We start from the raw sequence: 43,837 nt of genomic DNA on the forward strand, positions 1-43,837 counted from the left end.
AACGATGGGATCGAGGTCATCGCCAAGTCGACCGACCGTCAGCCCATAACCGCTGCCGCCTGACCGGCACCGCCGTCACCAAAATTTGGCGATAGCTCGCACCGAATCTGGGGTCGATGCTTGGCGCATTGGCTGCCGGGACGGCAGCGAATATTCGATAACAATTAATCCGGACGCGCATGGCTCTGAGGCGGAGTTTCCGGTTTCGGTTTGCAGTGGAATCGCTTTCGCCCGAGGTGCTGAATAGCCCCGTCATTGAGCGTTCAGCACCCGCGAGATCGCCTCTTTATGCCAGCTGTTATCCGCTGTCCCGGCGCGTCCTCGCCAACATGCGAGGATGATCATGACGATTACCCGATCACGACGTGAAACGGTGGAGTTCGAGCACCCATTTCGGATCACAAGCTTCGAGCGGATACTACCGGCTGGCTCCTATGAAGTGATTACCGACGAAGAATTAATGGAAGGAATGGAAGGATTATCATTTCCGTCCTTTCGGTCCGTCGCCACCATGATGATGGTGCCTGCGCCGCCGCCGCGCAGCTCTTTCGTCGAGATGGTGGCGATCAGTTCGATCGATCTGTCCGATGCGCGGGAGCCGATGCGATCGTATCCCGTTAGTGACGCGCCGGCCCACCTCGACAAGCATCGGACTGCGCTGAACATTGACAGTCGCCGGATGCTGGCGGAGATCGAGCGAAACGCGTTGCGCGGACTGCATCCGCAGCCCGAACCCGAGTTGCTCGCGGCGCCTGCGATGCCATTGGCGGGCCCGCGGCCGGAGCCGAAAGGGCTAGGCCGCGACCTACGCATCGATGCTTGCCGCGGCCTCGCGCTCTGGTGCATCTTTTTGAATCATTTCCCCAACAACATCGGAAGCTGGCTGACGCTGCGGAACTACGGCTTCAGTGATAGCGCGGAAGTATTCATGTTCGTCTCGGGTGTGACCTGCGCACTGGCTTACGGCAGCGCACATTCGCGCGATGGCTGGCCCGGCGTCATCGCCCGAACGCTGTGGCGAAGCTGGGACATTTATGCTGCATTTCTATTGCTCACTATAGCTTGCGCCATCATGGTCTACCTAACCGGCGGTGGCCGGATCGCCGACGAGAGCAACACGCGCCTTTTGCTGGAACATCCGGGTGCGGCGCTCGCGCATGCGGCGATCCTGCAATACCGTCCGGTCAATACCGACGTCTTGCCGATTTTCGTGGTTTATCATCTTTTGTTTGCACCACTATTGTGGTTGCTGTTGCGAGTGCCGAACGTGACACTCGGCGCGTCGCTCTTGCTTTATGCGCTGGTACACGTCTTCGGCTGGACCGTCCCGGCCTGGCCCAACAACGTGTGGTTCTTCAACCCGCTGGCTTGGCAGCTGCTGGTTGTGCTCGGCGCCTGGTGTGTCATTGCGGGCAAGGGAGTCTGGCCCTGGATGACCTGTCGCATCGCGCTTGTACTTGCAGTTCTCTATCTGACTTTTAGCCTGATCGTCGGATTGAGTTGGTGGCTCACGACCCTGGAAGATCTGGTCCCACAAGCGCTCGCCAATGTGGTTTACCAAGTCGACAAATCGGATCTCGCTCCCTTGCGGTTGCTGCATTTTTTAGCGCTTGCGATTTTGGCGGTATGGCTCGTACCCCGCGATTGGCAAGGACTGCCGATGCCGCTGATGCGCGCAGCGATCCGCTGTGGGGAGAATTCGCTGGCAATCTATTGTCTCGGTGTTCTGCTGGCGCTCGCCAGCCAAATAGCGCTGGCCGACATCTCGAATGGTCTTGCGATGCAGATCGCGCTCAGCCTCGCCGGCATCCTGCTGATGATCGCCGCCGCAACGCTGCTGAACTCAATCAGGATCAAACCCAGGCAGCCACGATTGATTTGAAGACTTGAGGAAACTTGTTGGCCAGAGAGGCGAGCAGGCAAAATTCGGAGAAGGCTGCCAACGGCCAGCCTCCACGTCTTCTCTTCCGGGAGGCGATCAAGCTGCGAACTTCACGCGGTGACACGATTTGCAGCGTGATGCGAACGTTGAGATGCTTCCTCCCAAAATCGCAACATGACCGCTTCGGGTCAAAACGCGAAGAACTGAACGTGAGTTGATCTGGTCTGCCATCCCTCAATCAGCGGACCTTGTGGAGGGGCTCGACTTTGTCGCCCAAAACGGCCGCCCGATCGCCTCTCAGCGCACGCGAGGAATTATGTCGACACATGAGCTTAAGGATGCTCAGAGTCGGCAGCACATCATTGGTGGTCAAGCCGCACCACGTCATTCGCCAATTTCGGCGAGCTGCGGCGCAGGAGGAAGCACACCCCGCAAAGTGTCTCCTTCCTCCACATGAGGCGGCAGGTGAAGGTTTCGGAATGTTCGTCGAACGATAACGCAAATTCGCTGGCGAATATGTAGTACGGCGTGGAGATGCAGGTTCCCAGGGCGCTGATGTCGCGCACCACGCACGGATGGGTCCCACTCATCCACCAAACGACAGCCGCGCCGCCCGGTTGATCGGTATCCGCTCCATTGCTCGACGTTCGACCATGGCGAGATTCTCCAATGAAGAGGTAACTTCCAATCGAGCCATCGCAGCGATCGCGATTGCACCTCTACAGAGTCAGTTTTCCGATCCCGCGCCGAGCCCGGAAAACGGCAATATCTGCACGTTGATCTGCACCGCCTAGGCTAACAAGCAGTGTTTTGTCTCATTAAAATTAAACCGGATCGCGTGGTTCATCCGCCGACGTTGGTACCCACCTCACAAGCAAATGAAACCGCTCAGGACACGTCTTTTCCACGATAATGAGGTATTTCACAGCACTTTCAGCGAACCTGAGCTACTATTAATTGAACTGAGTGATTTTACGTCCTCCGGCCTGACAATGGCGGTTTTTAAATAGTCATAGTAAGGCGCGCTGATGAGTAGGCCTGGTCAGGGGCACAACCGCATGACAGTTCTGCACGAACGCGTTTGGTTTCTAAGATCTCAACTGACAGAGCTTCAGAACCCTCGCAGCCGGGTTGAGCAAGCCGAGGAACGAAGTCGGCAAACGTTCAAAAGTCACAGGTGTCTCGGCGATGCGTCGCCGATTGCGGCGACAGCGGCGTTTTGTTTTCTAGCCACACACCGTGGCGACGAAAGTGCCCTAGGCTCGCAGCCACGAAGCATCAGAGATCTCTGGCCGAAAAAAGCGCCCGCGTTGACTTGTTCGGCTTTGGGTCAAAGGCAGCCCTCGGCAGCTTGCATGATCGGGTCGGCTCATCTCCCGGAAGCGGCCCTCGCAGCGCTCTAACTGAGGTCGGTGACGGGCCATGTGTGGAAGTCGTTCGTACACTGGCTACTCGCAAGCCGAGCGAGACGGATCGCTCGGCTACAATTTAGTTATGGCAGCCCAGCAACGAGGCAAATGTCTATGAGGTCTTCCCATTCGACGAGATTTGCGATGTCCGTGATGTGCGTGTCGAGATTTATGTCTCTGCTGAGGAGATGCGAGCGTTCTGCCAATCCCGTAAGCGTAAGCGCATAGACTTTGTGGCCCTGCTTTTCGAGCCTCTCGGTGACGCCAACACCAAGCTTGGTAAAAGGCTCCGCCAATAAGAACAAACGTCTTTTGCGCGGATTGAGCACGTGCGCTGCTGATGCTTGATGAAGTTACCGAGACCGCGCTTACTCCGGCCGCGAGACTGCCGATCAATCTGCGGCGGGTGACGTCTGACAAGGTCCTGAAATCAAAACAATTGGGTACCATACGAATGCAACAGTGTAATCGCCAAAACCGAACAAATGGAAGATGACTTCAGCGGCCTTCGAAGGAATATTTTTTTACCGGTCACTGACTTCCGCCATGGGTCACAAGCGGCGGTCGGCGACAGCTCCAGCCGTGTCCGGTCCACCTCAAACGGCCGACCTTGCGCCGCCTCGGGTGTAGTCTTCAGCTCCGGGCCGACGTTGTAGGCAATCAGGTTGAGGAGGAAGTCGGGGGTGACGCGAGTTGGGCCTCGATGTTGGGTCTTTGCTCGCCTCGTGTTAGACATCGCCTGACCGACCAGGGAGAACAGCCATGACCGCCGAGTTCGATGAAGACCGCTTCAATATGGCTATCCGTAAATTTCTGAAGCATGTTGGAGTTACATCGCAGCGCGAAATCGAAAACCTAGTGCGCAGCGGGGCGGTGAAAGGTGGCCAGCTCAAACTGCGAATGACCCTGTCGGCTGAGGGAACGGCGCTGAAACATGTAGTCGAGGAAACAATCGCACTCTGACGATGTCCCGGCTGCCCCGGCATTGCCGCCAGTTGGTGGAGCATTCAATCCTGTTGATTTCCAGCAACGGCTGCTTTGGGTCATTTTCGACAGTTTTGGCACAGAGTGCGGTATGGTTGATGCCCGTTCCTGTCCAAAAGCGCCGTACCAGTGTCTGCCCATGAGCGTTGCGTTTGGCCGGATGGCCGTGATTCAAACTCCCGAACTGGAGCTCGAATTATGCGCTACGAACTCGCTGACTATGAATGGACCGCCATCAAGCCGATGCTGCCGAACAAGTCGCGTGGCGTCCCTCGGGTGAACGACAGACGGGTCCTGTATGGCATCTTCTGGCTCCTTCGATCAGGAGCACCCTGGCGTGATCTGCCGGCGGCGTTTGGGCCATACACCACTTGCTACAACCGCTTCGTCAGGTGGCGGCGGGCTGGCGTCTGGGGCCGCATCGTAGAAGCGCTTGCCGCTGCCCATGATGCCGCTACCCAGATGATCGACACCTCCATGTCTGCGTACATCAGCATGGAGCCTGCATTGCAAGGAACCAGCGCCAATCGATGGGAAGGTCCCGGGGCGGTTTGACGAGCAAAATCCATGCGGTGGTCGACAGCAATGGTCTGCCGGTACGGTTGGCGCTGAGCCCCGGTGAGGCCAATCCGTTCGACTTGCCGGAAAACTGCTGTCTCGTCTGAAATCCGGGTCAATGTTGCTTGCGGACCGTGGCTATGACGCGGACTGGATCAGGGAGCTTGCCATGAAGAAGGGCGCGTGGGCCAACATCCCGCCGAAGAGCAATCGCAGCGATCCGATCTGCTTCAGCCCATATCTCTACCGCGCCCGCAACCGGGTTGAGCGGTTCTTCAACCGGATCAAACAATGTCGTCGGGTGGCGACGCGGTACGACAGGCTGGCCGCCAACTACCTTGCCTTCGTTCAGCTCGCGTCAATCAGGCTATGGCTGCGTCTTTATGAGTCCGCGTCTTAGTTCTTGCCAAGGCGGTCCGATGCAACATCGCGATGTGCGGTTTCGTTCTTCCCCTTGTCGTCGATGCCGCGCGAAGGGTTGGTGTCCGGCTGGGCGCTGGTACCTTGCCGAGACCGAGCTGCTGGGCGGCTGCGATGCCGATCGTCACCTTGCACGATCTGAGCGAGGTGCCAGCTCCGGATACTGCGACTTGCGCTCAAATGCTTGAGCAAGGACGCCGCCTGGGACGTGGCCGGCCCCGCGGGTCGAGCTGATCGAGCTGATGAACCGCGCGACGTCTGGATCCATGCGCAATGGGATGAGGCGAAGGTGCCTTAGCGGCCGTTGGTGGAAGCTATGCTTAAAATCGTTCAGGGCGCGGGACGGATAAGACAAGCCGACCGCCCAGCCTCTTTCCGCATCAGCCGCGCTTCTTGTGAGCGGATGGCTTAAATTCCACGACCTCGTGCTGCTCGCTGGAATCCGAGTGCCCTTGTTGTTTTACGATGATCTCAAGCTCAAGAGCTTCGAAGGCGAGTTCATCCGCCAAGCGTTGAAAGAGCGCGCGCTTTTCGGCATCGGTCGCCGACTGACTCATAAGAGCAAAGTCTCTGGCGTCCGCGCGGAGCCTCTCCAATCGTCGCCTGAGGTCCTTCATCGTCTTGGCTCAGGTTCTAAACTCATCCTCGACGCAAACAGTAACCTTGCTTTCCGGGATGACGGATGATTCAACCACGGAAACAATATATTGGTTCTCCTAACTGTTAGTTAGCGGCGTATTCACCGTGCGGTGCATAGCCACGGTCGCCCATGGGACCAACTTTGGATGGACGGGCTGGTGGTCGCGGCGCGAGGCCTCGTCTCCGACCTTGCCGCAGGTCCACCCAGGGTGCCATCAAAGGTACATCAAGGTCTGAAACCGCACAGACCCGAGTTTTGCACGCATCAGGTCTACGGCACCAAGCTGCTGTGCGTCGAACATTGGCCGGGCGCGCGCCGCGGCAGGACCGGTTCAAGGCTTGAGTTAAATGGCGCGATATTAAATGATTCAATCATCCGGCTTCTGGCAGGCGAGTTGCGGCGCCAGCCATCGGGACCGGCCCTGCGAAGCCCACCGGATCTCGGTCGCAAGTCTGCTCGCCGCTTCGCTCGCAGCTACAAACCCCGCTTTGTGATGCCGGGAACGCGTTTGGGCGAAACGGTTGTTCGTCGCTCGACCTGCGCTTTGGCGTCCAGCACTTTATCGCCAGCTCGCGCGGCGCGCGGCCGGCTCACCTGGTCCGAAAGACTGGGGCCCTTTCCAAACGTTCCGACCGGGGGACCATTTGTCGCGTGACCACCACTGATGTTTCCTTTGGCCTGTGCTGCCGGGGCTGATGCGTTTCGGGAGGGTAATGAGCCGATGATGATCTGGTCCTCGTTGCTTGTACCCGTCCCAATGGCCCCGATCGGCAGGCCATTTTGCGCGTGACCAACCCCGACATTTCTTGCGGCCTGTGCGGCCGTCCGCGACTTTGCCGGCGTGGCGGGTTCAACGTTCGGATTGTTCGATTGATTGTTGGTGCTCGGATTTGCGCCGGTGGCGGTGTCTTTCGTCCCCATTCCGGCAGGCGCTGAGGGACCAGCGCCGGCGCTACCCGCATTCGTCCCCATTCCGGCAGGCGCCGACGGACCAGCGCTGGCGCTGCTCGCGCTTGTCCCCGTGCCCGCACCCGCCGACCCAGCATTTGCGGCGCCTCCTGGCGCGAGGACCAGCAGAGCTGAGCTGGCGACGATGGCGGCGAGCACCAAAGGGGTGGCATGGGGCATTGGACGATCTCCTTGCCAGACCGTTAACCATGATCCCCCGGCGCGGTTCCTCTGCGCCATGGCGGGTTCTGCCGCATAGTGCTGGACCGCACGCGCGCCTCGATTGGTCGCACGCAAAGCGCAAAACCGCGCGAGCTACTATTGCCGATTCAAGGTGCCATTGCAGATTAGTCAGCAGCTCTGACGGAGGTGGCCGCTTTAATGTAACACTCGGGTTGCTTCTGCTAGCCGGACCTTCTCTCTCAGCTCCTCAAGATCCTCGAGCGCGTCGAGTAGTTGCATCAGATTGCGGGTAACATGTGCCAGATTGGGCTTTGGGCGTTTGAAGATTCGAATTTTTGGTCCCATTGCTAGACGTCTCCTCGCAACGAAAATCACTGGTCCGACTGATTGGCAAGGAGCGTGCCATCTGAGCGTCCGCGGAGAGCTCCGGTGATGGGAACGCCAGTCGCGCTCCCGCCCCAATCTAACAGGGAAGGAGAGCGCCAAAGGCTTCACCATCCCCCACATTGGGACGATTATCTCCCTCCCGGTTGCGAGTGAACTATGGGCTGCAAGCCGCGCGATGGCGGCAGCTGCGGAGCAAGCAACAGCCCTCGGCGCTCCGCACCGAGGTCTCGCAGCGATCGGACGCGTTGAAAACAGCTAATCCCTAGTCCTGCACGGCCTGGTCGGCCTGCAGCGGCGCGTGTGGCCGCCCCCTGTCTTGCGGCCGCGGAACGGTTGGCACAGGTTTGCGGATCGTGGCGGCAATTGGCCTGGGCAACGGCACTGGCGTCTTGGGGCGTAGGATCTGCTCGGAAGCGTTGGTGGTGATGCCGGCCAATTGTTCTTGGACCATCCTAAGCTGCTCGGCGGCATCCGCTCTGTCTCGCACCATTTGTGCCTGGACCGCCGTAAGCCGGTCGGAGAGCTGGCCAAGGTCGCGAACGATTTGATCTTGGCTGGCCTTGAGCTGCTCGATCGCTTGCGGCGGGTTCGTAAGGTCGCCCGCCAATCCCTGGAGCGCCAGCTCCGGCGAACTGGGGCCGGCTGCCTGGATCGCATCGTGCGGTGTAGTCAGCGGCCCCGGTTGCTGAAGTGCCACATAGGTTGCACTCGTCTGAGTGGTAGGCAGAGCCGAGGAGATCTCGGCTCTTTCTTGCGGCAACGAAGGTGAAACGGCACGCGCGGACCACCGATACATCATTGCTCTGACCGCATCGCCGTCGGATGACTGCGCTGCAAGAGCAGCTAAACAGATGCCGCTTGCCAACAGCAGACCGATCAGGCCGCGCAGTGCCGGCGTTCCGCGCAATGAGCTCGCCCCGCGGTCGGGTGGTCTAAACCATTTCGCGGAATTCTTCGGCTGAGAAGGGTGGCGCGTGCCATCCTGATCTAACTTGGAAAGCTGTTCGTTGACACGCGCCAGCTGTTCATCTGCACGTGCGATCTGATCATAGGCGTGGACGAGCCGTTCATCCGCGCGCGCAACAAGCTCGACGTCTTCTGGTGAGAGCGCGGGACCATGAATTTGTGAGCCGGGATATATCGGTTTAATCGGCGAATGCATCGGCGTTCCCCATCGCACCCAATGTCACCCGGACCGAGGCCGAGCATTAAATCGGGCAGGTCCACACTCCCCAACGCCGGTTTGACCAAAGCAAGGCCACAAGATGAAAACCGGAGGGCGGATTTTCGGCGACAGCGCACAGGGCTCTAATCCGTCGAGGGTCTTCGGGATCGACGGACGGCGGCGCATCGCCCGGCAACCCGACGGAGCTGGCCCTCGCGGTTCGCGGGCCCATTCAAAGCGGTCGTAGTGCCAGCGACTGCACGCTTCTCCCCCAAGCCCGCCACCAGGGCATCTCGACCACTCTCGAAGACCTGACTTTGGTGGTTACAACCCTGGCGCTGCACGCCATGAACTCCGCCGCGCGCATCGAGCAGATGCCTGCCAGCGGATGCATCTTCGTTGCGGCGAATTCGTTTCCTTGTCGCGATCGTAAACCGTTTTGACGCCGCGGCCTCGGCCTTTCTGACCCGCTTTCGTAGCTCGATGAGCTGACGGTACTCGGCTTCCAGCGGGTCGCGATAGGAGAACTGCGCGGCTGGTGCACGATAGTTCGAATTTCCATACGACGAATATCGAATCATGGAAATCGAACCCGTTTTCAGGCAACCCCCGCTAACTGGTGGTTCGGAAAAAAAGCCGATCGACGCGATCGATATTCCGTCTGGGCAAGTTGGCAACGAATGTCACTCGTTAGGCTTGATGCTACCGAGGAGGCTGGATTGCGCTCGCGCTCGTGAACCGCCTACACGGAAGCTGTGCGATCGAGATGATCCTGATGCGGTGGAGCATCAGTAGCTTGACTTCGATGCACCGACCGCAGATCAACTCGCCGTCCCCGGCCGGTGGCGCAAGAACTATCAGCTCTTCTGGCGCGAACTCTTCTTCGCAGTGATCGCAGCGGGGGATTTCGAGCATCCGCGCATTTGCTCACGCAGTTGTGGCGGATTCGATAGCCTCTTTACCCGACCGCTCGCAAGAGCTTGATCAATACCCACGGCCGAGCTGCACCAAGTTCGTTCCCAATCGGGAACGTTGTTGAAGAAATCCCGGACGTTGCAGATTTACAACCCGCGCAGCCATTCGCGATACTAAGCTCGTCCATGGAGACGACCAGACATGCTTACTTCAACATGATCGCGGGGGGCGAAATGTATGATGTCTATCGCAATGACAGGCGCTTCTTGCTCGTTCTAAGTTCAGGCTCTCCCGTGCCCGTGCTTTACTCTGCACATAAGTGGCGGAAGAGCAGGAAACGAGTTCTCAAGGTCAGCGACGAAATCAAGTCAGCCGTTCAGGCACAAGGCTATTACGTCCGCAGCCTGCGGATCACCAAGGAGCGAATGATCGACGTCGAGTAGGTGGCGAGCGGGTGTTCTCGTTGGCGCGTTTGATCACCAGCAACCAAGCCGCCATAAGCGCGCTGTTCCGCGTCGTCAACCGCCATGTCGGCAACTTCGCACCGATGCCGGGGTGTTTCCGAACCATTCGGATCGGGGCTTTTCGGAGGGTGCAGAGTGCGAGATCCTCACGATTGCGGGTGGGCATGCCGCCTAGCACGGGCGGGCCGCCCTTACGTCTCAAACGGAACTCCATGAGCAGGCCGAGATTTTGGCTTTTTCCATTGAACCTTTAATCGAACTGTCGGACGAACCTTCAATCGGAAACCGGAGGTTTCCCATGAAGCGTCTGATCTCATCTGCAATCGCCGCCGTTGCCTTCCTCATTGTTGCAACCACTATGCTGTGGTCTTACACACCTTCGGCTGAGCGCCATGTCACCCGTACAGCCATAGGTCATTGCAAGAATTTCCACAGCCTGGCCGGGACAAAAGCGTCCGAACTATTGCCTTACTAAGCGCCAATAAAATGCGTCGAGACGATGTGACCTGTAGCAGGTGGCTGGATGCCACGCCGACATGAGAGTAGGCGAAGGCGCTGCAATGGCCCGTTGCCGGATGATGTGCTCAAGATCATTATGCGCGGGACCGAGAAAGAAGCTAATCGGGCGGCTTGAACCGCGAACTGCTTTGGCAGCTTAGCTCGCCGCCGCGCCATCCAACCGCGCCAGCCCAGCCTCGATCACGGCGATATCCTCCTCGATCTGCTGGACGGTCGTCCCGAAATCAAAACCTGTACGTGCCTTTAGGTCCACGGCCAGTTTCCGACGCTGCATGCGGAGATCATCCAGAGCCCTTCGATTGTTCAAGCGAACGTAACCGTCCACAATCAGCTCGATTGCGTTTGGCATCCCACCCCCTGTCGTGATCGACCGGCGCCGAACCGCTTACACACTTCAAAACGGCATCTCTTCGCAAATTGTGTGCAGCAGCCCAAGCCGACCTGACGCCAGGAGAGCAAGGGGCTGCACAGTTTAATGGAAAGACCGGCTCCCAATGTCGCGATTGCGCGTTGTTCATCCCTTTCGAGATCGCCCCATGAGATGCCGTCCATGACGGGTCTCCGTCGCAAAAGAACTATTTAAAATCCAAACGCGCGACCGATCTGCCGCAGCATAGCCATGGCCGCGTCGGTGTACCGACCGTGGGTCAGGTATTGATCCACTTGCGCTGTACTGATCAGCGCAACAACGAAGACCGTGAAGCCCTTAAGCATTGGGGCGTCTCCTGAAAGAGACCGCCAACCGGGCGTGTCGAATAGACTGTTCTCAGAATGCGCTGCCGCATAATGCGACTGTATGTAAATGGTGACAGTGACCGGTAACCAATCCCTTAACCGGCGTTAGGTGCGCGCGCCAAGGGCCGAGGCGAAGGCGCTGCAAGAGCCGTTGCTCATGTGCTCTAGGTCTTGATGCGAGAGTTAGGAAAGGAAGATTAGCCGCTGCACAGAGGCGCGCGGTTCCTCGATAGCGCAAACAAGAAGCGGCGAGTGTTAGTCCCCACAAAATGGAAGTCACTTCTTCATGGCGTCTGCTGCATCGGGGGACCACGAACGGATTTCCGGTCTATTGTTTGACATCGCCCATCCATGCCAGCAAAAGAACCGCGAGTTCCATTGTAGGGCAGAGCTAACTGACTCTTCTCCGCCTAAAGATCCTCGAACGAGACCCCGATAAGATTTCCACTCAACCAGACTAGGCGGCAACTTCGGATGATGCGATCTTTCTCGAGCATTAGTTTGAATGTGGAGGCCACGTGCCGCTTCGACGGAAGCTCAACTGCTGCCCCTTCTTCCGACATGTTGACCACGCGGCAGCGTAAGCTGGCGCCGTCGCCTGAAATGTAGGCGACCTCGTCCACATCGATGCGCTCCAGCTTTCGACGTTCTATCATTTCATTATAGCCGCAACGTGATCATCTTCGCCCGATGTGCACCTTGTCTCTAGCAGCTTAAATTGTCGCGCGATCTGTGTTGCTAGGTCTGATCGTTCCTTAGCAAGAGCTTTTCTTTGCTCAAGCATGTCGTGTCCGTCACGCTCGAGCACCTGGATCAAGGTGGTTTGACTTTCGATATAAAGCTGCTTGGTTGCGATTGCTCGAGCGATAGCCGCTAGTTCATCATCGCAATCCGAAGTCATTAGCAATCTCATGGCTGGCCTGTCGGCGAGTAAAGCTACATCCTACCTGGCCTTACCTGCGAAAACGTTACACTTGTCCCAGCAGCCCGGCGCCTTCTTTTCCAACGGATTAGTCTGAAGGCGCACACGCGACACATTCTCCCGTTTGTGCGGTGTCCGTACTCTTACGGACGTTGCGCATCCGCAAGCTTTGACGTCTACTTCTGATTGTTTTTATGACGATCTTTGTTTCCCGACGAGAGGGCCCATGAGCGTTAAAGCCATGATGGCGATGATCCTCCAGAACCAACTGGCCTTGCGAGGCGTGCATTCGCTGAAGGCGTCTGACTACGACCAGATCGTAGAACTTCTGATTGAGCAGCTCAGAGAGCTGGAGCTGAGCTTGGCTGTGCGAGAGATTACCGACAAGCCCCGGGAATAGCAGCAGCACCCGATTTTTTAAGGGAGGACGAAGACGAATGCGGAGATTATTGTTCAGCACCAGTGCCCAAAGCCGACAACCGCTACTGGCTGATCCGATAGAACAGTGGCGGATACCCGGCCAATCGGGTCCAGAGCCACGCGTTGGTGCGGCCTTCAGTCAGATTTCGTCCGTGCAGCAATCTCTTTGACCTTTATCAACGTTCGTTCGAATTCTGATTTGAGATATTGCTCGTGCGCCCGGTCCGTTGGCTTCAGGAGAAATGCGACTTTCACGAAAAAGCGGTTCAACAGCGAAGTAATTAAAAGATTGTCCGAGTGTTTCGACCGGAGCGCCGTAAGTCGGCGACGCATCTCGATGAGATCAAGCGTTTCGTGGTCCGGCTGCTCTCTCAAGTGAAGCTCGCGCGACTGTCCAGCGTCGAAGTCGCTGCACCGAATATAATGGTGCGGCGACTTCGCTGGGGTGGAGCGGACAAGGACAATGTCCGTGTGCGCAAACTAGTCCTCTAGCGCGCGGCCGCAATCGCGGTCTGGAATTAAGCTTGATGTTCGTGTTGCAAGTTAATTCTGGAACTGAGCAGGGCGAACGATAGGAGGTGTTGAATTTCGGATGCACTGCCCGGGCTGTTCAATGTTGAGCGCAACGTGGACACTCCCCATCTGCTGCTTTGCCGAGCCATCATGCGAATTCTTGTCTGAGGTCTTGCGTCTCCCAACGTGCACCATCGCTCCTGACGATCTTCTTGGCGCGCTCGAAGGCGTGGCTTTCGGCTGCATCGTCGCCGACGCGGACATCCTAAAGACGTTGGCCGTCTTCCGGCTCGGCCCCAGGGCGATCATCGGCGGCTCGTGCGTGACGCCCTTCGTCTCTCGTCAGAGAGGCAAGTCGGTCCAATTGATTAGCTAATCCGGTGAGTGTCCTTGCGACGCTCTTCAACAAAATTGCTCGTTCGGTGGAAATTGCGGATGATTTAGCAACGGCCTTGTATTCAATCGCGAGTTCTTGACGTCGGGCGGCAACATACAACCAACGGCCGGTCTGTCCGGTAGCGGACACACCCACCTGACCTGAGGCCGGCTCGCGGCCTTTAAATAATAAAAGGAACTTAATTTATTTAATTGCTTTAAATTTCGTGCGGCTTAATATCCGCACGCCACCGACCGGAGCTCAAGCATGCCAAGCCCCACAGAAGACGAGGACCGCCGCGAGTTCTTAAAGACCTGCGGTAGGTTTGCCGTCGTGACGCCTCCAGCGATGACGCTCCTGCTATCAACATCGCTGACGTCTAACGCCATTGCGCGGTCTGGCGGGGGCAGCTCGCATGAGCATCACCACCACCACCATCATGACGATTAAGGCAGTGGCATTTCGATAGGCGTTGCCTTGGGCAACGCCGTAGGCGATCATGCCGGCCTTACGCCGTCGCCGGCATGGAGTGGGCGGCCCTGGGGCGCTCCTGAAGCCCCCCTGCGCTCCAGGGCGCTTTCCACAGGCGCACGACCCCGATCCGGGCGAACATCACCGGCGCGCCTCGCTCCGCGACCAGTAGCAGCACTTTCATTCTGGCCGATCGCCGACCGGCAGCCCACCTCGCTTGTTGGGCGCGAATCGGCGAACTGTATAGGCAGGCGTAGGCGTGCAACAGGCTGGGGGGCCGCTGGTGAGAAGGTGGACGCCGGAAGATCATCAGCGGCTGATCGCTATGGCCGCCGCAGGAAATCGACCCGACGACATTGCTCGCGCGCTGGGGCATGGACAGAACCGGCTGTGCGAGGTCGCGCGCATCTCCACAACATCCCCTTGCGATTGGTGACGCAAAAGCGGAAGTGAACCGGAGTTGAGGCGGCCTCATTCGCGCGTAGGGGGACCTGATTGAGGAGCTGCGAGATCGCCGTGACAAGTTGGGCCGGCGCAAACGGCTTCTGCAACAGGATGCTGTTCGGGACGCTCTGGGACGCCCAATGGTCGGCCGCAGCGCCGGTCATGTAGATCACGGGAAACGTCGGCTCTTGTTCTCGAACCTGTCTGGCCAAGTCCCAGCCGCTGAGCGAGCCCATAACGTTCACGTCCACAACAAGCGCCCGATACTCTTTCATTCCGCTCTTAAAGAGAGTCAGAGCTATCGGTTTAATCGGCGAATGCATCGGCCCATCGCACCCGATGTCACCCGGGCCGAGGCCGAGCATTAAATCGGGCAAGTCCACACTCCCCAACGCCGGTTTGACCAAAGCAAGGCCACACGATGAAAACCGGAGGGCGGACTTTCGGCGACAGCGCACAGGGCTCCAATCCGTCGAGGCTCTTCGGGAAAGACGGACGGCGGCGCATCGCCCGGAAATCCGACGGAGCTGGCCCTCGCGGTTCGCGGGCCCATTCAAAGCGGTCGTAGTCCCACCGACTGCACGCTTCTCCCCCAAGCCCGCCACCAAGGCATCTCGACCCCTCTCGACGACCTGACTTTGGTGGTTACAACCCTGGCGCTGCACGCCACGAACTCCGTCGCGCGCATCGAGCAGATGCCTGCCAGCGGATGCATCTTCGTTGCGGCGAATTCCCTTCCTTGTCGCGATCGTAAACCGCTTTGAGGCCGCGGCTTCGGCCTGTCTGACCCGCTCTCGTCCCTCGATGAGCTGACGGTACTCGGCTTCCAGCGGGTCGCGATAGGAGAACTGCGCGGCTGGTGCACGATAGTTCGAATTTCCATACGACGAATATCGAATCCTGGAAATCGAACCCGTTTTCAGGCAACCCCGCTAACTGGTGGTTCGGAAAGAAAATGCCAGATCGACGCGACGATATTCCGTCCCGGCAAGTTGGCAACGAATGTCACTCGTTAAGCTTGATGCTACCGAGATACGTTAAACCTGGAACTGCTACCAGAAATGGATCTGCACGTGAGCCGGCTAGCTATACGAACACGCGAGACCGAACCGCTCCGAATACTGACGACGCCAAACCACGAACATAATACCGCAAATATTCGTTGCGAGTTGCGGCCACTTCTGTTTAAGCTGTGGAGAATAGTGAAAACCAGAAGAAATAAGAGCGCAGCTCGCATTTAATCCGACGCAGTGAGTCGGAGTGCCTGAAGTGCCGGACATTTGGTTTCCACTTCTCGCGACCGCCATCGTCGGCACACTCCTTTTCTTGGCGTTCCGACGATAGCGCGCCGTGTGGCAATAAATCCTCAGCGGCCGCTGAAATCGCGGTTCCCTACGTGATGCCTTTGACTGTGCATAAACAGGAAGGTTCACTTCCAAGACAGGAGGTGGACGTGAGTACCTGGTTGCTCATTTTTCTAGTTATTTTGAGCGTGGGCATTTTAATCGCACACGCTATCGACGCGATGCGCTCCTGAATCGCCGGACGTCACGTGCCATTTAATTGGATTTTCCTGAAGAAGACCAAAATCGCGCACTTGTCTAATCGTAAGCGCTGCTCCGGCTCGAAATAGAGCGGCTGAGGGCTGAGTCTTCCCGCATCGCTCGTCAAGGCGAGGCAGACTGGTGAGTCGGGAAGCAAGACAAAGGAATGCATGTTGGTTTTGGCACTAACAAGGCGAAGGCTGTCTTCGCGCAGCTATGCAAGTCGCAAAGCGTTCATTGTTCAGACGCCTAGCGGCTAAGTTTGCTCTCTCAAGAGAGAAGAAGCCCCGCGGATCACCACCCGGAGAGCGAGACCGACATCGGCTCGCGCCTTACGCAATCGAAGTAATGCTAGCAGAAGGAGGGAGAACCACCGCATGAAAGCCGCGCAAATCGGGCGTTATTCGCAATGCTCAGCAGACGCCCTGAAACTAACCTCCTGCGAAACGATCCACCGCCCGATGGCAAAGAGCCGCGCGAGCCGATATTCGGCCCGAGACAGCCCCGTGTTGAGATCCACGCTCCTGCGCTTACCGGCGCCAGCGTTTCGCGGCGCTCGCTTGCAGCTGTCGAACTGCGGGACCTTTCGAGATTAGGTCGCCAAGGCCAAGCAGAGATCTCGTCGTCATCGGCCGAAACGCGCGATCGCGAGATCCAAGGCCCGGCCTTGCGAATTCGAAAACCGTGAGGCCCGAGCGGCAGGCCAGCAGCAATATCTTGCTTGCCGCTCGCAGCAATCGATGCGCGGCGATTCCCGGAGGGAAAGCATACAGCGAATGTGCGAAAGCGAACAGACCTGATGGGTCAATTTGACTAGTCTCGCGGTGGTCCCAATTGCGGACCACGTCTTCTGGGGCAGTACCATAGAGGGGCGTGCAATGGACGCTCGTGCGCGACTGGATGGTTGTCATTTCGCTCTGCACCAACATTGTGAGGCACTCGCGTCTCAAGTATCCGAACTTGAGACCCTTCGAGACCGAGTAGCCAAGGCCGAGCGCAGAATCGTCGGTGCGGCACGCGAAACTGGAGCTGGGAAGGCGGTTTATGAGGGCAGCGCGGTCGGCCCGGCCAGCAGCGCGATCATCTGATCAGCGTAAGGGTCCGGGCTTTCAAGACTGACTTCGCTGCTACCCGCCCCAGCCGGGGGGCCGGACTGTGGACATTCGTGATTACGAACCGCAATTTGAGCAGATGTCCCTCGATGAGTTGTGGGCTCTCTACACGGACGTCGACCAGATTCTCGCCGCGAGGATCGTTGCCAAAAAACAAGAACTCGACAGGCGACTCCAACAACTCCACCAAACGAATGGACCGGGCGGTTCATCAGAGCTCAATGTCCGCGCATCATCGCCGGGTCGCGACCGCCTCTGACAAGGGCGCCGCGCTTGCCGCAAACCCTGCGCGCGAGCGAGGCTCCCCACCTAAGGTGATCGGGCCATCGATCAATGTCTGCCGGCGGTTGCTTCAGCTTGTGGCTGCATCTGTCGTCCTGGCAACAGACCAAGAGACCGCGGCCGCCGAACCAGCTGATGTCCATAACCGGGAGCAATGAAAATGCAACACCACAGCATCGCCGACGTCAGCTGCGTCATTCTTCAATGCCTGGATGCATATCAAGCCGCTGACATTGAACCACTCGTGTTGAAGTGTTTCCCGGATCTCGACCGGCATACGCTTTGGCAGGCGTACAACTTAGCCTTGGTGGCATACACGTCAGGCACAGGCCTTCACCACCAACAAAAGGAAGCAGCAGCCGCTGCGATAGTGAATTTGGAAAATGCACGGGTTGATCGATCGCCTTAATAAATTCCGTTCGGAGACCAAGCTCGACACGTCGATCGACGCTAACACCGGCGCGATTGTTGGCACACCCGAGGCGACCGGCGGCCGCTCAAAGCGTTGGGGTCTGAGCGCGTCAACTTGCGGAGCTAAGTTGAATCGCTTCAACAAAATTGGGTTCGTTCTGCACATTCCGAGTCTCCCTTCATCTCGCGGGCGGAGCCGCGCGCGAACATTCCAGTCCCAGTGCGCCATCTCCGCTCGGGCTCGCCTTGGGCTCAAAGCGGTGCTTGAGCAGCTGACGGGTGTGGTCGGCTGCTTGTGCAAGCCGGCTATCCCCACAGCTTTCCGCCTTGGCGCGCCGCAGCAGCCTTGAACCGACCGCGGCTATGTGCCTGCGCCAGAGAGGCAAAGTCGGACCAACTTATCCCGCCTTGCCTGCGAGCGACGAAGATACCGCTCGACCATCTTGAGGTCGTGGAACGTATGGAGGCCCGCGCCCGGTCGCAATGGTCGCCACGGCACTAGGGCCAGATCGCAGTCAGGCACAGTTCCGTACAATTCCGTCAGAAGCGCGCCAGCCACCGCGCGCGCCGCGGTGACATCGAGTTCGGCCTGCGCGATCGATCGCGCTTGCATCAGGTCGATCTGGCCGGGCATTGAGGCGATGATCGCGCGGGCGAGTTGATCGACGCGCTCGAGCCGATCAGAGCCGAACTGCGCTTGCGCGGCCAAACCATGGCGACGGGCATTTCGGCTCGCCCGCGACTTTCCAGCCGCGGATGTTGGGCCGGTGCTTCGTTTCGCGTTGGCGCGATTGGCGGCGCGTTGCCGGTCAGTGGTCATTGCTGGGCGGCTCCCGCAAACGCAACACGTCGGATGCAACAGCGTCCCGGTCCGGCTGCGCCGGCCGTTGCCCTTGCGTCTGCATGCGGCGGTAGAACGCAAGCCCCGCGAGTGCCCTGTCGCGCCGCGCGACCTTTGACGATTGTAACTGCTCGAGCACGAGCAATGTCGACAATGAATCGAGTACCGCCTCTGCCTCCAGGCAGAATTCGTTTAAGCCGGCCTCCTTGAGGACGGCTGCCACTTCGGCCCTTGCTTTCAGATCGCCACGTGACCAGCGCTCCACCAGAGCCACACGGTCGGCGTCGTTCGCAGGGTGATGTTCTGCAAGGAAATTGTAGAGTGCCTGACCCTGGCGCGCCGCGATGACGTGAGAGGTGGCGCGCCGGAAGATTGTAGTCTGCCGATCGCTGTGCGCCAAATCCTCGGCGTACATTTCCTCGATCCGGTCGCGCGGCTTGAGGGCGGCCTTGACCTGACGATCATTCCCCTCGGCTTCATCGCCCCAGGCGCCCGGAAGCGCTCCTCCGTTGATCGAATCTGCACCGCGCGCGGGTCTAGACATCTTTGACCTCCAACAGGGCAGCCCACAATTGATTGCATAGTCGCGAAGGCTCCTTTTCATGGAAGCTCTTGCGCTCCTGCAAGGAGAGGCCCCGCTTGGCGGCCTTCAGTCGTGTCAATCGATCAAGCGCCCGATCGAGTATCGCATCGCATTCGCGTTCGTATTCCAGCTCGCGCGCCAGCACGTCCTCGGTGAGAAACTCAGCGGCCATCATCATCCGGACCTCCTCGCAAGGTGGCGCCAGTGCCGGCAGAAACTTCTTCTCGACTTCCCGGCGTAGAGCCTTGATCCATGCTTTGGTCGTCCTGAACTTATATCTCGGGCAATGTTCGCTGAGGTGACCCGTCACATGGCTGCGCAGGGACGCGAGCGCTATCTCCACCTCATGCGCTTCATGCGCGCGGTTCAGCATCTCCAGGAATACCTGCAGCCCCTGAGATTCGTCATACGCCGCATGCCTGGGGTCGAGCCGCGCGGAGTTCATGCGGGTTTTGAGCAGTCGCTGGTAGCTGTGCTTGCGCCAGACCCACTTGGTCATCGTTAGCACGCAGTCTTCTTCGTCCGCCCCGCAGGGCATGTGCTCGTTGGTCAACCGCATCAGCAGAAGCGCAAACTCAAGCGGATCTTCGCCGTCCAGAAACAAGAAATCCATTTACCTTTCTCCCCACTGATCAACATCGCTGAACTGACACAACTGGCGTCTCACCAGGCGCGGAGACGGGCTGCGACAGATGCGCAACGCCGCGCCGGTCCACGGCTGGATCAAACAGTTCGCCAACGCTGGCCGCGAATGATGTCCGACGACGGTTCGATCAACGTCGTCGACCCACCTCGCCTGGATTCCATCATCGGTGTAAGGGTGCACAATCACGGCCGCCGCGCGGCGGCCGTCGAAGGGCCGTTGCGAAACCCGCCGTGCGCGGCCGTGCCGAACAATATGGGAGCAATTGAGCTTTGATCGCGCGGTCATTTCCTTGCCTCTCGTAGAGAGAGAACTCGTCCGACCGAACGTCGGACGAGTTGTTTCCCGGAAACTCCCGTGGGAAAAATGAGCCAACCCAAATCAAGCGGTCTTGGCTTCACCGAAAAGGTGACACGCCAGAAGTTAAAGCAGACCTAACGAGCGCCGACAGGGTCCGCGGCTGCGCTCTACTTTTCAACACCTATATGCGGCAGGGAGCATCCACACGGCAGCCCCTGCAAGTCCGAGACGGCGCCAACGCAAAGTTTGAACGGCGATACGATTGAAATGCTTGATTTCGCGCACCAAAATTGGGTTCGTTTTCGCATTTGAATTCCGGATGCGATTTCTGATGCTCCGAGCCTGCCGCTGCTCAAGCTGCGAGCTTCATGCGCGAACTACGACACCATGACGCTTCGCCTCGATCCTTAGTTTTCGACTTCGCTGATTTCGTAGCCGCACGCCCGGTCCGCCGCCGTTTTCGTTAGTGAACTCGACCCGGGCGAACTTGAGCGCTTGCCGAACCGGCTGCTCGTTCACTGGAGTGACGCCCCCATCAATTGGCTATACTTCCGGATGGTCTTGCGGCGGCCCTCAGATTGAGGGCCGCGGCAATATCTGTATGGATGAAGTCATCGCTCTTGAAGAGCAGAGGCTCACCGGTGGTCTTGCCAACGCGTAGCAAAGCAGTCGAAGAGATTCGGCTTGGCCGGGATATCCGCTGCGCTTGCCAAAATCACGGTAGGCCTCGCGTACAACCCGCGCCCGCGCTTCGGTGACGGGCTTGATGAGAATTTGTGCTTGATCAGATCACCGAAGCGCCGGCTGGCGATGCGGCTTCTGTCGATCACGAGCGCGGCTTCCAAGTGACTGGCGGCCGAGAGGCGGCGCGGCGACTGGCTCGCGTTCGCGAGTGCGCAGGCCTCCGCTTTCCGATTCGTCACCCAGGATGGCGACCAGCGAGGAGGTATTGATGATCATCGGGGCAGTCCACGATTTCGTAGATGAGTTCGCCGTGTCGGCCGATCGATAAGGTTCTTTCAAGCGCTTGGCGCAGTCCTGACTAATCTGCGGAATTCGGTTCGATAGCGCGGCGCCGTGTTCACGGCATCCGTTCAAGGCGATCGCGAACGGCGGTCGTAACCGCCGCGGCCAAGGATTCACCGGCGCGCTGCGCGCCAGTTCTGCGGCCAACCGATGTGTCTGGGGGACTTTGTGTTCAGCCTTCTACCCTGAACATCTTATCGGAGACCGCAAAACCAAACCCAAGCGCCATCTGGACCACTAGCGGCTCGGCTTTTCTCTGACCGTTTTCCGGAGACGGACGCCAGGACCTCCACCATTCTCGTCGATGAACTCGATGCCAGCGACTCCTAGCGTTCGTTGGATAACCTCCAGAGTCTTTGGGTCGCCGGCATAACGGCCTACCTCAATATTGTTGATCGTATTCCGGTGCAGACCGGTTGCCTCCGCGAGATCTCGAACGGTCCAATTTAAGGCTGCACGGGCCATTCGAACTTGTGCACTTGTCACAGGCATAGTATTGTGCTTTTGTCACATGTGTCAGAATCACAAGGAAGGCTACCACAACCATTAGGATGGCATTCATGCACCCCATAATCAGTTCACAGGGAAAGCTCGCACGATTTGACCGCCGCGCCTTCATCGGCGGCTCCGATGCCCGCCTCATCATGGGCAGCGACGCTGGGGCGCTACTCCGGCGCTCTGGCAGGAAAAGCGCGGCGAGGTCGAGCCCATCGATCTGTCGGACGATCTCATCGTCCAGCTCGGTACCGCGACCGAGCATCTCAACCGCGCCTGGTACGAGCGGCAAACCGGTCACGCGATCGAGCACGTTCAGCGACGGGTTTTCCACCCGGTCCACCGCTGGATGGGAGCGACCCTAGATGGACGGGTGCAGCAAACCGGTGATGTCTTCGAAAGCAAATTCGCGCTGCCCTGGAATTTCTCGGAGGAAGCGGCAGCGGACAAGCACATGACGCAGCTGCAGCACAACATGTGGGTGGTCGCCGCCCGCGCCGCGGTGTTGTCGATCATCACCGGTGGTGGCAAATGGGTCGAGATCAAGGTCCATGCCGACCCGCTGTACCAGCATCTGCTGCTGACCGCGGAAAAGAAGTTTTGGCGCTGCGTGCAGACCGGCGAGGCGCCGCAGCTATTTGGCATCGAGCCGCCGCGGCCGCGGCTGGCGGCAGTGCGAGTGGTCGACATGGCCAGCTCAAACGCCTGGGCGGAACTGGCCGCGCTCTATCGCCAAACCCGCGCCGCTGCGCTGGACCACGAACGGGCGAAAACCGAGCTCAAGGCACTGGTGCCGGAAGACGCCAAGGAGGCGAGCGGCCATGGCTTGCGGGCCAAGCGCTCCAAGTCCGGCGCGATCAGCTTCGAAGCGGTCGACCTCACATAATGCAGCCTGCCGAGATCAGCCGCGGGTCGCAACCTGGCCCGTCCGCCAGCTCCCACGGTTTACGAGGGTCAGTTGATGCAGCCGCCCTTTGATTTCGTCCATCTCGACCCCTCCTCGGATCCTCCAGAGCCGTATCAGGAGGCGTTCGAGCTGTTCGGCGAGCTCTGGGCCAAATTGCACGGCTTTAAAGCGCGCTGCGGGCATGACCACCTTCTTCTCAGCCTAATCCATCATCTGGAGCACCAGTTCGTTGTCACCGGACTCGTGTTGGCGATCCAGCTCGACCTTCTGAACGACCGATAATTTCCAGCAGCCGAGATGGCGATGCAGCGCTCGAGCGAGACCATTAGCCAGATTGCCGGTGCGCTGGCCAAGGCGCAGGCCGAGCTGGAAAACCCGGAGAAGCTCATGACGGCGACGATCACATCGCCGTTCCCACGCGAGGAGAGCCGCACCTTCCGCTATGCCTCGCTCGCCAGCGGCCTTGAGATCGTGCGTAAATGCCTCACCAGATACGAGATTGCCACCGTGCAGGCCACGGCCATCGATGCCGATACCGGAATGATCAGGCTCACAACCACCCTGCTCCACAGCTCGGGCGAATGGATTGCCTCCGACTGGCCGGTGTGTCTGGTCACCGATACCGCCGCCCCACACCGGATGGGCGCCGCCCTGACCTATGCCCGACGCTACGCGCTATTCACCCTGGTCGGCATTGCCGGCGAGGACGATCTGGATGCGCCGGACCTGATGGCTGGCCCATCGCTCACGTCGCAGACCGCACCAGTGGCAAAGGCGAAGCCGGTCAAGGGCGTTGTGAACCAGCCGCTGCGCGATGCGCAAGCATCGGCCAAGCTCCGGGAACGATTGCTTGGCGAGCTGGGGGCACTGCCGAGCGGGGATGACCTCCTGAACTGGGCCAAGACCAGCCTGCCGCTCAAGAACACCCTCTTGGAGCGAGACGCTCGCGCAATTGAAGCCGCCTATCAGACGCGGCTCGAGGCGGCCGTCCCTTACGAGATCAGCATCGCGCCGGACGAGCTTGCGCTCGGAGACCCGGTGCGGGCGGAACGATCTGTTGAGGTTGGCGCCGAGCGAGTTGGCGCGGCCGACGGCCAATCCAACCCCGAGCCAAGCATCGGGCTGGCCTTCCCCAAGGAAGCCTCTCGCAAGCGCAACAAGGCGCACCTCGCATTCGTGCGCGACCAGCCCTGTCTCATCTGCAAGCAGACGCCCTGCGATGCCCACCATCTCAAGTTCGCGCAACCACGAGCGCTCGGCCGCAAGGTCAGCGACGAGTTCACGGTGCCCTTGTGCCGCGCGCATCATCAACAGCTGCACCGCCATGGAAACGAAAGGGCATGGTGGTCGGAGGTACAGATCTCACCGCTGCCCCTTGCAAAGGAGCTTTGGGCAGCGAGCCCAGTCCATGAGCGTGCGACAGCGTCCGCCATACCACCTCCGCCGGCCTCAGGTCCGGGGACCACTGCACGATGACTCGGCCGCAATGTGGGGTCAGCGAAGCGAATGGCGCGAAGGATGGGGACTTAACCGCCGAGCGATCTTTTTGTGTCCTGCCATGGGTCGCGCGGCTGAACCTTACAGCCCAAAACCCCGGCCAATCTCCCGCATCAGTCTGAACGCGGCGTCAGTATGGCGGCCATAGAAGAGCGCGCGATCAAGCTGAGAAAAGATGCCCATTCCGAATAGCGCGATAGCAATGCCTCTAAGCATGGTTGTCGACCGGGTTGAACGATGCTGTTAAAATTCAAAACGGCCCCAGCCGCAGGATGGGGCCAACAGCGGGGCCGGCATTCCCATTTCAATGTGCCGCAATGGGCGGTAATCGGCACGGTCCCAGCTGGCCACATGAAAGCTAACGAATAGTTTCGCAACTCCCAAGCCGATCATGGTGCCTCCATTGGCTCCCTCGTTTCGCGGGTGCCAAGCCGACCAAGCAAGCAAAATCACCGTTCGGGAGCACGCCATGTGTTTGAGCGTTGTCGTCGCCGGCCAACGGCTCGACGACGGCACGCGGACCGCAAATGCCATTGCGGCCGCTAGGGTAGCTAACTCTCGCGATCATGGCGCGCCGATACCGCACGGAAGCGACGCTGTATGTCGCGCATTCGCTGTTCAGGACCTTAGGCCGAAACGAGCAGGATCGAGTTCGGGGCTATCCTGCCGCCATGAAAAACGAACGCGAGAAGGGCTGAGCGAAGCAGCGCCGTTTTATCAAGCCTCAGACCGAAAGGCTTGAGCTCACCGTACACGCGAGTGCTCAGCATTGAGGTCCAAACCGCTCGCTTCAGGTTTCGCGGAACGCGCGGGAGAGGCTGTCGAGGACAGGCTTCATGATGTACTCGAAAAACGTACGTTCTCCGGTCTTGATGTAAATGTCCGCGGGCATCCCGGGCGTCGGGATGAATTCAGGCATTTGCCTGAGAATATCGTCCTGGTCCAGGCGCACCCGAACAACATAGAATTCCCCACGCGTGTCGCCGTCGCGACGGGTTTCGGCCTTCCCCTGCACTTGCTCCGCCAAGGCGTCCGCTGACACGTAGATGACGCTCGCCCCGACCATGGGCGTGATGCGCTGGTTGAGCGCCGACAGCCGCACCAGCGCCTCCTGGCCTACGCTCACATGCGAAATGTCCTTGGGGTTCACATGTGCCTCGATGATGCGCTCGTCGCCGATCGGCAGGAGCTCAAGGATCACGGCACCAGGAGAGACCACGCCGCCCGGTGTATGGAAGTTGTTCTTCACCACAATACCTCGAACGGGCGACCGGACATCGACCCGATCGACCACATCCTGAGCGGCGCGAATCTGCTCCTCTCCGTCGTCCAGCTCGGCCTCGGTCTCGCGCAACTCCTTGATCGCCTCCCGAAGCGCCGTCGTGTGGAGCTGCGCTATTCGTTCGTTCGCCTGGGCGATCCGCTCCTTCGAATCGGCGATGCGGCCGAGATATTCGCCTAGCTCACCCCCGAGACCCGCCTCTGAGCGTCGCAACGCAAGCACATCCGACTTGCGGACCAACTGCTGGCCAAGAAGGGAATTCTTGTCCTTCAGCTCTTCGACGAACAAGGAAATTCGCTCTTTGGTGGACTGAACTTGCGCCTGATATCCGCGGATGCTTTCCTCCAGCCCAGCGATTTGCTTTAGGAGTACGCTTTCGTCGGTCACCAGACTTGCCCGGCGGGCCTGAAGCTCGGCACGTTGCCGCTCAAGAATCGCTTTGATTTCTGGATCACGTGCGTTCTCGCTGAATGCGGCCGGGGTTTCGATTGCGTCAGAAGAGCTCATTTCAGCTTCCAGACGCGCCTTCATGGCGAGCAGTCGATACTTCTTCAAAACCAGCCGTTTCAGCTTGGCGTTGGCAGCGGTATCGTCCATGCGAACCAGGACCTGGTTGGCCTCGACGGCATCCCCGTCCTTGACCGCAATCTCGCGGATGATGCCGCCCTCGAAGTGCTGGACAAGCTTGTTCTGCCCGGTAGCCACGAACGTACCCGAGGCGACGACCGCACTGTTGAGGGGAGCGACTGCGGCCCAAACGCCGAAACAGCCGAGCCAAACAACCAAGATGGCGAGGCCGGTGAAGATGGGCCATTTGGCGCTCAGCGGAACACCGCGGTACCACTCGCCGATGTCGTCCTTTACCGCTCTCATGCTGTCCTCCCGCGCTCGTCACCCGCCCGAGGATTCGATGCGTTGCGGCTGCTCCGGCTCATCACCGCCGGCCCTGGCGGGCGACCGAACCAGGCGATGCAACACCTCGCTCGGAGAGCCGAATGCTTCCGCGCGTCCGGCCCGCAGTATCAGCACTTTGTCAACACTGTTCAGTAGCGCCGGGCGCAGGGTTACGACCACGGCGGTGACCCCCCGCCTCTTGGCGCGCTGCAGGGTCTCGGTCAGAGCCTGCTCGCCCGCCGCGTCGAGATTCGAGTTGGGCTCGTCGAGCACGACAAGGGACGGATTACCGAAGAAAGCCCGGGCGAGCGCGATGCGCTGCTTCTGTCCTCCCGAGAGCGGCCCGCCACTGCGGTCGAGCACGGTCTCGTATCCTTGCTTCAACTGGCAGACCATGTCGTGAATTCCCGACAATATCGCCGCCTCATAGATGCTCTCGTCGGGCAAGTCGTCGCGCATGCGGCAGATGTTCTGCTTGATGGTCCCGGGAAATAGCTCGACCTCCTGGGGCAGATAACCGCTATATTCCCCGAACTGGCGGCGATCCCAATTGCGCAGCTCCGTTCCGTCCAGCCTGACCTTGCCGGCTGTCGGCACCAGACAACCCACCAGAATGCGCGCGAGCGTCGACTTGCCCGATCCGGACGGTCCGACAATGGCCAAAGACTCTCCGGGCGCGAGCTCGAGCGACACGCCATTGAGCACCGGCTCCTTCGAGCCCGGCGGCAGATACAAGACCCGATCAACGCTCAGGCGCCCTTGCGGTCTGGGCAAGCGCAGCTTAGGCGCCTCGCGCTGAAATGACTCGACGGCCTGCTTGACGCGGGCATAGGCCGATCGCGCCTGAACGCAGCTGCGCCATCCCTCAATCAAGCCCTCGAGCGGCTGCAGGGCGCGGCCGGCAATGATCGAAGCCGCGATCATCATACCCCCGGTGATCTCGGCGTGCAGGGCCAGATAGGCACCGGTACCAAGGATCGTGATCTGGGCCACGAGGCGGACGAATTTCGACGCACCGCTGATCCAGAAATTCCGGTCAAGGGCTTGGCTCTGCACCGTCAGCGCCGGCGCCTGCCGGCGCCCCCAGTGGAGAATGCTTTCGCTGAGCATTCCCATCGCATTGATCACCTGCGAATTTCGCGCCAGCGACTCCGCCGCCGCATCGGCCTCGGCGGCATGCAGGCCAGCCTCGCTCAGACGCTCCGAGGTCGCTTTCTGGTTGATCAGCGCAATAAGTGCCAGGACCAAACCCGATACGACTGCGATCCAGCCCAGATCTCGGTGAACGAGGAATATGACTGCGAAGTAGAGGGGCGAGAGGGGCGCGTCCATCAGTAAAAGCATGATAGGGCTCGAGATGAAGCCCCGCACCTGGTGAAGGCTGCGGATCGCCTGGATGGTTCCTCCCTCGCCGGCCCTGGCGTTGTTGATGCTGCTCGCCAGCACTGCGCCGCCCAGCACCGCTTCCATCTTGGTCGCAAGACGCCCCAGCACCTGCCGACGCAGAATGTCCACGATCGAGAGGACACCGATGAACGTCAGCGCGAGAGCCGAGAGCATCAGCAGTGTCTCGAGACTACGGCTCGTCAGCACGCGATCGGATATTTGAAACAGGTAGATCGGCAACGTGAGCATCAGCAGATTCACAACGACCGAAAATGCTGCGACCGCTACGAGGTTGGTGCGCGCGACCGAACGCCAGGCGGCCAGCGCGTTGACAGGTCCGACATAGTCGCGGGCCTCGCCGCCGGGTGCGACGCGATGTTGAGCTCCGGAATGATGGTTGCGCGGCGGATCGTCCAGTGTCTCGACAGCTGCCATGTTTGCCTCCCACTAGAGGATGGCATCATGAGTTCCAACATGATCGATCGGAGTATTATCCACGATGTCGGGAGGCGGCGGCGCGGGTTTTTGGACGTCGGCAGCCAGCGGCGCCGAAACGTCTTGCGCCGATGCGGTGTCCGCCTGCGACACGGCAGTCTGGGAGGGCGCGATCTCGCTGCTGAGCGTGACGCCATAGTCTGTATACTGGGTTCCGTTGAACAGCGAATCTGCCGGCGGCGGTGGCGCATCGTTCAACGCGATCACATCGCCCGCGACGGCGGTCGTCGCCGCGGCATTTGAGGTGTCCGTCACGACGTTCTCCGGGGCAGTGGTGGCGGATGCCGAACTCTCGATCGGTGCGTCAGCGGTGGTGGCGAGCGCAAGAAGCGTGTCGGCCGATCCAGGAGTTTGAGCGCTGCTGGTGTCCGGCACGGCCGGCGCCACCGGTTCGGTCGCGGGGGTGCTGAGCGAGTCTCCGGTGCTGGTGAGCACCGGCTCGGTCGTGTCAGCGACGGGTGCCGCACTCGCCAAAGCATCGCCAGCCACGCTGCCCGTGTCCGCCGGTTGCGACACGTCGCTCGGCGCATCGGTCGGAGCCGCAGCTGTGGTGAGCGCCGGCTCGCTGATGTCCGCGACGGGCGCCGCACTGGCCAAGGCATCGCCAGCCACGCTGCCCGTGTCGGCCGGTTGCGACGCGTCGCTCGGCGCATCGATCGGAGCCGCAGCTGTGGTGAGCACCGGCTCGGTCGTGTCCGCGACCGGCGCCGCACTCGCGAAGGCATCGCCAGCCACGCTGCCCGTGTCGGCCGGTTGCGACGCGTCGCTTGGCGCATCGGTCAGCGCGGTTGTGGTGAGCACCGGCTCGCTCGTGTCCGCGACCGGCGCCGCACTGGCCAAGGCATCGCCAACCGCACCGCCCGTGTCGGCCGCTTGCGACACGTCGCTCGGCGCATCGGTCAGAGCCGCAGCTGTGGTGAGCACCGGCTCGCTCGTGTCCGCGACCGGCGCCGCACTGGCCAAAGCATCGCCAGCCACGCTGCCCGTGTCCGCCGGTTGCGACATGTCGCTCGGCGCATCGGTCAGCGCGGCAGCCGTTGTGGTGAGCACCGGCTCGCTGATGTCCGCGACCGGTGCCGCACTCGCCAAAGCATCGCCAGCCACGCTGCCCGTGTCGGCCGATTGCGACGCGTCGCTGGTCGCATCGGTCGCAGCCGCAGCCGTTGTGGTGAGCGCGGGCTCGCTCGTGTCTAGGACCGGCGCGGCACCCGCAAGACCATCGCCAGCCACGGTCCCAGTGTCGGCCGGATGCGACACGTCGCTGCTCGGATTGGTCAGAGCGGCAGCCGTTGTGGCGAGCACCGGCTCGCTCGTGTCAGGGACCGGCACCGTACTCGCCAGAGCATCGGCAGCCACACTACCCGTGTCGGCAGGTTGCGACAGGTCGCTCGGCGCATCTGCCAGAGCGGCAGCCGTTGTGGCGAGCGCAGGCTCGCTGGTGTTAGCAGCGGGCGCCGCACTCGCCAAAGCATCGCCAGCCACGCTGTCCGTGTCGACGGGATGCGACACCTCGCCGGCCGGATTGGTCAGAGCGGCAACTGTTGTGGTTAGCACAGGTGCGCTCGTGTCAAGGACCGGCGCGCCACTCGCAAGTGCATTGCCAGCCACATCGGTGGGCTGTGATACATGACCAGGGGCACCGTTACCGGTGATCAGTTCCGCCTCCGCGATCTCAAGGGGTGATGCTGAACTATCAAGCGTGTCAGTTCCCGTGCTTTCCGATGCAACCGTTTGCGACAACGCGGTCGACTGAGTGTCTGGACCCGTCGTCTGGTCAACCACCTCGTTGCTCACCGTGCTCACGGTGTCGATCGCCGTCGCAAGCGCCGGCGGCACCGTAGCCTCGACCGGCGCAATTGTTCCAACCACGTCATCGGGCAGCGTGCTCGCAGTGTCGGCCAGAGTCGATAGCGTCGGCTGCGCCGCCGACTCGACCGGCGCAATCGCGCCGACCACGTCGTCGGGCAGCGTGCCCGCGGTGTCGGCGAAGGTCGTGAGCGTCGGCTGCGCCGCCTCGACCGGCGCAATTGCGCCAACCACGTCGTTGGATAGCGTGCTGACGATGTCGGTCGCCATCGCCAGCGCCGGCGGCACCGCCGCCTCGATCGGCGCAATCGCGCCAACCACGTCGTTGGGCAGCGCGCTGACGGCGTCGGTCGCCGTCGCGAGCACCGGCGGCACCGTCGCCTCGACCGGCGCAATTGCGTCAACCACGTCGTGGAATAGCGTGCTGACGCTGTCGGTCGCCGTCGCGAGCACCCGCGGCACCGTCGCCTCGACCGGCGCGATCGCGCCAACCACGTCGTTGGGCAGCGCGCTGACGGTGTCGGTCGCAGTCGCCAGTGCCGGCGGCACCGCCGCCTCGATCGGCGCAATTGCGCCAACCACGTCGTTGGGTCTCGTGCTCACGGTATCGGTCACCGTGGCGAGTGCCGGCGCTACCGCCGCCTCGACCGTCTCAATCGCGCCAACCATGTCGTTGGGTAGCGTGCTGACGCTGTCAGTTGCCGTCGCCAGTGCCGGCGGCGCCGCCAACTCGACCGGCACAATTGCGCCAACCACGTCGCTGGATAGCCTGCTGACGCTGTCGGTCGCCGTCGCCAGGGTCGGCGGCACCGCCGTCTCGACCGGCGCAATCGTTCCAACTACGTCGTTAGGCAGCGCGCCGACGCTGTCGCTCGCTGCCGCCAGTGCCGGCGGCACCGCCGCCTCGACCGGCGCGATTGCGCCAACCACGTCGTTGGGCAGCGCGCTGACGGTGTCGGTCGCCGTCGCCAGTGCCGGCGGCACCGCCGCCTCGACCGGCGCAATCGTTCCAACTACGTCGTTGGGCAGCGCGGTGACGCTGTCGCTCGCCGTCGCAAGTGCCGGCGGCACCGCCGCCTCGACCGGCGCAATTGCGCCAACCACGTCGTTGGGCAGCGCGCTGACGGTGTCGGTCGCCGTCGCGAGTGCCGGCACCACAGCCGCCTCGAGCGGCGCGATCGCGCCGGCCTCGTCATCGGATCGCGTGCTGACGGAGTCGCTCGTGGTCGCGAGCGCCGGCGGCACCATCGCCGCGACCGACGCAATCGTGCCGGCCACGTCGTTGGGCACCGTGATGACGATGTCGCTCGCCGTCGCGAGCGTCGGCGGCACCGCCGCCTCGACCGGCGCAATCCCTACCACCACGTCATTACTAAGGCCGCCGAGCATTCCAAGCGGGGGAAAGGAGTTGACGATCGACGGGCTAAACGAGTCGCAAAGCACATTAGACCCAACGGATTCGAGCGTTGACTCACCGGGCAATTGAGTGCTTCCGAGGTCGGAATCCGCTGAAAGCGAGTTGACGCGACTGACGCAACTAACGTCGGCTGAGGCGTGAGCATGGTGCTTGCAAAAATCGACCTCGTCGCCACTCCCACCCCCACCCCCAGAGTTCGCAGTAGCGACTGCTTCGCCACGAGCGGTGCTCGGTCTGGGCGCGTCTTCATGCGGCTCCGCCAGGAGCCCGGTCGGATCGAGCTGAGCCAAATGCGTGTCCCACGAGGCGGCCGGCCCTTTTGGCCTCTCATCCTCCGCGCCCGGTTTCGCGGGATCGCTCGCAGGCAGCTCGTCATTTGTCCCTTGCGGCCCCGCACCTGCTTGAGCGGCTGTCGCGTCTTCTTGCTTGGCCAGCGCAGATTTGAACGGGGCGGCAAGAAACTCCTCGCAGGCAACTAGCTGGGCAATAAAGAACGACCGGGTCAAGAAACTGAAAGAGCCGGATCGCTTGTCGGCGCGCTGCACTCCGGCTTCGAAAATCTTCCGCTCTTGTTCGAACAATTCGCGCTTTTCTACCTGGTGCATGACCGCCGCCTTTCTTGATCAAAAATCACCCTCGCCCGGCAGCATTCACCGCCAGGCGAGTCTCTTCGGCATGTCAGGCGTCCGTGTCGTGCGACGTATCCGTCGCCGTGTCGAAATGCCCTACGTCGAAGTAATCCATTGGGCCCATCAAGCCGATGGCGTATTCGAGCGCATCGTCGCAAGACATCGAAGCTAGCGCGCCGTGTATGTCACCCGAATGATCTGGACCGTGCGAGCTGAAATCACCCGCGAACTCACTATGGGAGAAGTCGAACTTGGCCAGCGCGTCACCCGGACTGCGATCGGTGTCGCCCCTGCTGCCATCGTCAGCCGGCTCGAGATCGCAATGGTCCTTGGGCTGGTATTCGCCGTCGTTGGCGTCCTTCCAGCCCCCATCGTGCTCTGGGTAGTCGCCCTTGGGGTAGGCGCCGCTAAGCTTGGCATAATTGTCCTTGCCGTCGCCGTTCTTCGAGCAGTCGTCGTCAGCGCTGTGATCGTCGTTCCATTTTGACAGCCTGCCGTCGTCATAATCGTCGGGCTTGGTTGACGTGCATTGCTCGGGTGGGGCGCCCTTTATCAGCCCGAGAATGCTCGTAACACTGCTCAGGATAGACATGGCTTCGCTCCTCGCTTCAGCTTTGCGACAGTCGCGGGCACGTGCGTCACGCGCGCGTGCCCTGCCCGGATCACCGCGCCATCACCCCTACTGTCGCCGAAGCACGCCGATGGATGCAGCGGCGAAAAAACAATTCACGCGTCATTCGAGCTGCCGGCGCATGGCCACAAGCTCTCTCCGGATCCACGCCTTGACGGTTCCGACAGGAACCCGGAGGTATTCGGAAATCTCCTCGTGCGTGCGCCCGTCGACGATCGCCAGAAGCAGGCTCGCGCGGCGCTGTGGCTCGAGTTGATCGAGCATGGTTCGCAGCGTCATGCTGTCTGGGATACAAGAGGCAGGGTTCGGAGCGGCCTGCTCGCGCGCGCAAATGGCATTCAATGCATCGTCCTCGAGCGCGAGTTCGCGCCTGGCGTTCTGCCGCATCTTGAGCGCCGTGTTGCGGACGATCGCGTAAATCCAGCCCCGGGCGGATCCTCGTGCAGGATCGAAGTTTTTCGCATATCGGAGAATCTGCGCGAATGCGTCGTGGATGACGTCCTCGGAACGCGATCTGTCGTGCACGATACGGTGCGCCATCGCGCGCAACTGTTCCTTCTCCCGCGCGTAGATCTGGCCGACGGCAGACTGCGATCCGGAGGCGCACTCAAGCAGAGCTGTTTCGTAATTAAGAGCCGTCTCGCCAGTGAGATAGCTGTCATGGCGCGCTACGCCGCAGCGAGACCTTGCCTTTGTTAAATCGAGGCACTGATGGGGCATGGTCGAAGTCACCCCTCATAAGGCAGAGCAGATGCGCGACATTTTCACGCACAGGGCCTGCGGCATTTAATATCGCGCATTTAATTCATTTAAATGATCGGTTTTAACAAAATACGAAATCGCTGTCGGCGAACTCAAGTCAGCAAGCATCGACTTCGTTCCCGGAAGTTTTCAAAAATTTTTTTCCCAATCGCCAAAGGGTGACGTGGTCGTCAGAGTGCAGGCGGACCATAGCACGTCGTTCTCGGCTGCTAGGTGAGCCGCTGAGAGGAGCAACGTAAGTCCTCGAGCCAACTTCCAAAATGGAGAGCGTCAACATCGTCGCTAGTCGCGTTTATAACTTCAGAGCACGCATCGGATCCGACCACCATGTAATGCCATCGAGGGACATTCGAAGCACCTTCAACACGCTATGTGACAGGACGTGACAGGGCGCGGCGACTTGCGCAGCTTCCGCGATGAGTGCAGCGATCGAAACAAGCTAAGGCGCTTCTTGGGCCGAGCTCGCCACATGGCGCGTCATCGCGCTTTCCTTCGAAGGCGCGATGTCGCATCTCAGCCGCGCAGAACATCCAGCAGACCAGACCGTCCAACTCACTGTGACGAAGCCGCCACCGAGTCCCACTTTAAAGCGCCTTGCACACGACGCTGCAGAACGCGATACAACAAGCGTCAAACACGTGCCGCTCACAAAATTTACGCGACCGTGCATCCAGATTGGCGTCTCGCACCTAGTGATGACGTGGCAACAGTTACATCAATGTTCCGCCACTTACATCGAAAGGAGACCAACATGCTGGAGATGACCAAACTTGCTCACCCTATCGAACTGTCTGATGAGGAGCTCGACCTCGTGGCCGCCGGCACCGGCGGCTGTGGCTGCCAGGATGGCGGATCACTGATCCGAACTGGCGACATCAATGTGCTCAGCGGAAACCAAGTTCAGGTTGGCCTGCTGTCCAAGCAGTCCCAAGTCTTTATTGGGTAAAGGCGGGATGCATCGGCGAACCGCTTCTCCAACAGGGGAAGCGGTTCTCCGGTAGCCATCCGCAGTCTTGTTTTGGCGGAAAGATACTCCGCGCAGCGCTTCAGTAAGGTGCGTCCATGGCGAACCGACCAACTCTGTTTCGTAAGGAAGCCGTCGACTTTTTGCATCAGCGCCACACCTGGGGTGAGGTCGTATTGCTGCAGCCGCTGTCGAGCACACTTCTTAGCTGGAGCCTTGCGGCGCTCGTTGTATTCATTTTGTGTTTTCTCTCCATCGCGCAATACGCCCGCAAGGAGACCGTCTCCGGGTATCTGACGCCGACCTCCGGCACAGCTAAGATTTTCATATCACAACAGGGCTTCATCAAGGCGATACACGTGAAGGAGGGGCAAGAGGTTGCGGGGGGCGACCCGCTCCTGACCATAGTTACTTCCCAAATCACGGCCAATGGCGATGACGTCAATGCGACCGTACTTGCGGTGCTGACGCAGCAACGCAATGTGGTCGAGCGACAGATCGATGCCGAAGATCGCCGAACCGCCTCAGAACGGGATCGCCTCGGTTCCACGATCAAGGGGATTGAAGGAGAGATTATCCAACTCGAGGACCAGCGGAACATCCAAAACGAGCGACTGAAACTTTCCGAGAGCTTCGTATCAACGGGCGCTAAGCTAACCGCGAGCGGCGCATTACCAACGATTGAGCTCAAGCGCCGCGAGCAGGCCGCACTTGAGCAAAAGCAGAGTGTGGTGTCGCTCGATCAGCAGATCACCGCGCGACACACCCAGTTGACAGACGCTCGGCATACACTCGAGCAACTCCCAACCATCGCCGCAGAGAGGATCCGAGGACTGCGTAATGAACTGTCCTCGATCGAACAGCGCGTGGCCGAAGTGAATGGGCGGCAGGCTTACGTTATCAAGGCGCCAACGAGTGGGCGCGTATCGACGCTGCAGGCGACAATAGGCCAAATCGCGGATCCCCGGCATATGCAGCTCGAAATCATTCCCGTTGATGCGCCCTTGCAGGCCGAGCTGTTCTTTCCGACACGCGCGTTTGGTTTTGTGCGTCCCGGCCAGCAGGTTCGGATACTTTACGATGCATTTCCTTATCAGAAATTCGGCACCTACCGCGGCAGCGTGACCAACGTCTCTCACACCATTCTGACCGGCAACGAAACGACCGGGCCGATCGCCCTCAAGGAACCGGCTTACCGTGTGACTGCGGCTCTCGAGCGGCCCGACATCGACGCCTATGGCCGTAAGATGCCGCTTCAGCCGGACATGCTGCTCAGGGCCGACGTGATCCTCGAGCAGCGGTCCCTGATGAGCTGGCTGCTTGATCCGGTGTTAAGCGCAAGGATGTAGCCCATGCAGGGACTATTGAATTTCAGCGGACGCAGATCCCTCCCGGTCATCCGGCAGACGGAGGCGACGGAATGCGGGCTCGCATGCCTCGCCATGGTGGCGTCTTATCATGGTCATCGAACTGACTTGAACAGCCTGCGGCGGCGGCATCCAGTGTCCCTAAAGGGCGTCACTCTCCGCGACCTCATGCAGATAGCAGCTCACCTGGGGCTGTCATGTCGGCCGCTGCGAATCGAGATCGGCCATCTCTGCCAATTGCGTCTGCCGGCTATTCTGCACTGGGACATGGCTCATTTCGTTGTACTGAAAGCGTACAGGAGGAAAGGGATCGTGGTGCACGATCCGGCAGCCGGCGAGAAATGGTTTCCCCTCACTGAAGCATCAAGACATCTTACCGGGGTCGCGCTCGAACTCTCGCCTACTGAAACGTTCTGCCGCACAGATGAGAGAATGCGATTGCCGTTCTCGGTTTTCTGGAGCGGAATGAACGGAAGCAATTATGCTCTGGCCCAAATACTAGTTCTGTCAGTGGTCATCGAATTGCTTCTCCTCGCCGCCCCTTTCTATATGCAGCTCACGGTTGACGAGGTCATCGCCAGGGGAGATGTCGATCTCCTGGTCGTACTCGGGCTAGGATTCGCGCTCCTTCTCCTGATACGGATCGCCTCGACCGCAACCCGCTCCTTCATTATTCTCGTTCTGCAAAACACGTTGAGCTTTCAAATCGGCGCGCGGCTGTTTCATCATTTGGTGCGCTTGCCGCTCTCATTCTTCGAAAAGCGGCACATCGGCGACATCCTGTCACGCTTCAATTCGATCGAGCCCATCCGCAACGTGCTCGCGGAGGGATTGATCACGGGGTTGATCGACGGTCTCATGTCGGTGTTGATGCTGGTGTTGATGTTCACCTACAGCATCCAGCTCGGACTTGTCGTCCTGCTGGCGTTCGCGTTGTATGCCGCCCTGCGGCTCGCTCTCTTCGGGATGTTCCGACAACGGAGCGAAGTGGCCATTCACAGCAAGGCAGACGAGAACTCCACCTTCATCGAAACCGTGCGAGCGGTGCAAAGCCTAAAGTTGCTCAACCGAGAGAACGAACGGGAGGGCCAGTGGCTGAATCGCTATGCTGCGTATATTAACGCCAACGTGCGGCTAGGCCGGGCCAGGATCAGCTTCAAAGCGATGAACGACACGATATTCGGCTTGGAGAACGTAATCACGATCTACCTCGCCGCTCGTCTCGCACTGGACAACCTCATCACGGTTGGAATGATATTCGCGTTCGTCAGCTACAAGCTGCAGTTCGCTGAGCGGACAGCGCTGTTGATCGAGAAGCTGGTAGATGTCCGCATTCTCGGACTGCACCTGGAGCGTCTCGCCGACATTGCGCTCACCCCGCTCGAGCGCGGGCACCACCTGGACCTGTCGTATATCCGGCAGATTCGCGGCGCGATCGAACTGCGGAACGTGTGCTTCCGGTATGCAGAAGGAGAGTCTCTGATTCTTAACAACGTCAATCTGTGCGTTGCTCCCGGACAATTCGTGACGATCATGGGACCATCGGGCTGCGGCAAGTCGACTCTTGTCAAGATTATGCTTGGGCTGCTCGAGCCAACGAGCGGAGAGGTTCTGATCGACGGTCTTCCGCTAGGCCAGATTGGACCGCGCGCTTATCGCGAGCAGATTGGCGCGGTGATGCAGGAGGATCAATTGCTGTCGGGATCGATTGCCGACAATATCTGCTTTTTTGATACAACCTTCGATCTGCAAGCGATGATCGATTGCGCGCGGATTGCCGGCATCCACGACGACATCATGGCAATGCCGATGAGCTACAACAGCCTCATCGGTGACATGGGAAGCTCGTTGTCTAGCGGGCAGAAACAGCGAGTATTGCTTGCGCGCGCGCTCTATCGCCGACCAAAGATCCTGTTTCTCGACGAGGGCACGGCACATCTCGACACCGAGAAGGAAAAGGAAATCAATGCGAATCTCCGGCACCTTAGTATGACTCGCGTGAGCGTAGCGCACCGACCGGAAATTACCCATGGAACAGATATGATCATCCATCTTGCCGCGGCGGCCAGACCGTTTCGGGCCGGAATGACGAGCCTCAGACGAGAAGCGGGGCCTGCGCAAGATGTCGGCGTCACCGGGTTTGCCGCCGAAGGTGCGAAATCGGCCGAGACCGGCCACGATGACTGCCCCGGTGCCCCCACGGGCGATTGCTCGAAGCGCGATAGTGACTGGAAAGACGCCAAGGACGACGACTGCCATTCACAGAAGGACTGCTGCCAGCCGCGGAAAGACTGCAACCCCAAGCCGTCCGACGACTGTGGCAAAGCCGACAACCCCGGTGAAGCGCTGGCCAGGATCGACTTCTCACGATGCTGATTCGGCTCGCGCAGTCCGGATCCTTCGCGTGACATGCAAGGCGCACTCGCTTCGATGACCCGCTCGGATACGCCATCGGCTGGCCAAACGCCTGCTGAAGTCGCGCGAGGACGTCCTGGCCGGATAGGACTCAACAAGCCGATTCATTGTTGCCTGGATTCCGATGTAAGGCCGGGCTCAACTTTCCCCCAGCCTTGAGCCTGGGTCGCTCCGAACCTCATGGAATTAGTCTCGATGCTCACGCTCCGGTTGGCTGCTGCCGCCATCAAGGCATTCGAAGAACGCCTCGAACAAACCAGTCGCGGTCTCGCCTGTTCACGCGTGTCATTCCCCCTAAGCCGGGGGATCGGCGTCCAAAATTTGAACGCCGATTGACACACGCGGGCGGGGCGCCATCAATATGCGAAACACCGACGTTTTCGCAGATTGAGACGAACGCCCTCTTCGCGTCAGCGTCCTCAAAGCAAAATCGTGTGCCTTGGACTCCGCGCTCGATCCACCAGTCGATTTTGTTTGCCCGCGAAAATGCGGGATGCCTCTCCGCGCAACTGATCCAATTGCCTTCCATAGGCCCGAACGATCACACAATTTGTCATTCTCTTATCCCCCAAAAAAGCGCTGTTCTAACTATCCCTGAACGCAAGAGTGCTTCCGGCTGCTCATCGCGCACGCGCGGTGAGCTATCCCTTCAAAACGCCAGAAAGTCATACAGTCAGTCGCTCCGCAGCGATCGCACGTCAATCGCTCCTGGCCGAGCATGTAGCGCCCGTGGATCCCGGTAGCGGCATTTTTGCACGATGGACAAATCAACAAAAAATTGCGCATACGCCAGCGCATCACCAGACCGCCCAACACCTTCGACGCCCCTTCGTGAATCAGGTATCTCGCTGAGGAGGAGCTTAGCGAAACTTTGCACGCCTGAATGTTCGATCGCGAACACAGGAACCGCCCTGCGCTTGCTCAGAGCGTGGTGGTATCCTTTCGGAAAGCTGCTAGGCTACCCTCAACTGCGAGAGAGCGAATGAGCGATGACGCGAAAGATGCAGGCCTTGCGGCGTTAATCAGTGGTATTTTTGCTCGGTCCGCGTCGCCCGTCGCCGCGCCTCCGGCGCCGGAGATGCCGTCAACACTCCAACGGGAGCCCGCGGTCGCGGCAGCGCCGCCAGCCAAGCCGCTCGTTCCCTTGTCCCCGGGCGGCCCCGATGAAAAACGAGCGCGACTGCCCGCGGTGGCGATCGCCGACCTCGTCCTTGGTGAGCTTCGCAAAATGGATGGCTTTCCGAAATCCGGAGTCTCGATCACCGTCTACGGAAGTCGACCTTGGAACGCCATGATCAGGTTCGCACCGTTCTCGACTACGTCGCAAGACGCTGCACGCCTGCGCCACGCTGTGCCCGACATCGTCTTCAGGCTTCGGGGGTACGTCGAGCTCGAAAACTAGGTTCTGCCGATCACGTTCGCCAAACTCGCCTCCTATCCCGCCGGGCTCGGCGTGACTTCCGACAATTGGACTTGCTGCGCCCATCCCCCTGCCGGTGTGAAATCTAGGAAGTCGGAAAAGGGCGCTCATAGCCCTCAGCGGAAGTATGGATGTGCCCTCGTTTCGTCCGCGGCCTAATAGCACGCCCTGTTCCCGCGAGTTCCGATTTCGCGGACTGGCCAGCAGTAGTATGATGGAGGTCACTAAGCCAATTCTGAGGGAGGGAATCATGCCGAACCTGGCCTCCTCGACGAACTCCGACGTGAGAGCCGAAGTTACCGGAGCTTATGCCGCGTGGGATACGGCGTTCAACAAAGCTGACGCCAAAGGGGTCGCCACAGCGTACGTTTCAAACGCGAAAGTGTTACCACCAACGCATCAGGTTATATCGGGTCCGGAAGAAATCGAAAAATTCTTTGCTGGGCTGTTTTCAGGCGGATTCACTGATCACAAACTAACAATCATAGATGCGGGTGGAGACGAGAAGGTCGTCTACAGTACCGCAAAATGGACGGCCAACGGCAAGGGACCGGATGGGAGCCGCCAAAGTGCCGGCGGCATTGCCACCCATGTGTTCGAGCGTCAAGCGGATGGCTCACTGAAGCTGAGGTTACATACCTTCAACTGAACTCGCCGTCGTATCGCTTGGCGCCGCGCGAGTAGACGTCGCGTGGATATAGCCGAATGGCTTCGCAGTCTTGGGCTGGAGCGCTACACTCGCGCTTTCCAGGAAGCCGAAGTCACGCCTGATGTCCTGCAAGACCTGACTGAAGCCGATCTGCGAGAACTCGGCTTGCCGCTCGGGCCGCGCAAGACCGTATTGAAAGCGATTCAGGCGCGCATGTCATCGATCGCTTCCGTCGCCACTGATGCTGGTGAGCCAACCGAACGGACAAGGCCGTCACTGCCCTCAGAGGCGGACCGTCGGCAGCTTACGGTCATGTTCGTCGACTTGGTCGGTTCCACCGCGCTCGCCTCAGGGCGCGACCCCGAGGAGCTGAGTGACCTCATGCAGGCCTACCACAACGCCGTGGCGGGCGAGATCGCCCGGTTCGAAGGCCACATAGCCAAGCTCCTGGGCGACGGCGTTCTCGCGTATTTCGGTTGGCCGCGGGCGCATGAAGATGAGGCGGAGCGTGCCGTCCGCGCCGGGCTTCGAGTGACAAAGGCGGTCGCCTCCCTTACCGAGCCGGGCGGTGTAGCGCTTGCCGCACGCGTCGGCATTGCAACCGGTCTCGTCGTGGTCGGCGAACTGATAGGCGAGGGAGAGGCTCGCGAGCGCGCCGTGATCGGCGAAACCCCGAACCTGGCTGCCCGACTGCAGAGTCTGGCCGAGCCCGGTGATGTGGTGATCGCCGAGTCAACGCGCCGCCTGCTGGCCGAAGCCTTCATTTACCAGGACCTCGGCACAGTGCCGCTCAAAGGTTTCCCGGAGCCGGTGCAGGCCTGGCTTGTCAGTGGTGAGGGCGCAGCCGAGAGTCGATTCGACGCCCAGCACGGCATGGCAACGACCGCGCTGGTCGGACGAGACCAAGAACTTGCATTGCTCCTGGAGCGCTGGGAGCAGGCGAAAGAGCGAGAGGGACAGATTGTCCTGCTCGGCGGCGAAGCAGGCATTGGCAAGTCCCGGCTCGTGCGGGCGCTGCGCGACCACCTCGCAGGTGCGCCGCACACGCCACTGAGCCATTTCTGTTCTCCGTTCCATACCAGCACCGCCTTGTATCCTGTCATTGGGCTCCTTGAGCGGGCAGCAGGAATACGACGGGAGGACGCTCCCGAAGAACAGCTCGATAAACTCGAGGCCATGCTCGCTCTTGCCACAAACGACGTGCATGAGAGCGCGCCGGTTCTTGCGGACCTCCTGGCAATCCCGACGGGGGAGAGATACTCGCCACTTGCACTTAGCCCACACCAGAAGAAGGAGCGAACGTTCCAGGCTCTCCTGGAGCAGATACAAGGCCTGGCGGCAAGGCAGCCGCTGCTCGCCGTCTACGAGGATGTTCACTGGGCAGATCCTACCATGCTCGAACTCCTCGACCGGGCCGTTGACGAAGTGCAGCAACTCCCGATTCTGATCATCATCACCTTCCGGCCTGAGTTCGTTCCGCGCTGGGCAGGTCATGGGCACGTGACGGCGCTCTCTTTAAGCCGACTAGGCCGCAGGCAAGGGGCGACTGTCGTGGACCGGATCACTGGCGGCAAAATACTTCCACAAGAAGTGCTTGAGCAGATTCTGGCTAAAACTGATGGCGTGCCGCTGTTTGTCGAGGAACTCACCAAGGCCGTCCTCGAATCCGGGTTGCTCAAAGACCGGGGTAGCTACTATGAGTTGATTGGTCCTTTGCCGCCCCTAGCGATCCCGACGACGCTCCAGGACTCGTTGATGGCGCGCCTCGATCGATTGGCGCCGGTAAAGGAAGTCGCCCAGATCGCGGCATGCATTGGGCGCGAATTCGGACACGAGCTTCTAAGATCGGTAACGGCGCTCGACGAACACGCGCTGCAGCGTGCTCTCAATGATCTAATGACAGCGGAACTCATATTCCGCCGTGGAGCACCTCCGGATACGGGCTACAGCTTCAAACATGCGCTGGTCCAAGACATCGCGCATGAGAGCCTTTTAAAGAGCAAGCGGCAGCAGATCCATGCTCGCATCGCTGCAGCTCTCGAGGAACATTATCCTGCCCGTGCAGAAGCTGAGCCGGAAACGATCGCTTTGCACCTCACGCAGGGGGGACTGGCGGGAAAGGCGGTCGGCTATTGGCTGCGGGCGGGCCGGATTGCCGCGGGGCGTTCCGCCAATCTCGAGGCGATCGCTCATCTCACAAGAGGGCTGGATGCACTCAAGTCGAATCCAGAAGGGCCGGAGCGCGATCGCCAGGAACTCGCCCTGCAAACGGCGATCGGAGGTCCGCTGATTGCCATTCACGGATACACGGCTCCGCAGCTTGGCACGGCCTTCAGCAGGGCCCATGCGCTCTGCTATGAACTCGATGACACGGATGCCTTGTTCGCCACCCTTAGCGGCAAGTTTGTTTTCCACTTCGTGCGAGGCGACTTTGGTGCCATGCAGAGCCTTGTCGCCGAGGCCCAGCGCGCTGCCGAGCGCACCGGGGACACGGCGCTCAAACTAGCTACGCATCGTTTGGCGGCGCTCACCGCCATGCACGCCGGCGACTTTCTTACGGCGCGCTTAGAGCTCGAAGCGATCGTGAGGCGCTATCAGCCGGATACGCATCGGCCGCCACCTGTCCACTATGTACATGACCCGAAGGCCTCGGCGCTACCCTACCTGGCGATCGTGCTTTGGATACTTGGCTATTCCGAACAGGCGCAGAGGGCCAGCCGCGCGGCGTTTGAATACGCTGCGGAGTTAAATCAAACGAACCTTACGGCGCACGTGCAGGTCTATGGCGGAGCGGGGCCTGCGGAGCTGATGGGTGACGTGGCGGGTGTGCATGCGCACGCTGAAGCCATCATCGATCTCGCCGATCAGCACAGTTTGAATTATTGGCGCTTGAGCGGTCTCATCCTACGGGGTTGGGCAATGGCCCAAGAAGGTAACGTGGAGGGCGGCCTGGCCCTCATGCGCCTCAGTCTGAACGAGAGGGCCAGGCTCGGAGCCAGTTGGTACCAGGTCCGGTACTTGTGGATGCTCGCGGCGATGCACCATCAGTTAGGTGACGACGAAAACGGGCTGGCCACCCTGGCCGAAGCGAAGGCCATTGCTGCGCGCAACGAAGAACATATGTGGGAGGCGGAGCTTGCATGCATGGAGGGCGAACTGCATCGCACTCGTGGTGCTCCAGCTGAGGAGGTCGAGAACTACTTGCAAGCTGCGCTCAAGATTGCTCAAAGCCAAAGCGCGAAAGCCTTTGAATTACGTGCGGCCATGAGTCTGGCTCGGCTTTGGCGCGACCAGGGCAGGAAGGCCGACGCGAGAGGCCTCCTTGGTCCCGTCTACGGCTGGTTTACGGAAGGGTTGGAAACATCAGACCTTCGTTCTGCCAAAGCACTCTTGGAGGAAATCGCTTAAGTTTAACGTCACGTGTTCAGCGGTGCACCATTCGCATGGTCCGGGGCTTCCGGTGGACCGAAGCTTCTGCTGAGGCTCGCGCAAACTGGAAAACTAAATTGGTTGTCGGTGGGCACCCGGGTGTCGCGCGCCATGGAAAACTGCCCCCTCAGCGTCACGAGGAATTGCCCCCTCCTCGGATGGCTGAGGAGAGAGTGAATGAAGCGGGAACGAATCGCTGAAAGCTCGGCGTGGAATGATCCACGGGGGCAGGTGATGAAGACGCCGGATGACGTGGCGGAGATGATGCGCCTGAGGGCGTGCGGGTGGGGTGTGA

The 43,837-nt window shown here is 60.2% G+C and carries 34 protein-coding genes and 2 pseudogenes; 17 read left to right on the plus strand and 19 right to left on the minus strand.

Annotation, left to right across the window (positions count from 1 at the left end; translation table 11 throughout):
• The first annotated feature begins 343 nt into the window (after positions 1-343).
• Positions 344-1,882: an OpgC domain-containing protein gene (locus IVB50_RS08905; RefSeq protein WP_245329350.1), complete on the plus strand. Its 1,539-nt coding sequence runs from the start codon at positions 344-346 to the stop codon at positions 1,880-1,882.
• A gap of 359 nt (positions 1,883-2,241) precedes the next feature.
• Here the strand turns inward: IVB50_RS08905 and IVB50_RS08910 are convergent, their stop codons facing one another.
• Positions 2,242-2,451: a hypothetical protein gene (locus IVB50_RS08910; protein ID WP_245288561.1), complete on the minus strand. Its 210-nt coding sequence runs from the start codon at positions 2,449-2,451 to the stop codon at positions 2,242-2,244.
• 1,602 nt (positions 2,452-4,053) lie between these two features.
• Here IVB50_RS08910 and IVB50_RS08915 point away from each other — a divergent pair.
• Together IVB50_RS08915 and IVB50_RS08920 are read left to right on the plus strand one after the other, a co-directional pair.
• The gene (locus IVB50_RS08915) at positions 4,054-4,254 is read left to right on the plus strand and encodes a DUF6494 family protein (protein ID WP_085349977.1); all 201 of its coding nucleotides are present in this window, start codon (positions 4,054-4,056) and stop codon (positions 4,252-4,254) included.
• A 219-nt stretch (positions 4,255-4,473) separates the two neighbouring features.
• Positions 4,474-5,233 (plus strand): annotated as a pseudogene (locus IVB50_RS08920) (IS5 family transposase).
• A 400-nt stretch (positions 5,234-5,633) separates the two neighbouring features.
• Here the strand turns inward: IVB50_RS08920 and IVB50_RS08925 are convergent.
• From IVB50_RS08925 to IVB50_RS08935, 3 genes are all read right to left on the minus strand, one after another.
• Positions 5,634-5,870 (minus strand): hypothetical protein, encoded by a 237-nt coding sequence (locus IVB50_RS08925; protein WP_085349978.1) that lies wholly within the window; start codon positions 5,868-5,870, stop codon positions 5,634-5,636.
• Between the two features lie 497 nt (positions 5,871-6,367).
• Complete coding sequence (locus IVB50_RS08930; RefSeq protein WP_240543971.1) at positions 6,368-6,814, minus strand: hypothetical protein; 447 nt, start codon at positions 6,812-6,814, stop codon at positions 6,368-6,370.
• 859 nt (positions 6,815-7,673) lie between these two features.
• Positions 7,674-8,573 (minus strand): hypothetical protein, encoded by a 900-nt coding sequence (locus tag IVB50_RS08935; protein WP_247295599.1) that lies wholly within the window; start codon positions 8,571-8,573, stop codon positions 7,674-7,676.
• Between the two features lie 1,151 nt (positions 8,574-9,724).
• Between IVB50_RS08935 and IVB50_RS08940 the strand changes: the two genes are divergently transcribed.
• Positions 9,725-9,934 (plus strand): hypothetical protein, encoded by a 210-nt coding sequence (locus IVB50_RS08940; protein ID WP_007595423.1) that lies wholly within the window; start codon positions 9,725-9,727, stop codon positions 9,932-9,934.
• Positions 9,935-10,253: 319 nt separating this feature from the next.
• Positions 10,254-10,430, plus strand: coding sequence for a hypothetical protein (locus tag IVB50_RS08945; RefSeq protein WP_157643135.1), 177 nt, complete (start codon positions 10,254-10,256; stop codon positions 10,428-10,430).
• Positions 10,431-10,610: 180 nt separating this feature from the next.
• Here the strand turns inward: IVB50_RS08945 and IVB50_RS08950 are convergent, their stop codons facing one another.
• The 3 genes from IVB50_RS08950 to IVB50_RS08955 form a co-directional block, all read right to left on the minus strand.
• On the minus strand, positions 10,611-10,823 hold the full coding sequence (locus IVB50_RS08950; protein WP_018459962.1) for a hypothetical protein: 213 nt from the start codon (positions 10,821-10,823) through the stop codon (positions 10,611-10,613).
• 230 nt (positions 10,824-11,053) lie between these two features.
• Positions 11,054-11,188: a hypothetical protein gene (locus IVB50_RS42405; RefSeq protein WP_007595432.1), complete on the minus strand. Its 135-nt coding sequence runs from the start codon at positions 11,186-11,188 to the stop codon at positions 11,054-11,056.
• Positions 11,189-11,619: 431 nt separating this feature from the next.
• Positions 11,620-11,865 carry a PilZ domain-containing protein gene (locus IVB50_RS08955; RefSeq protein ID WP_018459961.1) on the minus strand — a complete coding sequence of 82 codons (246 nt, stop codon included), beginning with the start codon at positions 11,863-11,865 and terminating at the stop codon, positions 11,620-11,622.
• Positions 11,866-12,357: 492 nt separating this feature from the next.
• On the opposite strand from IVB50_RS08955, the gene IVB50_RS08960 reads away from it, so the two are divergent.
• Both IVB50_RS08960 and IVB50_RS42665 read left to right on the plus strand, forming a co-directional pair.
• The gene (locus IVB50_RS08960) at positions 12,358-12,531 is read left to right on the plus strand and encodes a hypothetical protein (protein ID WP_162847251.1); all 174 of its coding nucleotides are present in this window, start codon (positions 12,358-12,360) and stop codon (positions 12,529-12,531) included.
• A gap of 1,176 nt (positions 12,532-13,707) precedes the next feature.
• Complete coding sequence (locus IVB50_RS42665) at positions 13,708-13,890, plus strand: hypothetical protein (protein ID WP_345946354.1); 183 nt, start codon at positions 13,708-13,710, stop codon at positions 13,888-13,890.
• Between the two features lie 58 nt (positions 13,891-13,948).
• Here the strand turns inward: IVB50_RS42665 and IVB50_RS08965 are convergent, their stop codons facing one another.
• Positions 13,949-14,095 carry a hypothetical protein gene (locus IVB50_RS08965; RefSeq protein WP_204513776.1) on the minus strand — a complete coding sequence of 49 codons (147 nt, stop codon included), beginning with the start codon at positions 14,093-14,095 and terminating at the stop codon, positions 13,949-13,951.
• Between the two features lie 139 nt (positions 14,096-14,234).
• The gene (locus IVB50_RS42670) at positions 14,235-14,732 is read right to left on the minus strand and encodes a hypothetical protein (RefSeq protein WP_345946562.1); all 498 of its coding nucleotides are present in this window, start codon (positions 14,730-14,732) and stop codon (positions 14,235-14,237) included.
• Between the two features lie 2,322 nt (positions 14,733-17,054).
• On the opposite strand from IVB50_RS42670, the gene IVB50_RS08975 reads away from it, so the two are divergent.
• Positions 17,055-17,270 (plus strand): hypothetical protein, encoded by a 216-nt coding sequence (locus tag IVB50_RS08975; protein WP_247295602.1) that lies wholly within the window; start codon positions 17,055-17,057, stop codon positions 17,268-17,270.
• 795 nt (positions 17,271-18,065) lie between these two features.
• Here the strand turns inward: IVB50_RS08975 and IVB50_RS08980 are convergent.
• The 5 genes from IVB50_RS08980 to IVB50_RS09000 form a co-directional block, all read right to left on the minus strand.
• A complete protein-coding gene (locus tag IVB50_RS08980; RefSeq protein ID WP_247295604.1) occupies positions 18,066-18,524 on the minus strand; it encodes a hypothetical protein in 459 nt (152 codons plus the stop codon).
• Complete coding sequence (locus tag IVB50_RS08985; protein WP_247295607.1) at positions 18,514-19,089, minus strand: hypothetical protein; 576 nt, start codon at positions 19,087-19,089, stop codon at positions 18,514-18,516. Before IVB50_RS08985 ends, IVB50_RS08980 begins: the two co-directional genes overlap by 11 nt.
• Complete coding sequence (locus IVB50_RS08990; protein ID WP_247295609.1) at positions 19,082-19,741, minus strand: hypothetical protein; 660 nt, start codon at positions 19,739-19,741, stop codon at positions 19,082-19,084. Before IVB50_RS08990 ends, IVB50_RS08985 begins: the two co-directional genes overlap by 8 nt.
• 1,119 nt (positions 19,742-20,860) lie before the next feature.
• Positions 20,861-21,244 (minus strand): hypothetical protein, encoded by a 384-nt coding sequence (locus IVB50_RS08995; protein ID WP_247295611.1) that lies wholly within the window; start codon positions 21,242-21,244, stop codon positions 20,861-20,863.
• Between the two features lie 90 nt (positions 21,245-21,334).
• The gene (locus IVB50_RS09000) at positions 21,335-21,589 is read right to left on the minus strand and encodes a helix-turn-helix transcriptional regulator (RefSeq protein WP_346283349.1); all 255 of its coding nucleotides are present in this window, start codon (positions 21,587-21,589) and stop codon (positions 21,335-21,337) included.
• 68 nt (positions 21,590-21,657) lie between these two features.
• Between IVB50_RS09000 and IVB50_RS09005 the strand changes: the two are divergent.
• The 3 genes and pseudogenes from IVB50_RS09005 to IVB50_RS09015 all read left to right on the plus strand — a co-directional run bounded on the left by IVB50_RS09005 (position 21,658) and on the right by IVB50_RS09015 (position 23,975).
• Positions 21,658-22,478, plus strand: a pseudogene (locus IVB50_RS09005) (YqaJ viral recombinase family protein).
• A gap of 75 nt (positions 22,479-22,553) precedes the next feature.
• Positions 22,554-22,781 carry a hypothetical protein gene (locus tag IVB50_RS09010; RefSeq protein WP_247295632.1) on the plus strand — a complete coding sequence of 76 codons (228 nt, stop codon included), beginning with the start codon at positions 22,554-22,556 and terminating at the stop codon, positions 22,779-22,781.
• Between the two features lie 21 nt (positions 22,782-22,802).
• Positions 22,803-23,975 carry an ERF family protein gene (locus IVB50_RS09015; RefSeq protein ID WP_247295634.1) on the plus strand — a complete coding sequence of 391 codons (1,173 nt, stop codon included), beginning with the start codon at positions 22,803-22,805 and terminating at the stop codon, positions 23,973-23,975.
• Positions 23,976-24,786: 811 nt separating this feature from the next.
• Here IVB50_RS09015 and IVB50_RS09020 read toward each other — a convergent pair.
• The 5 genes from IVB50_RS09020 to IVB50_RS09040 form a co-directional block, all read right to left on the minus strand.
• On the minus strand, positions 24,787-26,151 hold the full coding sequence (locus IVB50_RS09020; RefSeq protein WP_247295615.1) for an HlyD family type I secretion periplasmic adaptor subunit: 1,365 nt from the start codon (positions 26,149-26,151) through the stop codon (positions 24,787-24,789).
• A gap of 18 nt (positions 26,152-26,169) precedes the next feature.
• Positions 26,170-27,993: a type I secretion system permease/ATPase gene (locus tag IVB50_RS09025; RefSeq protein ID WP_018458879.1), complete on the minus strand. Its 1,824-nt coding sequence runs from the start codon at positions 27,991-27,993 to the stop codon at positions 26,170-26,172.
• A 12-nt stretch (positions 27,994-28,005) separates the two neighbouring features.
• Positions 28,006-31,224: a hypothetical protein gene (locus tag IVB50_RS09030; protein WP_247295616.1), complete on the minus strand. Its 3,219-nt coding sequence runs from the start codon at positions 31,222-31,224 to the stop codon at positions 28,006-28,008.
• A gap of 730 nt (positions 31,225-31,954) precedes the next feature.
• Positions 31,955-32,497 (minus strand): hypothetical protein, encoded by a 543-nt coding sequence (locus tag IVB50_RS09035; protein WP_247295619.1) that lies wholly within the window; start codon positions 32,495-32,497, stop codon positions 31,955-31,957.
• A 141-nt stretch (positions 32,498-32,638) separates the two neighbouring features.
• Positions 32,639-33,256, minus strand: coding sequence for a sigma-70 family RNA polymerase sigma factor (locus IVB50_RS09040; protein ID WP_247295621.1), 618 nt, complete (start codon positions 33,254-33,256; stop codon positions 32,639-32,641).
• 793 nt (positions 33,257-34,049) lie between these two features.
• Here IVB50_RS09040 and IVB50_RS09045 point away from each other — a divergent pair.
• The 6 genes from IVB50_RS09045 to IVB50_RS09070 all read left to right on the plus strand — a co-directional run bounded on the left by IVB50_RS09045 (position 34,050) and on the right by IVB50_RS09070 (position 43,521).
• Positions 34,050-34,244 (plus strand): hypothetical protein, encoded by a 195-nt coding sequence (locus tag IVB50_RS09045; protein WP_157643074.1) that lies wholly within the window; start codon positions 34,050-34,052, stop codon positions 34,242-34,244.
• Between the two features lie 116 nt (positions 34,245-34,360).
• The gene (locus IVB50_RS09050; protein ID WP_247295623.1) at positions 34,361-35,611 is read left to right on the plus strand and encodes an HlyD family efflux transporter periplasmic adaptor subunit; all 1,251 of its coding nucleotides are present in this window, start codon (positions 34,361-34,363) and stop codon (positions 35,609-35,611) included.
• A 3-nt stretch (positions 35,612-35,614) separates the two neighbouring features.
• Positions 35,615-38,005, plus strand: coding sequence for a peptidase domain-containing ABC transporter (locus IVB50_RS09055; RefSeq protein ID WP_247295626.1), 2,391 nt, complete (start codon positions 35,615-35,617; stop codon positions 38,003-38,005).
• Positions 38,006-39,026: 1,021 nt separating this feature from the next.
• Entirely contained in the window at positions 39,027-39,446 is a 420-nt protein-coding gene (locus tag IVB50_RS09060) for a hypothetical protein (RefSeq protein WP_247295628.1), read from the plus strand.
• A gap of 268 nt (positions 39,447-39,714) precedes the next feature.
• Positions 39,715-40,113 (plus strand): nuclear transport factor 2 family protein, encoded by a 399-nt coding sequence (locus IVB50_RS09065; RefSeq protein ID WP_246648595.1) that lies wholly within the window; start codon positions 39,715-39,717, stop codon positions 40,111-40,113.
• A gap of 42 nt (positions 40,114-40,155) precedes the next feature.
• Entirely contained in the window at positions 40,156-43,521 is a 3,366-nt protein-coding gene (locus tag IVB50_RS09070; protein ID WP_247295630.1) for an adenylate/guanylate cyclase domain-containing protein, read from the plus strand.
• Positions 43,522-43,837 lie beyond the last annotated feature (316 nt).

Origin of the sequence: Bradyrhizobium sp. 87, from assembly GCF_023073015.1 — a bacterium.
GTDB classification, from domain to species: Bacteria; Pseudomonadota; Alphaproteobacteria; order Rhizobiales; family Xanthobacteraceae; genus Bradyrhizobium; species Bradyrhizobium canariense_D.

Coding starts and splice junctions, on each gene's coding strand:
- IVB50_RS08950 (WP_018459962.1), bottom strand. CDS start 10,823: ATGCCAAACGCAATCGAGCTGATTGTGGACGGTTACGTTCGCTTGAAC.
- IVB50_RS09020 (WP_247295615.1), bottom strand. CDS start 26,151: ATGAGAGCGGTAAAGGACGACATCGGCGAGTGGTACCGCGGTGTTCCG.
- IVB50_RS09065 (WP_246648595.1), top strand. CDS start 39,715: ATGCCGAACCTGGCCTCCTCGACGAACTCCGACGTGAGAGCCGAAGTT.
- IVB50_RS08955 (WP_018459961.1), bottom strand. CDS start 11,865: ATGATAGAACGTCGAAAGCTGGAGCGCATCGATGTGGACGAGGTCGCC.
- IVB50_RS08935 (WP_247295599.1), bottom strand. CDS start 8,573: ATGCATTCGCCGATTAAACCGATATATCCCGGCTCACAAATTCATGGT.
- IVB50_RS09015 (WP_247295634.1), top strand. CDS start 22,803: ATGCAGCGCTCGAGCGAGACCATTAGCCAGATTGCCGGTGCGCTGGCC.
- IVB50_RS09045 (WP_157643074.1), top strand. CDS start 34,050: ATGCTGGAGATGACCAAACTTGCTCACCCTATCGAACTGTCTGATGAG.
- IVB50_RS08990 (WP_247295609.1), bottom strand. CDS start 19,741: ATGGATTTCTTGTTTCTGGACGGCGAAGATCCGCTTGAGTTTGCGCTT.
- IVB50_RS08945 (WP_157643135.1), top strand. CDS start 10,254: ATGAAGCGTCTGATCTCATCTGCAATCGCCGCCGTTGCCTTCCTCATT.
- IVB50_RS09050 (WP_247295623.1), top strand. CDS start 34,361: ATGGCGAACCGACCAACTCTGTTTCGTAAGGAAGCCGTCGACTTTTTG.
- IVB50_RS08940 (WP_007595423.1), top strand. CDS start 9,725: ATGTATGATGTCTATCGCAATGACAGGCGCTTCTTGCTCGTTCTAAGT.
- IVB50_RS08980 (WP_247295604.1), bottom strand. CDS start 18,524: ATGACCACTGACCGGCAACGCGCCGCCAATCGCGCCAACGCGAAACGA.
- IVB50_RS09035 (WP_247295619.1), bottom strand. CDS start 32,497: ATGTCTATCCTGAGCAGTGTTACGAGCATTCTCGGGCTGATAAAGGGC.
- IVB50_RS09040 (WP_247295621.1), bottom strand. CDS start 33,256: ATGCCCCATCAGTGCCTCGATTTAACAAAGGCAAGGTCTCGCTGCGGC.
- IVB50_RS08960 (WP_162847251.1), top strand. CDS start 12,358: ATGAGCGTTAAAGCCATGATGGCGATGATCCTCCAGAACCAACTGGCC.
- IVB50_RS09010 (WP_247295632.1), top strand. CDS start 22,554: ATGCAGCCGCCCTTTGATTTCGTCCATCTCGACCCCTCCTCGGATCCT.
- IVB50_RS08915 (WP_085349977.1), top strand. CDS start 4,054: ATGACCGCCGAGTTCGATGAAGACCGCTTCAATATGGCTATCCGTAAA.
- IVB50_RS09025 (WP_018458879.1), bottom strand. CDS start 27,993: ATGGCAGCTGTCGAGACACTGGACGATCCGCCGCGCAACCATCATTCC.
- IVB50_RS42665 (WP_345946354.1), top strand. CDS start 13,708: ATGCCAAGCCCCACAGAAGACGAGGACCGCCGCGAGTTCTTAAAGACC.
- IVB50_RS08985 (WP_247295607.1), bottom strand. CDS start 19,089: ATGTCTAGACCCGCGCGCGGTGCAGATTCGATCAACGGAGGAGCGCTT.
- IVB50_RS09000 (WP_346283349.1), bottom strand. CDS start 21,589: ATGCCTGTGACAAGTGCACAAGTTCGAATGGCCCGTGCAGCCTTAAAT.
- IVB50_RS09055 (WP_247295626.1), top strand. CDS start 35,615: ATGCAGGGACTATTGAATTTCAGCGGACGCAGATCCCTCCCGGTCATC.
- IVB50_RS42405 (WP_007595432.1), bottom strand. CDS start 11,188: ATGCTTAAGGGCTTCACGGTCTTCGTTGTTGCGCTGATCAGTACAGCG.
- IVB50_RS08925 (WP_085349978.1), bottom strand. CDS start 5,870: ATGAAGGACCTCAGGCGACGATTGGAGAGGCTCCGCGCGGACGCCAGA.
- IVB50_RS08930 (WP_240543971.1), bottom strand. CDS start 6,814: ATGGGGACGAAAGACACCGCCACCGGCGCAAATCCGAGCACCAACAAT.
- IVB50_RS08905 (WP_245329350.1), top strand. CDS start 344: ATGACGATTACCCGATCACGACGTGAAACGGTGGAGTTCGAGCACCCA.
- IVB50_RS08965 (WP_204513776.1), bottom strand. CDS start 14,095: ATGAAAGTGCTGCTACTGGTCGCGGAGCGAGGCGCGCCGGTGATGTTC.
- IVB50_RS09060 (WP_247295628.1), top strand. CDS start 39,027: ATGAGCGATGACGCGAAAGATGCAGGCCTTGCGGCGTTAATCAGTGGT.